This is a genomic window from Halovenus amylolytica, from assembly GCA_004015825.1.
Lineage (GTDB): Archaea > Halobacteriota > Halobacteria > Halobacteriales > Haloarculaceae > Halovenus > Halovenus amylolytica.
This window is the reverse complement of sequence record SAYS01000007.1, coordinates 112,314-168,406: the sequence shown is the minus strand read 5'-3', so window position 1 is coordinate 168,406 and position 56,093 is coordinate 112,314. Positions and strand designations below refer to the sequence as shown.

Below are 56,093 nucleotides of genomic sequence, written 5' to 3'. Positions count from 1 at the left end.
CACACGGTCGAGGACGTGGGAATCACGCTCGGCGAGGCCTTCGACGAGGCGCTCGGTGACAAGCGCGGTATCCGTCGGTTTGCCGACCAGACCGTGCCGATGGACGAGTCCCGGGGGCGGATCGTCGTCGATATCAGCGGCCGGCCCTATTTCGATTTCGACGGCGAGTTTTCCCAGGACGAGGTGGGCGAGATGACGAGTTTCATGGCTCGACACTTCCTGCGCTCGCTTTCGATGAATGCCGGCCTGACGCTGCAGGCAGAGATCGACGGCGAGAACGCCCACCACGAGATCGAGGCGCTGTTCAAGGCGCTTGCCCGGACGCTCGACGACGCGACCCGGATCGACGAACGACGTGCGGATACGCCGAGTACGAAAGGCGAACTCTGAGTACGTGTTTTTTGACGTCTGGGAGTTTCTGAGAATGTGGGATCCACTGACTCAAACAGCAAGAAAGCCCCCGGTCGCTTGACCGACCGGGACTCGCTGCGGTCCTCACTGTGTTGCGGTCCTTGCTTCGTCCGGGACGGACCAAGCGACCGGCCCCTTTCAGTCCCGCCCAGTGTGACTTTCCAGGCCGGGCGGGACTGAAAGGGGTGAGGCTGTCGGCGAACCCCGACGACGCTAGCACCGCAACCCGGAGGGTGAGGAGCGCAGCGAGTCGCGGGAGTCGACAGCCTCGGGGCTTTCTTTCTGTTCGGAGTGATGTTTTCGGTTCCGTTCCAACCAATTCCACAGACAACGCAGTGGACAGAATCGCACAGCAATGAGCAGGTGTGCCCAACAACTATAGCCGCGGGGCGTCACCACCCAAGATATGTTCGAGGAAATCATGGAGAAATTCTCGGATTCACCCAGTCAGCAGCGGGTGATCCGCCTTCTTCTGGAGCGGGGCTTTTCTGTCAACGACGACGGTCGAGTCGTCTCCGGGGGAATCGAGATTCCGAACACGGGGATCGCGCGCGAGATCGACGTCGACCGCCGGGTCGTCGACGCGACGACGGACGCCATTCTCGACGACGACGAACTCCGGCCGATCTTCCAGAACATCTCTGCGATTCCCAGCCTGATGGATCTCGCCCCGGTACTCGATCTGACGGTCTGTACGGTGACAGTCCGGGAGGCCGACGAGTCCGGCATCGTCGCGGCGGTGACCGGGCTGGTCGCCGACCACGAGATCCCCATCCGGCAGGTGATGACCGAGGATCCGGAGTTCACCGACGAACCCAGACTGTATCTCATCACTAGCGACCCACTCCCCGGCGACCTCATAACCGAGATTCAGGGGTTGCCCTTCGTCGAGCGACTCGAACTGGCCTGATCAGTCTTCGGTGACGGCCGAAGTCTCTGTCCCGGTATCGACGCCGTCGACCGTTTCGTCGGGGGCGAACCACCACGTCCAGACCACGAGCAGCGACGGCAAGACCAGCACGCTCGCGAGGAAGGCGTAGATGATCGTCAGCCCCGTGATGATGCCGAACTGCTGGAGTGGGGGCAAGATTGCGAAGACGAGAACGCCGAAGCCGCCGACGGTCGTCGCCGCGCTCCCGAGCAGTGCGCCGCCGGTTCCGGTGACGGCGGTGTACATCGCGTCCCACATCGAGTCCCGCCGGTCGAGTTCCTGGTTGTACCGCTCGCTCAGGTGGATGCTGTAGGCGACGCCGAGGCCGACGGTGAGACTCGTGATCATCCCGGTGAGGATGTTGAATGGGATGCCGAGCAACGCCATCGTCCCGAGAATCCAGGTAACACTCAGGACGACAGGGAGGAGCGTAAAGGCTCCGAGCGTCGCACTTCCCTCGGTGATCCGGTAGGTCACCATCAGGAATGCGAAGACGGAGACGAGCGTGATCAGTAGACTCTCGATGACGGTGTCGAGCAGATCGTCCTGGACGATCTTGAACAGGATCGTCTGCCCGGTCGCCGTCGACTCCAGCCCATCGCCGTCCAGCCCGGACGCGAGATCACGCATCTCCGAGGTCACCTGATCGCTCGAGGCGCCACCGGAGACGGAGATGACCAGCCGGAACGATTCGTACTCTCCGGCCTCTGTCCGGTCAATGACGCCCGCTGCCTGCTCTGGCGCAACCGAGAACAGCTCGTCGTAGACTGCCTCGAGGTTCTCGTCTGGGACACCGTTGCCGTCGGTGTCAGCCGCTGCAAACGTCGCGTTAAAGGAGTCGTTCGTCGCGGCGACACTCCGCATCACGCCGAGTGGGCTCTCGACACTCGCTCTCCCGCTGGAGAGTGTCTGGACCGACGACTTCTCGGCAGCCTCGCGTTCCGTCGTGGCTACCCGTTCGAGTGTTGTGGGATCGGTTATCGATCCCCCGACCAGTATCTGTGCCTGTGAGTCTTCCCGCAGGAAGTTCTCGTTGACGTAGCCGAGGTTCTCCTTGGCGGAGTACTCACCGGGCTGGAACGGTCCGGGCAGATTCTCCATCCAGCCTGGCGGATCGTCCGCGAGGAAATCCTCCTGGTTGAAGCTGGTATCGACCTGTGTCGCGCCGTAGACCCCGCCAGCGCTGACGAGGAGTGCCAGCAGGATGACGACGTAGGGTGCCTTCCGTGCGGCAGTCGAACCCGTCGAGAGCACCGAACTGAACGCGCCGCCGCCAGTCCCGAACGCGGTCTTCTGTCGGTCCCAGCCGCGGCCTTCGAGCAGTTCGTCGATCTCCAGCTTCAGTGCCGGGATGAGTGCGCCGAAGACGAGCATCGTCGCGCCAATCCCGACCGCGGAGACGACGCCGAAATCCTGGATCGGCGGCACGGGACTGGTCAGATTCGAGAGGAAGCCGATTGCTGTCGTCGCCGTTACCCAGATGAGCGCGATCCCGACACCGGCGATGGCCACCCGCATTGCGCCACGCGGGTCGCTTTTCGTTTTCTCGTTGCCGCGCTCCTCGCGGTGGCGCATGAATATATGGATCGCATAGTCGATAGAGAGACCGATCAACAGGACTGGGACGGCGATCATGATCTGGTTGAACTTGATCCCGGCCCACCCCATGAACCCGAAGGTCCAGACGAGAACCGCGACGATTCCGAGCACACCCAGCAGGATATCGAGCAGATCCCGGTAGGCGACTGTCAGCGCGACGACGACAAAGAGCAAGGCCAGCGGGGCGACGATGGTGAGACTGTCGCCCATCGACCGCGTAATCTCGTCGGAGATGATCCCCGATCCGAAGACGAGCACCTCGTTGTCGATCGAATCACTGGCGATTCGATCCATCTCGAGCTGGGAGTCGATGAGGCGTTGACTCGCCGACCCCTGTACGGGTTCGGTTACCGTCGTCTGGGTGACGAGCATCATCGTCGCGTTGGCCTCGGTCGATCCCGGCTCGTAGCTGGTCGGCATCAGACCGAACGCCCGTTCGTTCCCCCCGTCCTGGCTCAGGACCGACCGGACGACACTGTCGACGGCGGATTCGTTCATCGATTCGAGCTGTGTGCGCTGCTCGGCCAGCGTCGGCGCGGGACCGTCCTGGAGTGCCTCGCCCTCGGCTGCCACTGCTGCGAACTGGTCTTCCAGGACGCCGCGGCTCCCGAGACGGTACGCCGCCTGGCGCTCCTGTTCTGTCTCGGCTGCGCGGAGCTGCTGGGCGGCCTGTTCGAACGTCCCGGCATCCTCTTCAGTAAACTCGACGGACGAGTTCGCCCGAACGCGCTCGAATGCAGCCAGGGCACTGCTGTTCGGGTCCTGTTCGACGGTTCCCAGTGCACGACGCAACTGTTCGCTCGTCGCGTTGAGTGTCGCCTGTCGTCGTTCGAGTGCACCGGCCTGCTCCTGTGCAATCGCAGTCCGTGCGACGACGTTCGGAATCCCCACGAGTGCGTTCTCCGATGCGAGCGTCTCGTTTATCGTCTGGCTGTCCCGGAACGACTGCTGGACGGAGAGCAACTCCAGCAGTGACTCTTTCGACAGGATGTCGTCACCTCTGACGATCAGCTGGGCTGTCGTGGTGTTCTCGGAACCGGTCGTGAAGTTCGATTCGATCGTAGAGAGCGCCTCTGCCTCCGGCGAGTCGCCCTGGAACTGATCCAGTGACGAGGACTGCCCGACCATTCCCGCTCCAGCACCGACGACGACGGTCAACACGACCATGATCGCGATGACGACCCGGCTGTGCGTCGTGACGACGTCGAAAAACGGGTCAAGTCGAGACACGTGACCACCTCGCATTCAAATCTGTAAGTATATCCGTACTAACTTCGTTCATCGAGAGAGAATTACTGTTCTGTACATATAGTAACACTGATCTCAATCGTCTGTCGAAGCGGGTTCCGTCGTGGTGTCGACGGCCGCCTCGGTGAGGTCGGCGTCGCGCCACGTTCCGCGGTTGTACCACGCGTACGCGACCAGTGCACCGACGACGTTCGAGATCGCAAACGACAGCCAGATCCCGCGCTCGCCGAGCATATCCGCACCGACCCAGGCGATCGGGAAGCGGATCACGCCGAGCATAAAGACGGAGATTCCGGCGGCAGTGAGTGTCTTGCCGGCACCGCGGAAACTCCCGGTGTAGGCGCGCATGATCCCGATGAACCCGAACGTGAGCGCGACATACCGGAGGAACTGTGCAGTGATATCGACGACCGTCGGATCGGTGGTAAAGATGTCGGCGATGGGCACGGCAGCGAACCAGACGAGCACGCCTGCGGTCGTGAGGACGCCGAACAGCACCTTCGCCGCGAGGCCGGCGGCCGCCTCGGCACGGTCGGGCTTGTCGGCTCCGATGTTCTGGCCGGTCATCGTCTCGACACCGCGGGCGACCGCGATCGCTGGCAGGAAGACGACCGAGAACACGCGGGTCCCGATCCCGTAGGCGGCGACGACCGGATCCGAAAACAGTGCCACGATAAACAGGAGGAGATTCATCGAGAGCGCCCGGCCAGTCCCCTCGACGGAGGCTGGCAGCCCGATCCGGAGGAGACGGCGCAGATAGCTCGGATCGGGGGCCATATCCCGGAGGTTGATCTGTACGCCGCGGACCCCCCTGAACATGATGGCCAGCCCGACGACGAGTGCGAGACCACGGGAGAACACCGTCGCCAGCGCCGCCCCCTGGATACCGAGTTCCGGAAACGGCCCCCACCCGAAGATGACGAACGGATCGAGCACGATATTCAGCACGACCGAGCCGAACATCACGAGCATCGGCGTGATCGTGTCGCCGTAGCCACGCATCAGGGCGATAAACACGAAAAAGCCGAACATGAACACGAGCCCGAGCGAGATGACCTCCATGTAGCTCGCTGCCAGCGGCAACACATCCGCCGAGGCCCCCATAACCGAGAGAAACTCCTCGACGAGGAAGTAGCCGGTCGCACCCAGCACCACGGAGAGGATCACGGCGAAGGTGACCGTCTGGGAGGCGGCGTACTCGGCTTCGCGTTCCTTGTCCGCGCCGGTGTACTGGGCGACGAGGACGCTCCCGGCGACGGAGATGCCCATCCCAAGCGAGATGAGCAAAAAGACCATCGGGAACGCGAAACTGATCGCTGCCAGTGCGTCGGTGTTGTACTGGCCGAGCCAGAACGTATCGGCGAGGTTGTAGGCGGTCTGAAAGAGATTGGTGACGACGATCGGCATCGAGAGGAAAAACAGCGGTTTCCCGATCTCTCCCGACGTCAGATCGAACTCGTCGGGCCCTTTGAACAACGCCCCGATCCTGCTCCGGAGACTCATCTCCCCACCTCGTACACGACTATACTTACTGACCAGTTAGTCAAAAACATTTGGAAGTTTTTCTCCCTGGGTATTGGGCGATATTCCCGTGGTTTTCGCCCGAATCTGATCTGACTATCTGGTCAAAACAGTTATCAACAGACGGACGAATATGCAACCAATGGCCGATCCGCCGAACCGATCGTTCTCCGAGCAGGAGGCGGCAATCATGCGGGCAACCTACGCCGCACTCTGCAAGCACGGCTACGCCGATCTCACGATCAAACGGATCGCAGCGGAGTACGGGAAATCGACCGCCGCCATCCACTACCACTACGAGACGAAAGACGACCTGCTCGCAGCGTTTCTGGAGTATCTCATCGACCAGTTCGTGGAGACGATCCACGACGTCGAGACGACAGATCCCGAGCAGCGACTCGACATGCTGCTCGATACGTTACTGCTCGAACCCGACGAGTATCAGGATCTCCTGATCGCGATGCTCGAGATGCGGGCACAGGTGCCACACAAGGCGGCGTTTGCCGACCGATTCCGGCAAAACGACGAGTACATTCGCTACATTCTCGAAACGGTGATCGATCACGGGATCAAAGAGGGCGTCTTCGCCGAGGTCGACGCCGAACACGTCGCACGGGCGCTTTTGACGATCGTCGACGGTGCTCGCACACGGGCAGTCGTTCTGGACGAACCCGGGACACTCGCGACGGCACGACAGGCCGCAGACGAGTACGTCGGGGCAGTCCTGATCGAGTGATCGAACCGACGGTATCAAGCCCCGTTCGTCCTAATCCGGGATATGGGGAACGCAGACCTGCGCGATCTCGCCGCGATCGAGGAGATCCCATTCGAGAACCTCTCGGGCTCGGTCGTCGCCATCGACGCCCACAACTGGCTGTACCGCTATCTCACGACGACGGTCAAGTGGACCAACGACGCGGCCTACACGACTGCCGACGGCACCGAGGTAGCGAATCTCATCGGCGTCGTTCAGGGCCTGCCAAAATTCTTCGAACACGAGATGACGCCCGTCTTCGTCTTCGACGGCGCGGTGACCGAACTCAAAGACGACGAGGTCGCAAAACGCCGCGAGCAACGCGAACGGTACGAAGACGACCTCGAAGCAGCACGCGAACGCGGCGACTCGATCGCCGTTGCACGCCTGGAATCGCGCACCCAGCGGCTCACCGACACCATCGTCGAGACGACCCGGGAACTGCTCGACATCCTCGACGTACCGATCGTCGACGCACCCGCGGAGGGTGAAGCCCAGTGTGCACACATGGCTCGCACGGATGTCGTCGATTACGCTGGCACCGAGGATTACGACGCCCTGCTCTTTGGCTCGCCGCTGACGCTCCGACAGCTCACCAGCAAGGGCGATCCGGAGCTGATGGATTTCGACGCAACACTCGAAAAACACGATCTGAGCTGGGAACAGCTCGTCGACGTTGCGATTCTCTGTGGGACGGACTTCAACGAGGGGATCTCCGGCATCGGCCCGAAAACCGCCGTCAAACTGCTCCACGAACACGGGGATCTGTTCAGCGTTCTCGACGCCCGCGAGGAGACGATCGAACACGCCGACCGCCTCCGGACTCTCTTTCTCGATCCGGCAGTGGTCGACGTCGATCCCGAGACGTCGGTCGATCCGGATCTCCCGGCAGCGCGGGCCTACGTCACCGAGGAGTGGGGTGTCGATCCCGACGAGGTCGAGCGTGGCTTCGAACGGATCGAGGAATCGCTCGTCCAGACCGGACTCGACAACTGGACCTGACCACCACTGTTCAGCGGTCCGCGAGCGGATCAGCTGTCGGAATCGTCACGAGTAACAGGACGATTGTGACCGCAAACACCGCTGTTCCGAGGTCGTAGCTCCCGTTTACCGTCGACGCGACGGCGCCCGAACCGCCGAAGATCCCGGCGACAGCCCCGATGACTGGGAGCACACAGCCGACACAGCTGAACATCCCGACGACGCCGGCGAGCGCACCGCGGGAACTCGCCGCGACCGCGGCAGCAATACCGTATGCGAGTGCGCTGTAGGCGACGAGTTTGAAGGGGACTACTGTGCCCTGCAGAAGGGCACTGCTGTAGGTCACTGTCGGACCCCAGCCCGGCGAGCGCCAGAAGACGTTCAGATCGGCCCCGCTCGCGTGATGCCCAAGCAGCTGGTGGCCGGGCCAGACGAAGCCGGCCAGCACCGCAAGCAGGAGAAAGTAGCCGAGGCCGGCCAGAAGTGCGGCCGTCGACGGCCGGACTGCCGGGCCGTATCGCCAGACGACGGCGACGAAGTAGACGCTGAGAGTGATCCATGCGACGGGATACAGCGTCTCCCGCAGACTCAAGACCTGTGTTCCGGTCGCTCCGATGTAGGCGAGCACAGCCACAACCTGGGTGACGAGCACAGCGACTGTCAGCACGGCTTCCCTGCTCGTCGAGAGGGCAACAGCGTGTGCGATCCCCCGGTTGCGGGCTGTGTCGGTCATACGCTCTCTGGAGTCAGCTCCTCGGGAACTGCAAACAGTGCGGCGGCACCACCGACGAGCAGGATGGCCGCGCCCGCGAAGTACGGTCCGATCGCGATGTCGATCCCGACCATCCCGAGCACTGTCCGGAACTCGATGACGGCGACGACCGCGAACGCGAGCACGAGCGCGATTCCGACCGGGCCGGGCCGGTTCATGCGACCACTCCGACGAAGATGTCGATCGTCGAGCTGACTGCCGGCAGGACGTACTCTGCGACGATCACTCCGTAGCTATCGCCCAGCCAGCCGCCGCCGTCGGTGACGATCGAGGCCAGCGGCAGGATGTAGGTGATCAGGATCAACACGACCGCGATCGAGGTCCACAGCCGGATGTTGTCGAGCACCTTCGGTGCCTGTTCCGGTCCCGACAGCGGGGCGGGGATCGAATCGGGCGTCGCGGCGGCCCGTTCGCCGATGTCGAACGACGAGAGGACGAGATGCGCAAAGAACAAAACCAGGGACAGTGACAGCAAGACGCCGCCGAGTGCGATCTGGAACCGAAGCTCACCGATCGCACCGTAGGCACCGTCGTATATGACCTGATCGTAGGTCGGATCGGCCGTCCGGCGCGGGACGCCGGCCAGTCCCGCGCGGTGCATCGCGTTGCCCATCAACACCATACCAATGAACCACAGCAGAACCTGCGCGAGTCCGAGCCGCCTGCTGAATATCTCCCGGCCAGTTATTTTCGGGAGGAACCAGTAGGTTGCGGCCATGATCGACAGGGCCACCGCGGTACCGACGGTCATGTGGAAGTGGCCGACGACCCACAGCGTGTTGTGGACTAGGTAGTTGATGCTCATCCCGGCGTTGATCATCCCGGAGAAGCCGGCTGCGGCGAACATCAGCCCGGCGAGTGTCATTCCGGTAAAGGCCGGCTTCCCCCAGGGGAGTGCCGTCAGCCAGCCGAAATAGCCCTCGCCGCCACGCTGGCGAGCACCGTGTTCGATGCTCGCGACGACGGTGAAGGCAGTCAGCAGGCTCGGCAACAGCAGGAACATCGTGTTCGTCATCGCGAGGAATTTAAACCCTTCCGCGATGCCGGGATCGACGTACTGGTGGTGGATCCCCGTCGGGACCGACAACACGAGGAAGAGTACGAAGACGATCCGTGCGAGTGGATCGCTGAACAGCCGCCCGCCGGCCAGTTTCGGCATGATGACGTACCACATCATGTACACCGGCATCAGCCAGAAGTAGACGACCGGGTGGCCGAAGAACCAGAACAGCGTTCTGGTCAGCAGCGAATTCACGCTGTCGAAGATACCCAGCGACCACGGAATCAGGAAGAACACGACGGAGATCGCGACACCGAGCGAGGCGAGATACCACATCAGCATCGTCGTCAACACCATGAAGGTGCGAAGTGGCATCCGCTCGTCGGGGTTTTCCTTTTTCCAGGCCCACCAGGATCTAAACCAGTCGAAGCCGGCGATCCAGGTTCCGATGATGAACACCGCGAGTCCCATGTAGTACAGCGGGTGGGCTTCTAGCGGCGCATAGAACGTGTAGAGCACGTCCGCTTCGACTCCCGAGAGGCTCCCGGAATCGACGAATCCGCCGAGGATCGTAACCGCGCTCATCGCCGAGCCGAGCACCATCATCCCGTACCAGAGTTTCGTGATACGGATGTCCTCGGATTTCCGGCCGAGACTGTCGGTTATCGCCCACTGGAAGAAGCCGACGAGGAAGAAGATGGTAAACAGAAGCACCATCGCGACCCCATGCAGCGTGAGCACGGTGTAGTAGTCGGCGTTGCTGATCAGCGAGTCGTAAAACCCTGTCCGGTGGAGCGTCTGGATGAGCCCCATCAGCCCACCGATCGCCAGTGCGACGAACGCACTCCCAAGCGCTGCGCGGACCACCCACGCTTCGTCGGGGTACTCGTTTGCGAATACCTCCATTATGCATCACCCTCCCACTGGTCTTCGGGAACGACCTGGATCTGTCCAGCCATCTCCTCGTGGCCGGCCCCACAGAACTCGTGACAGACGACTCCGTACTCTTTCGGTTCGTCACTGTCCAGTTCGTCGAACTCGACTGTAATCTCCGCAATCTGTCCGGGGATCACCATCGTGTTGGCGTTGGTGCCGACGACGCTGAAGCCGTGGATCACGTCGGGCGAGGTCACGTAGAAGGTCACGCGGCTATCCTCTGGCACCTGGATCGGGCTGCCGGTGCCCGGCTGGAACGAAAAGCGCTGGGCGATCACTGCGACCTCGTACTCGTTGCCCTCGACGTGGACTGCCTGGTTGTCCTCTTGCTGGGCGAACTTTTCGTTTTCGTTGATGGTGCTAAAAGACGGTTCGACCGTCCCGCCGTCGTCGGAGACCATCTGGACGCCGGCACCGACCGCACCGTAGGTAATCGTCCCGATGAAGCCGACGATCAACAGCAGGGACAGCCCGAACCAGAGCTTCTCGTATCTGTGTATCTCCATTCCTCACACCACCGTTGGACCGTTCCCGAGAAACTCCACGAAGTACATAAATGCCCACAGTCCGCCGATGATCACGAAGTAGATGAGGATGAGCGCGAGCGTTCCCACTGGATCGAACTCGTCGTGGCCAATCTCACGCACAATCCCGTCTTCTGTCGTTTCAGTTTCCGAACTCATGACTAGTGTGTGGCTGTTAGACTCATCGCCTAAGAATGGGTAATGGTATTCCCATACCCTGAGAATAGCGGGGGTATATATTAGCCACCAGTCGAAAACCTACCCAATTATGGAACTCGCTCCACGCCTGGTTGCGATGCTCGCTTTTCTCGCATTGATCCCAGCAGGTATCTACGGCGCACTGAGCGGCCACCTGACTGTCGTCACGATGGTGTTTTCGGTGGTCGGGATCGTCCTCATCGCCGGCTCGCTCGTGCTGATGTTCGGGCCGGCCCCCGCCGATTCCGAGAATGGTCTCTCCCACTAGGCCATGACCTCCTGTACGCTGTGTGAGCTGCCGGCCGACTCGCCCGTTACCGACGATGCCGTCGAGGGCAACTTTTGCTGTCGGGGCTGTCTCGAAGTCTACCGCACGCTCGGCGACGTCGATCCCGACTCGGCGGCTGTCAAGCGCGGGCTGGACGGGGAGTCAGCCGACCCAGCAACGGAACCGGAGGACGCAGAAACGGCCTACCTCGCCGTCGACGGGATGCACTGCTCGACCTGTGAGGTGTTTCTGGAGTCGGTCGCCCGCGACGAATCCGGTGTCCACGACGCCGAGGCGAGCTACGCAGCGGAGACGATCAAAGTAAGCTACGATCCCGACGAACTCGTGGAGACAGAACTGCCAGATGTCGTCTCCGGCATGGGGTATCGTGCGAGTGCACGCGGGGAGGAGTCCGAGTCAGGGACCGACCTGGCGAGTCGCTTGCTCGTCGGCGGCATCTTCGGGATGATGGCGATGACGTGGTACGCGCTCTTTCTGTACCCGCAGTATTTCGGCTTCGATCCGATCGTCACGCTGGGTGCTTTCGACAGTGCGTATCTGTACGGGCAGATCGCAGTATTGACGGCGATCATCCTGCTGTACACGGGCCGGCCGATGCTGCGCGGTGCCTACGTCAGCCTTCGGACCGGCCGGCCGAACGTCGATCTGCTGGTGACCGTCGCGGCGATTGCGGCCTCTCTGTACAGCACTGCCCAGCTGTTTACTGGCGGGAGCGAACTGTACTACGACGTGACCATCGTCGTCGTGATGGCGGTCACCGTCGGGAACTACTACGAGACACGGATCAAGCGGTCGACGGCAGGGCTGCTCGCGGATCTGACCGAACTACAGGTCGAGGAGGCGACCCGCCGCGACGGCGAGCAGGTGCCTGTCTCGGCTATCGAACCCGGCGACGAACTGCTCGTCCGGCCGGGTGAGCGAGTCCCGGTCGACGGCGACGTCGTCGACGGAACCGCGGCCGTCGACGAGGCACTCGTCACCGGCGAGTCACTGCCCGAGACGAAACGACCGGGCGACGAGGTCCGGGGCGGGACGGTCGTCACCGACGAACCGATCGTCGTCGAGGCGGGTGCCGAGGCCGAGAGCACGCTCGACCGGATCGTCGGGCTGCTCTGGGAGATCCAGGCGACAAGACCTGGGGCACAGCGGATCGCCGACCGGCTCGCGACCGTCTTCGTCCCGCTCGTGTTGGCCGTCGCTGCGGTCGCGGCCGGCGCACTCCTCGTCACCGGCAGCGGAGTGGAGACAGCCGTGCTGACCGGGCTCACGGTGTTGATCGTCTCCTGCCCGTGTGCCCTCGGGCTCGCGACACCGCTCGCGGTGGCGAGTGGCCTCCAGTCTGCGGCGGACCGGGGCGTCGTCGTCACCACGTCCGCGCTGTTCGAGGAGGCCGACGACGTGGAGACGGTCGTCTTCGACAAGACCGGCACGCTCACTGCCGGCGAGATGGCCGTCACCGAGATCCAGTCCGACGGCACCGCCGAGGACGAACTGCTGGCCCGTGCCGCGGCAGTCGAGCAGTACTCCGATCACCCGATCGCAGATGCGATCGGCTCGGCGGTCGAGGGACCCGGCGAAACCGCTACCGTCGACTCGTTCGAACAGCACACTCGCGGGGTCGCCGGCAGTGTCGGGGGTGACCGCGTCCTCGTGGGCCACCCCGATCTGTTCCGCTCGCAGGAGTGGCGCCGCTCGGGGACGGTCGAACGGGCTATCGAGGAGATACGGAGCCGTGGCGACGTCCCGGTGCTCGTCGGCTGGGATCAGCAGGCGCGGGGTGTGATCGCTGTCGGTGACTCCCAGCGCACAGCCTGGGAGTCCGTCGTCGAGACGGTCGGTGCCGAGCGGCGCGTCGTCGTTCTGACCGGTGACGACGGGCCGAGCGCGGATCGGTTCCGCAACCATCCCGCAGTCGATACGGTGTTCGCCGGCGTCCCGCCGGATGGAAAGGCAGAGACGATCCGGCGACTGTCGGCGACCGAGTCGGTCGCGATGGTCGGTGACGGGAGCAACGACGCCCCGGCGCTCGCGGCTGCCGATCTGGGGATCGCTCTGGAGAGCGGGACACAGCTCGCGACCGACGCCGCCGACGCAATCGTTCTCGACGGTGAACTCCGGAACGTGCCGGCGGTGTTCGACGTGGCGACGCGGACGAACCGCCAGATCAAACAGAACATCGCGTGGGCCTTCTGTTACAACGCCGTCGCGATTCCACTCGCAGTCACTGGATTGTTGAACCCGCTGTTCGCGGCGATCGCGATGGCGACGAGCAGTCTGCTGGTTGTCGCAAACTCCGCGCGTGGGCGAGCGGAGACAGATGACTCCACCACAGCGCCGTCGAAACAGGGCCAGCTGCCACGGACACCGGCGACCTCGTAGTTGCAGGATTCTCACGGGATTAATATAGGTTCGCACACAACCCGGGAGTAGAGACCAGTCGTGACCGACGAACTATCAGCAGATTCGGAACACGGTCCCGCGAGCGTGTTGATCATCGAAGACGAGACGGAGCTCGCAGATATGTACGCGGCGTACCTCCCCGACGACTACGACGTCGAAATCGCCGACGGCGGTGAAGCGGGGCTGGAGACACTCGACGACGAGTACGATCTCGTCTTGCTCGACCGCCGGATGCCAGTCGTCTCCGGCAACGAGGTCCTCGCAGCGATCGAGAAGCGAAACCTCGACTGCCGGGTCGCGATGGTGACGGCCGTCAACCCGGATTTCGACATCATCGATCTCCGGATCGACGACTATCTCGTCAAACCGGTCACGCGGGCGGAACTGACCGAGACAGTCCGACGCCTCCTGAAACTCGACGAGTACAACGACCGGGTGAACGATCTCACCTCGAAAAAGCTCAAACGGAACGTTCTCGAAGTGGAGAAAACCCAGGCAGAACTCGCTGACAACCCGGAGTTCGAGCGACTCAACAGGGAGATTGCCGACCTGGAGCAGGAAGTCGACGAACTCGCCACGGAACTCGATATCGAGGACGACGGGCCGACCGCCTGATCGCGGTCTTCAGGAGTCTTTTCGCTCGACGACGTCACCGAGCGTGTACTCGCCGGCATCCGAGTCACTTTCCCACTCCGTCTCGTCGGTGCTGCCACCGGCCGTCAGATCGATGTCGAGGCTGCGTTCGAGTTTCTCCTGCATCTCGTCGGTGGGGAGCATCTTCCCCTGTTCGAGTTTCTGGATCAGGCTCGCCTTCTCGTTGAGGTCTTTCGCGAGGTCTTCCTGGCTAAGTCCCGCGCTTTCGCGGGCCTGTCGGATCTGCTCGTCGAAATCCTGCGCCAGTTCGTCGATATCGTCGAACATATCCTGCCGTCGGCCACCGCCGCCACCAGAACTGCTCGTCGAGGTTCCCGTGTTGCCGCTCGACGAACTGGAACTGGACGACCCCGAGGAACTGCTCGTGGAGTACTTCGTCGAGGTACTTCCCGAGCTATCCGAGGTTTCGAGTTTCGTGCCGAACTCGGTGCAGCTGTCGCAGACATCTAGCTCTGCACCTTCGACCTTGATGCGGTTGGGACTCGACGTCTCCGTCCCGCACATCTCACACTGGACCATACAGTACGTTGGCAACCCCCCCGGATAAATGGTGCGCTGCTGATCTTCTGAGTGTGTGGGTGGTGCTGAGTTTGGTGTGTGAGTTTCAGCACGGAGGTGATACGAGAGAACTGAGCCAGGAGTATCGTTCCAAACAGCAAGAAAGCCCCGAGACGCTGAACTCGGGGGCACCGGTAGACTCGCTTCGCTCGTCTATCGAGGTCACGCTCACTATCGTTCGCGTGACACTCGCTGCGCGCTTCGCTCACTGCGTTCACTCCAGTGCTTGCGTCGTCCGCCTTCGTCCAGCGCCTCGCCCCTTTCAGTCCCACCCGTTTCGGTTGCACAACCAAGCGGACGGGGGCTTTCTTGCTGTGTATAGCGGGATTCGTGGTGACTTTCCTCCAGTCGTAATCGTAACTTCCCAGTACAATCCAAACACCTCCTGACCCGAACGCACAACGCTTATTCTCCAATCGCCCAACCTGGAAACATGCAGATTGCACTGCTCGGCGGAACTGGCGATATCGGTGAAGGACTTGCGCTCCGTATTGCGCGCGATACTGACAACGACGTACTCGTCGGCTCTCGTGAGGCCGAGAAGGCCGCAGCGAAAGCCGAAGAGTACACGGATAAACTCCCGGACACGACGGTCGAGGGGCTCGAAAACCCGGCCGCTGCCGCCCGTGCGGATATCGCCGTCGCTGCCGTCCCGGCGTACCATCTCTCGGATACGATCGGCGCTGTTGCCGACGAACTCGACGACACGATTCTCATCTCACCTGCTGTCGGGATGCAGCGCGACGAGGATGGACTCCACTACAACCCGCCGGGTGTCGGCAGCGTCACCCAACTTGCGGCCAAGGCAGCGCCCGACCACGTCCCCGTCGTCGGTGCCTTCCACAACCTCGCGGCGGCCAAACTCGCGAATCTCGACGCCGATCTGGACTGGGACGTCCCCATCATCGGTGACGACGAGGATGCGACCGCGACGGTCACCAGCCTCGTCGAGGATATCGACGGCCTGCGAGCGCTCTCTGCGGGCGGCCTCGCCAACGCTGCCGAGGTCGAGTCAGTCACGCCACTGCTGATCAATCTCGCCGCCAACAACGACGGGATGCACGACCTGGGCGTCAAATTCTGGTAACGCTGGCGACTGTTCGCGCTCCCATACAGTTATCTGTCAGTCAGTAAAACGAACGGATATGGACGTTTCTGAGACAGATCTGCCCGGTGTCGGGAAGCGGTTCGAACTCGATATCGGGGGTGGCGAGACGGCCGTCATCGTCGTTCACAACACCGGTCGTCGTGAGGTGTTCGTTCGGCCCGAATCCGGTGCGGACGCAGAGGAGGTACTCGATCTGACCGATCGGCAGGCACGGATCGTCGGCTCGATTCTCGAAGGCGCGTATTTCCAGCCTGTTGCGACCGATACGTCCTCGGTGACTCTCGGCGACAACGTGATGCTCGAATGGTACACGCTTGGCGAGGATGCCCCAATCGTCGGCAAATCGATCGAAGAGGCAGACGTCCGTCGCGAGACTGGGGCGACTATCGCAGCGATCGAACGCGGTGGCGACGTGATCCAGAGTCCCGATCCTGACTGGGTGTTCGAAGCCGACGACCAGCTCATCGTGGTCGGGACACGACAACACCACGAGCAGTTCGCGGCGGAGGCGACGTAACGATCGCGATGCCTGGGTACGTCGTCGTGGTGAGAGCAGCCAGTGTGACTCTCGGTGGTGATCGCCGTGGCCGGTGAACTGATCGAGGTCGGCGTCATGTTCGCTGCAGTCGCTCTCGCCGGTGCGATTGCGCGTGGACTCCGCCAGTCCGTGATCCCATTCTACATCGTCAGTGGTATTCTGCTGAACCCCTTCGTCGCGGGCGAACTCACCGAGGCGGTTCTCGGACAGGAGTTCGCCGTCGGACTCTCGGCGGAAGCCACTCACTTCATCGAACTGGGTGCGGAACTGGGGATCGTCTTCCTGCTCTTTTTTCTCGGGCTGGAGTTCAACCTCGATCGACTGCTCGCGAGCAGGGATCGGATCGGGACCGTCGGACTCATCGATCTCGTCATCAACTTCGGGGTCGGATTCGTCCTCGGCTTCCTGCTGTTCGGTGACGTGTTGGCGGCGTTTATCATCGCCGGGATGGTGTACATCTCCTCGTCGGCAATCATCACCAAATCGCTGATCGACCTCGGCTGGATCGCGAACGAGGAGAGCTCGCCGCTGCTCGGGACGCTCGTCTTCGAGGATCTCTTTATTGCGGTGTACCTGGCTGTGCTCTCGGCGCTGGTTGCTGGTGCCGGTGACGTGACCGAGGCTGCCTTCTCTGTCGGTCTCGGGCTGGGATTCATTCTCGTCTTGCTTATCCTCGTCTACGCCGGCACAGCTCTGTTCACCGCTCTCATCGAGACAGAGTCGAACGAATTCATCGCGCTCCGGGTGACAGGGGTGACGGTGCTCGTCGCCGGCGCAGCACTGACACTCGGTGTGAGCGAGGCCGTCGCTGCCTTCTTTATCGGGATGGCATTCAGCGGCACGGGGCGGGCCGAGAAACTCGAAAACCTGCTCGAACCGGTCCGTGATATCTTCGCTGCGGTGTTCTTTTTCTGGATCGGGCTGGTCACCGATCCGATGCTGTTCGCCGGCGTGCTCGGAATCATCGCGACCGCCGTCGTCGTGACGACACCGACGAAACTGCTAAGCGGGTTCTGGAGCGGGAAGGTGTACGACCTGGACGACCGGCGGTCGACACGGGTCGCGCTCGGGATGGTCACTCGCGGTGAGTTCACGCTGATTATCGCTTCGACTGTCCTCGTCGTCAGGGATAGGGGCGGGGCCATCACCGCGGCGACGGCGAACGAAATCAACGCCTTTGCAGTCGGTTACGTGCTCGTGATGAGTATTCTTGGGACGGTGTTGATGCAGTACTCCGCAGTGTTCGAAACCCGTCTCACTGCCTGGCGCAACGGCGAGTAGTCACTCGCTGGGCGGCTGAATCGTCTCTGTCTCGTCGGATTCGGGCTGCTGGAGGTCGACTGTATGCGTCGTATGCCGGGCGTGGGTTTTGGCAAAGCGGCGAGCTGGTCGTTCTGCGAGGAATGACTCCCCGGCCGGACACTGGCGACACGCCGCAGTCCAGGGCGTGACGCCGTCGGGGTAGTGGCCGGTGTGGTGGTTGTGATCCATCGCGAACTGTTCGAGCGCACGGTTGCCGACCTGCAGTTCGTCGAGTTCGTAGCTCAGCTCCCACTCGCGGTCACACCGCGAGCAGGTGATCGTCGGCACGCCGGAGTCCGGCGGATACGTCCCTTCGGCGGCCTCGAACGCCTCCGGGAGCTGCTTGTCGTCTTCACCTGCCGGGCTGTTCTCCGGCGGGTCGTCGTCCCTCTCCATACGACTGTTTTGGCGTGGTCGAATTTGATCCTGTCGGGAGCGGCGTCAAAAAGAGGTTTGTATCGTCCCCTCCGAGCGTCGGTATGGTCGAAAACGTCATCTGGCCCGCCTATCTCGACGCCGAACTCACGCGTGACGAGGGGCGACGGGTCTCGACTGATCTCGCCGTCGAGAATCCGACGGTCGACGAAATCGCACAGGCAGTCCAGCAGGTCGGCTACGACGCCGTCATCGAACGTGAGAAAACCTACCCCCGGGAGTACGAGGCTCGTGGTCGCGTCCTCGTGAAAGGGGCCGACGACGCGACGAAGAGTGATCTCCTCCAGGCGACGGCCGCCTATCTCGACGTCATCCGCGCATGAAACGCGTCGGCGAGGTCACACGAACGGCACAGGGATTGCTCGTCGTCCGCAGTGTCGACGACAGCTATCCCCGGCTCGGAACGACGGTCATCGACGAGAATCTCGACGAAATCGGGACTGTCGTCACTATTTTCGGGCCGGTCGAACGGCCGTATCTGGCCGTCTCGCCGGCTGGAGAGCCGAAAGCGAGTTTCGTCGGCGCTGCGCTGTACGCACGGGACTGAGGAGTTGTTCTTCAATTTAGCTGATTGCAGACGGTAAGCCCCCTTCCTCAAGGAGTAACGCAGCGAAGCGAGTAACGCAGTAGGAAGGGGATACACCGTCGTCATCGGTTTCAAGAGATGCTCTTGGTACTGGCCCACAGGCCCATGGACTACTTTCACTCCGGGCGGCCAACGTTGATATGCCAGTCACCCCTCCCATGACCCACGGGGCATGAACTACAACTACAGGTATCGTCTCACGCCGACTGAAGACCAGCGTGAGACGTTGGACTACCACCGCGATACCTGTCGCCAACTTTACAACCACGCCCTCTACCGATTCAACCAGATTCCTGAATCCGAAGGCACGCCTGTGGAGACTGCGGTTGTGTCTGCAAAGCGCGTCGTGGAACCAGGAAGCCCCTGCCTCAAGGAGTCGCCAACGGCGGCGAGTAGGCAGGGGTAGTTCACAGATCTCAAACAGCAAGAAAGCTCCCGCTCGTTCGCTGGCTGCGACTCGCTGCGCTCCAGTAGGTGCTTGCGTCGTCTCGCTCTGCGAACGAGCGGCCCCTTTCAGTCCCACCTGTATCGGCTGGCCAGTCAAGCTACGTGGGTGGGACTGAAAGGGGCGAGACTCTCGACGAAGGCAGACGACGTAAGCACTGCAGGGCCGTATGGCCCGAAGCGCGCAGCGAGTCTCCCGAGTCGAGAGTCTCGGGGCTTTCTTGCTGTTCGTAGTATTCTTGCCAGTCCTCTCGCTGAACTCAGAACAGCCAACTCAGCCGTCCGAATCCTTTTATCGGATTCCGACCAACCGATTTGTATGGCGAGTTCGACCGCAGACGGGGAGGACGACGAGCCAGTCCAGGAAATCCGGCTCGTCGACGACGGCGAGTGGTGGGTTGCCACTGATGTCGAGACGGGCGCCGCCAGCCAGGGAGAGACCCGCGCGGAAGCGCTGGAGAATCTCGATGAGGCTGTGGCGCTCCACCGTGGCGAAATCGGCAGACCTCCCGCGGATGATGAACTCCGTGGGATGGGAATCGATCCCGAGAAAAACACCACTGGGAGCCAGGAACCGCCGGACGTACTCGATTGAGTACGATGACACGGCGGACGTTTTCGGGATTCGAAGTCTGCCAGGTACTGTCAACGCTGGGGGCTTCGAGTGGCGACGCACCACCGGTGACCACGCTCAGTTGTACTACGAACACCCGACCAACGATACTGATCGACGACATGTTACAGTCCCACTACACGATGAACTACGGACGGGGACACTCCGAACGATTGCCGACGATGCAGGAGCACGGGACTTCGATGCCGTCTGCGACTGGATCGACCGGCACAGCTGACCGTCCACCCGCGACCGACACCCTTTCGACGCCGAGACACCCACCGACAGCTATGAACGAAGAGTTCGCGGTCATTCCAGCAGTCGATATGCAAGACGGGCAGGTCGTCCAGCTCGTCGGCGGCGAGCGCGGGACAGAGACCACCTATGGCGATCCCGTCGAGGCGGCGACCGGCTGGGTCGACGAAGGGGCAGAGACACTCCATCTGGTCGATCTCGATGGTGCCTTCGAGGGTGAGCGAAAGAACGCGTCGGCGATCGACGCCATCACCGAGGCCTGCGACGTGGACATCCAACTCGGTGGCGGCATCCGGACCGTCGAAGACGCCACCGCACTGCTCTCCCAAGGGATCGACAGAGTGATCCTCGGGACTGCGGCCGTCGAGAATCCCGACATCGTCGCAGAGATTAGCGACTACCAGCCCGGCAGCGTGACCGTCAGCCTCGATGCGAAAGACGGCGAGGTGGTCGTCTCCGGCTGGACGGAAGGCACCGGGCTCGACCCCGCGGAGGCCGCGCGCCGGTACGAGGAACTGGGTGCCGGCGCAATTTTGTTCACCGACGTGGATGTCGAGGGGCAGCTGGAGGGTGTGCGGACCGAGCCAGTCGAGCGACTCGTCGAGGCGGTGGAGATCCCGGTCGTCGCGAGCGGCGGCGTCGCATCTCTCGAGGATATTCGCTCGCTCAAGGCAGCGGGTGCGGCTGCCGTCGTCGTCGGGAGCGCACTCTACGAGGGCAAATTCACGCTCGGGGAGGCACAGCGAGCCGTCGAAAACTAAGGTTCACGCCGGCAGCGAGACCGTACTCACCGACTGGTTGTGCTTTGCGTCCCAGAACTGCAGTTTCGAGACGGTCCACTCGATCGGGTCGACCGCTCCGGCGACCCGCTTCGCAGCGTCGAGTGAGCCACCGCGGGCGATCGTCACGTGGGGCGTGTAGCTCTCCCCCTCGATACCCTCACTGACAGAGCCGAAGATGTCGACGAGTCGCTGATGGAGCTGTCGCAATCCGGGTGAGTCGACCGCGAGATAGACGACGGGCGCGGTGCCGACTGGGGGATCTTCGAAAATATCGATCTCGTCGATGCGGGCCTCGAAAGCGGGCTGGCCCGCGAGTGCCTCCCGAGCCTGTGCCTCGATTCGGCTGTACTGCCCGGCATCGCTGCCGAGACGTTTCACGCCGAGTGTGTGCTCCCCGCGGGTCCGTGCGCGAGCCGACGGCAACTGTCGAGCGATCTCCACTGCCAGCGCGCCGACCTGACCGGGAACTGGCACGTTGAGACTGTACACGCCCGTAGAGAGGTCGACAGCTCCAAAAAGCCCGTCGATCAGATGTAATCGAGCAGCCAGAGGACGATCACCGCGACGATCACCAGGCCGAAAAGCGAGGAGAGTGGCCCGAGGAGCGTCCCGACGATCGAGAAAACCTCGTTTACGATCTGGAGGACCAACCAGACGACGACCAGTACCAGGACGATATACAGGAGGGACTCTGCGTCGAGTTTCGCTCGCATATCCGGAGATGGTGGTGCCACGGGGAAATCCCTTCTGGCCCGGGTGGGGCAACAACGCCTATTGGGCTCGACTCCGAACCTGGGAGCGATGAGTAACCCGCGCTGGCGGTTGTCGCTGCTGGTGGCTATCGCTGCTGTGTTGCTGGTCTTCGCTGGCGGTTTTGCTGGTGTGGCCGCTGGCGAGAGTCAGTTGGACCAGCCCGCCGGATTCGCCGCACAGGATATCGACGCCGATACGGTGGTGCTGTCGGCGGATCTCGACGCCGAGGGTGATGCCGACTGGCAGGTCGAGTACCGCCTCCGCCTCGACGACGAGACAGATGAGCAGGCTTTCGACGACCTCCAGGCAGATATCGAGGCGAACCAGTCGTCGTATCTCGGTCCCTTCGAAGAGCGGATCAGAGCGACTGCCGGGACTGCCGAGAACGCGACCGGCAGGGAGATGACCGTCGACCAGTTCGGGGTCTCGACCGAGCGCCGCGAGCAGCCACAGGACGCGTTCGGGATCGTCACCTTCGAGTTCGAGTGGGCTGGGTTCGCTGACGTCGACGGTGAGACGATCCGGGCTGGCGACGCGGTCGAACAGCTGTTCTTGCAGGAAGAGGAGCGACTGGAGTTTAGCTGGCCGGAGACACACCAACTCCAGTCGAGTGATCCCGATCCAGAGACGACAGAACAGCAACGTGTCGTCTGGCGTGGCCCGATCGATTTCGATGCCGGACAGCCACAGATCGAACTCCGTCCGGCAACAGCGGCGGAGGGCTCGGGAACCCCGATCTGGCTGTTCGGGGTCGCGCTGCTTACAGTGCTCGTGGCTGGTGTGGCCGGGCTGTACTGGTGGCAGCGAGACGGCCCGACCGCAGATGACGGGGCTCACGACCAGCCGTCGGCGGCTACTGCGAGCAGCGGCGGGACTGACGCCGGCGATGCTGGCGAGTCCGTCGCGGGTGCCGACGACAGCGCTGACCCACCGCCGGGGCTTCTGAGCAACGAGGAACAGGTCCTGCAGTTGCTTGCCGACAACGGCGGCCGGATGAAACAGAAGGCGCTGGCCGAGCAACTCGACTGGTCGGCGGCGAAAACCAGCCAGGTCGTCGGTGATCTCCGTGAGGACGACGAGCTCGAATCGTTCCGGCTGGGTCGGGAGAACGTCCTGACGCTGCCGGATGTGGATATCGACGGCGAGCCGGCCGACTCGGAGGATGGCTCCGAGAACTGAGCTGCCGGAACCGACTCACATCGACTTTTTTGTGACAGCCACGTAGCTCTCGTATGGCTGGAGATACGATTAGCAGACTTCTGGAAACACTCACTCGTGGGGAGAAACTCGGACTCGTACGGGGGGCAGCCGATCCCGCGGGGACGGCTACCGGATACGTGGCAGGAATCGAGCGACTGGGGATTCCGCCGCTGCGCCTGGTCGACGGCCCACTCGGCGTTCGGATCCCGGACGAGTCGGCGACGGCATTCCCGGCACCGATCGCCGTCGCGTCGACGTTCGACCCCACCGCAGCCTACAGGAAGGGTGCGGCGATGGCACGCGAGGCGGCCGCCCACGGCCAGGATGTCCTGCTCGCACCGGGGTTGAATCTGATCCGCATCCCCCACTGCGGGCGGAACTTCGAGTACTACAGTGAAGATCCGATTCTGACGGGTTCGATCGCCGCGAGTGCAGTCGAAGGTATCCAGTCCGAGGAGGTGCTCGCGACGCCGAAACACTACGTCGCAAACAATCAGGAGACCGATCGGGTGACTGTCAGCGCGGACAGCAGCGAGCGCACACTCCGGGAGCGATACCTCCCGGGATTTCACGACGCCATCGACGCCGGTGCCGGCGCGATCATGACTGCCTACAACCGCGTCAACGGCACCCACATGTCCGAACACCGCGAACTCGTCACCGGTGTTCTGAAAGAAGAGTGGGGGTTCGATGGGGTGGTGATGTCCGACTGGTACGGCACCGAGAGCACCGTCGCGGCCGCAAACGCCGGCCTCGATCTCGAAATGCCGGGGATCGAACCAGACGAGCAGATCGGCGGCGCGGCTGACGAGGAGACAGCCGACCAGACGACCGATTTCGGGGCGCTCGCCGGCGGCATGCCCGACCCCGAGAACGTCGGCCAGTTCGACCAGGCGCTGTCCGAGGCGATCGATTCGGGTGCAGTCCTCGAATCGAGACTCGACGAGATGGTCCGACGGGTGCTCGGCGCGATAGAGCGTCTCGACCGACTGGACGGTGACCGTCCTGTGGGGGAACTCGACACGCCCGACCACCGTACGCTGGCCGAGGAACTCGCTGCCCGTGGCACGGTCGTCCTCGAAAACGACGGCGTACTGCCCCTCGCCGCGGAGACCGAGATCGCAGTGATCGGGCCGAACGTCCACGAGGCGACACTCGGTGGCGGTGGCTCCTCCGAGACGACACCCTTCGTGACGACGTCGACGGCGGCAGGACTCCGAGACCGGGCCGATGGCGCGGTCACAGTCTGCCGAGGCCATCCCGAAATCGAAGATCTCTCGTTTTTCGACGTGATCGCCGGCGAATCGACGGGGAGAACTGACGAGAATAAAATCGAGACCGAGTTCGACAGCGCAGCGGACGCGGCAGCCGGGGCCGAGGTTGCAATCGTCGTCGTTCGCGACCGGGCAACCGAAGCGAAAGACCGCGAGAGTCTCGCGCTACCGGGCGAACAGGACGGACTCGTCGAGGCCGTCGCTGCCGCAAACGACCGGACTGTCGTCGTGATCCAGTCGAGCGGTCCGGTCGAGACGCCGTGGCGCGATTCTGTCGCAGCGGTCGTCGAGGCCTGGTATCCGGGGCAGGCCGACGGGGCGGCGCTCGCTTCTGTCCTCTACGGCGATATCGACGCCTCGGGGCGACTGCCGGTCACGTTCGCACCGGCAGCGGCGTATCCGGCAAGTTCACCCGAACAGTATCCCGGCGTCGCTGGACGCGCATCCTACTCTGAGGGTGTTTTCGTGGGATACCACCACTTCGACGCATCGGGGACGGATCCTACCTATCCCTTCGGACACGGCTGTTCGTACGCCACCTTCGCGTACCGCGATCTGACGGTTACTGACGAGGGGGCGGTCGAACTGACTGTCGAAAACACTGGCGACCGGGATGGCCGCGAGGTTGTACAGGCCTACGTCTGTCCACCCGAGTCGGATATCGAGCGCCCGGAGCGCGAACTCGGCGGGTTCGCGGCCGTCGACGTGGCTGGCGGGGCGTCGGAACGGGTCCGGATCGACCTCGACGACCGGGCGTTCTCGTACTACGACGACGGGTGGGTTCTCGAAAGCGGCGAGTACACGGTCGAAGTCGGACGGTCCGCCCGCGATTGCTTGCGGTCTGTCTCACTCACGCGGTGAGCGGCGAAAAAAGAAAACGGCGTCCGTTTAGAACTTTTCGAGGTAGCGGTCGATCTCCCACTCGGAGACGTCGATGAGGTACTCCTCGAACTCCTGATTTTTCGCTTCGATGAACTTCTCGGAGACGTGTGGGCCGAGCGCGTCCATGATGACCTCGTCATCCTGGAGTTCGTCGACGGCCTCGCCGAGGTTCGTCGGCAGCGTGTCGATGCCGTACTCCTCGCGTTTCTCTTCGTCGAACTCGTAGATGTTCTCACGAACCGGGTCCGGGCAGTCGACCTCGCTTTCGATGCCGTCCAGCCCCGCGTGGATCAGCACGGCGAGTGCGAGGTACGGGTTACAGGACGGGTCGGGGAAGCGGGCCTCGATCCGGGATGCGGCCGGCACGCGGGCGGCCGGTTTGCGGATGAGCGCCGAGCGGTTGACGTCGGACCAGGCGACGTAGACGGGAGCCTCGTAGCCCGGCACGAGTCGTTTGTAGCTGTTAACAGTCGGGTTGGTGACAGCGGCGAGTGCCGGTGCGTGTTCGAGGATGCCGGCGAGGAACTGTTTGGCGGTTTCGCTGAGGTTGAACTCGTCGTCGTCATCGTGGAAGGCGTTCTCGCCGTCGTCAGTGAAAAGCGAGAGGTGCGTGTGCATGCCCGAGCCGTTGATGCGCGGGATCGGCTTCGGCATGAAGGTCGCGTGGAGATCGTGTTCGGCCGAGATCGCACGGACGACCGAGCGGAAGGTGACGACGTTGTCGGCCGTCGTGAGTGCGTCGTCGTAGGTGAAGTTGATCTCGTGCTGGCCTTCGGCGACCTCGTGGTGGCTGGCCTCGACCTCGAAGCCCATCTCCTGGAGGCCGTAGATGATGTCGCCACGGACATCCTGGGCCAGATCCTTCGGTGCGAGATCGAAGTACCCCCCCGAGTCGTGGGTGGTCGTCGTCGCGTTGCCGTTCTCGTCTTCCTCGAAGAGGAAAAACTCCGGCTCCGGTGCGGCGTTGACGGTGTAGCCCATCTCGTTCGCACGGTCGACTGCGTTTTTGAGGACACGCCGTGGGTCGCCCTGGAACGGGTCGCCAGTTGTGGTGTCGATGACGTCACAGATGAGGCGGGCACTCGTGACCTTCTCGCTGTTTCGCCACGGGAGCACGGCAAACGTCGTCGGATCCGGTTCGAGTCGCATGTCGGATTCCTGAATCCGGACGAAGCCGTTGATCGACGAGCCATCGAAGTAGATCCCCTCGGTGAACGCCTTCTCGGCCTGGTCGGCCGGGATCGAGACGTTTTTCGGTGTCCCCAGAATGTCGCTGAACTGGAGACGCAGGAAATCTACACCCTCTTCCTCGATTTCGCCGAGGACGTCCTCTGCCTCTGCAGACAGGTTTTCGGTTGTCATCGTACGACCCATCTCGTCGGAGCTATAAATCCGGTTGGATTCACGGCTACAACATATTCTTTAGCTGACACGGATGGGTGGGATTTCAGCCTCGATAACTGTGGAAAGTAAAAAAATACCGGGTGTCAAAGCCGCGGAAAGCGATGAGCCGACTGGCGTCGTCGCTTAGAACTTTTCGAGGTAGCGGTCGAGTTCCCACTCGGAGACCTCGACGAGGTACTCGCTGAACTCCTGACTTTTCGCTTCGACGAATTTCTCGGAGACGTGTGGGCCGAGTGCATCCATGATGACCTCGTCGTCTTCGAGTTCTTCGACGGCCTCGCCGAGGTTCGTCGGCAGCGTGTCGATGCCGTACTCCTCGCGTTTCTCTTCGTCGAACTCGTAGATGTTCTCTCGAACTGGGTCCGGGCAGTCGAGTCCGTTCTCGATGCCGTCGAGCCCTGCCTGAATCAGTGCAGCCAGTGCGAGGTATGAGTTACAGGATGGGTCGGGGAAGCGGGCCTCGATCCGGGATGCGGCCGGCACGCGGGCGGCCGGTTTGCGGATGAGCGCCGAGCGATTGACGTCGGACCAGGCGACGTAGACGGGGGCCTCGTAGCCCGGAACGAGTCGCTTGTAGCTGTTAACAGTCGGGTTGGTGACAGCGGCGAGTGCCGGTGCGTGTTCGAGGATGCCGGCGAGGAACTGTTTGGCGGTTTCGCTGAGGTTGAACTCGTCGTCGTCGTCGTGGAAGGCGTTCTCGCCGCCCTCGGTAAACAGCGAGAGGTGCGTGTGCATGCCCGAACCGTTGATGCGCGGGATCGGCTTCGGCATGAAGGTCGCGTGGAGATCGTGCTGTGCGGCGATGGCGCGGACGACCGAGCGGAAGGTGACGATGTTGTCCGCGGTCGTGAGTGCGTCGTCGTATTTGAAGTCGATCTCGTGCTGGCCTTCGGCGACCTCGTGGTGGCTGGCCTCGACTTCGAAGCCCATCTCCTGGAGGCCGTAGATGATGTCACCACGGACGTCCTGGGCCAGATCCTTCGGTGCGAGATCGAAGTAGCCACCCGAGTCCTGGGTGATCGTGGTGGCTTTCCCGTCTTCGTCCTCCTCGAAGAGGAAGAACTCGGGTTCGGGGCCGGCGTTGACGGTATACCCCATCTCGTTCGCACGGTCGACTGCGTTTTTGAGGACACGTCGTGGATCGCCCGGGAACGGTTTGCCTGTGGACGTATCGATGACGTCACAGATGAGGCGGGCACTCGTGACCTTCTCGCTGTTTCGCCACGGGAGCACCGCGAACGTCGTCGGATCCGGTTCGAGTCGCATGTCGGATTCCTGGATCCGAACGAAGCCGTTGATCGACGAGCCATCGAAGTAAATCCCCTCGGTGAACGCCTTCTCGGCCTGATCGGCCGGGATCGAGACGTTTTTTGGTGTCCCCAGAATGTCGGTAAACTGGAGACGCAGGAAATCTACATCTTCTTCCTCGATCGAATCGAGAACGTCCTCTGCCTCTGCAGATAGGTTTTCGGTTGTCATCTTTCGACACCAGATAGAGAGAGCGGCATACACTAAAGTACCCACATATTGTGCAATCCTTGCCGTCTGAGAAGAGAACTGCATATTCGTAAAATTCTAATGGGTGGCTTCCGTTGTCCCAGTTGATGACGTATGAAAATCTGGACCGAAAGTTGGTGAATGCACTACTGGGCGACGGACGAGCGAGTCTCCGGAGTCTGGCAGAAGATCTAGATGTCTCCGTCACGACGGTGTCCAATCACCTGTCTGATCTCGAAGAGGATGGGATCATCCGCGGATACACACCGAAGGTAGATTACGATGCGCTGGGCTACGACGTGACAGCGATTCTCCAGCTCAAAGTCGAGGGGAACTCACTCGTCGACGTGACGGAACGACTCGCAGAGCACCACCAGATGGTCAGTGTCTACGAGACGACCGGTGACCACGACATTATCGCCATCGGGAAGTTCCACGATACTGACGACATGAACAACACGATAAAAGAGTTACTGACAGAACCGGATATCAAGGAATCCAACACGAGCGTCGTGTTGAACCCCGAGAAGGAGCACGAACAGTTCGATCTGGAAGTCAGGTGACAAATCTTCTTTAGCCGCGGACGCCGAACGACAGGTATGGCCTCTGACGGCGGGGAGCCACCCGAGCGTGACCCACAGGCGAGCGACAGGCTCCCCGACGCCAGCGAAGACACCGCCAAGCTGCGCGACCGGATGAATCCAGTCATCAGTTCGCTGGCTGCCGGACTCGACAGCAGTGACGGTGAGACTGTCGAGAACTGTGGTATCGCACTCTGTCTGGTCGCACAGACACAGCCGGGCAAGGCGTCGACGATCATCAGCCAGCTCGTCGAACTGATCGTCGAGAGTCCGAGATCGAGGCCGCTGTACCGGACACTCGCCGGCCTGGTCGGCGACCACGGCCGCGAGATCCGCGGTGCACTGTTGACCGAGACCGGTTACAGCGACGCCCGCAAGATCTACGGCACTATCGAACACGCTGATCCCTGGGAACTGTCAGCCGTCGAGGTCGAGCCGTCGGCGGACGATGCGGAGCCGACTTTCTTCAGTACCGTCATGCAGCTCGTCGAAGCCGAGGAGCAGGGTCGGGACCCACTCGATAGCGACGCCTGGACGCGGTTTATTCAGCGCCTGCCGGGAGAGGGCGGCGAGGCTTCCGAGAAGGGTGTCGAACGCGCGGCCGCACGGCAGGAAGGTCGTCCACGCACAGTCCGAAAACGCCACGAACGGATCCAGACGGTTGCCACCTCTCGGACCTTCCTCGCGATCGAGGCCCGGAGCCGGTTCGACGACCTCGAAGTGCTTTCGCCGATCAGCGAGCAGCGCTTTGCCCACGTGATCCGGACACGCGGCCGGATCGGTGCCGAGGAGTACGCCATCGCGATCCGACTGTGCAAACAGCGCGACGAACCGGCGTTTCGGAAGCGACTCACTGACAGCCTTCAGGAGTGGGGTCGTCTCGACGGTGAGGGACTCGTCCGAGTGCTCGACTGGGGTGACACGCCCCGTCCGTGGATCGCGACGGAGTTCGTCGACCGCCGGCTACCGAGCCAGGGCCGGCTCACGCCCCGGGAGGGACTCGACCACGCACGCACGCTCACGCGCGTGCTCCTAGAGATCCACCGCCACGGGATCGTCCACGGCGGGATCGACCCCCAGACGGTCGGCTACCCACCGAACACGCTGGATGGTGTCGCCGAGCCGATGCTCGACAATATCGGCCAGTTGCCCGTCTACCGCCGGTACACAGAGCCCGGACAGTTTCTCGATATCCGGTACAGCGCACCGGAGTTCCTCGACGACCGGTACGGTAGCGTGGATCACGCGACGGATATCTACCAGCTCGGGATGGTACTGTACCGCGCGCTGACCGGCAGCCCACCGTTCGAGACGGTCGACGAGATCGAACGCCGGGTCTGCGAAGAGCAGCCCCCACCACCGACCGAGCGGAATCCAGAGCTTCCCGCTGGGATCGATGGAATCATCGAGAAAGCGACGGCGAAGCAGAAACTCGTCCGCTACGAGACGGCGCTGCAGTTTCACAACGAACTGCGGGCGCTGTGTGACGAAACGTAATAAAAGATAGATTCGGATTCAGCCGCACGAAGCGGCGGGCGAAACAGCGGTCGTTTGGGGGATCGGCGTCGTACCGATTTCTTCGGTGAAGTTAGCTGCCTAACTTCACATCGCGCCGCCCATGCCACCCATGCCGCCCATACCGCCGCCCATGCCGCCCATGCCGCCGCCTGGGCCGCCGGGTGCGTCGTCTTCGTCGTCGTCGCCCTGGCCACCTTTGAGGTCGCCAGCAGCGATCACGTCGTCGATGCGCAGGAGCATGACGGCTGCTTCGGTCGCGCTCTCGACGGCCTGGGTTTTGACGCGGAGTGGCTCGACGGCCCGGTCCTGGGCGTCGGTAACCTCGCCTGTCTCGGCGTCCAGTCCGACGGTGCTGTTGCCAGCGTCGTGCTGACTGCGGAGTTCGACCAGCGAGTCGATCGGGTCCATCCCGGCGTTCTCGGCGAGTGTGCGTGGGATGACCTCGATGGCGTCGGCGAAGGCCTCGATGGCGAGTTGCTCGCGGCCACCGACGCTGTCTGCGAAGTCACGGAGTTCCAGGGAGAGTGCCGTCTCGGGTGCACCGGCACCGACGAGCACCTTGCCGTCTTCGAGCGTGGCGGCGACGACACCGAGGGCGTCGTCGACTGCGCGCTCGACCTCGTCGACGACGTGCTCGGTGCCACCGCGGAGAATCAGCGAGACTGCTTTCGCGTCCTCGACGTCCTCGACGAAGATCTTCTCGTCACCGGCGAGTTCTTTCTCGGCGACGGAGCCGGCGAAGCCGAGGTCGTCGGCGGTGATGTCCTGAACGTTCGAGACGACAGATGCGCCCGTCGAGCGGGCGAGCGCCTGAATGTCGGACTTCTTGCCGCGGCGGACTGCGAGGATGCCCTCTTCTGCGAGGTAGTGCTGGGCCATGTCGTCGATGCCCTTCTGGCAGAAGACGACGTCAGCACCGGATGCCGCGATGGCGTCGACCATCTCGCGGAGCTGTTTCTCTTCCTGGTCGAGGAACTCCTGGAGCTGGTCGGGGTCGGAGACGTTGACCTCTGCGTCGAGTTCGGTCTCCGGGACCTCGATAGCCGTATCGAGCAGAGCGATGTTGGCGTCCTCGGCGAACTGTGGCATGTTGTCGTGGACGCGCGATTTGTCCACGATGACGCCCTCGACGAGTTCGGACTCGTCGGTGGAGCCGCCGACGACGGTCTCGACACTGATGTTGTCCGTGTCGATACCCTCGTCGTCTGCGACAGCCTGCACTGCGCGGACGATGAGTTCGGCGAGGTGGTCTTTGGCGCTCTCTGCACCCTTCCCGGTCATCGCCGTCCGGGCGACGCTTTCGAGGGACTCGGTGTCGTCTTCCTCGACGTCGGTCGCGGCCTCGGAGAGGAACTCCTTCGCGTGTTCGGCAGCCTGGCGGTATCCCTGTGCCAGGATCGTCGCGTGAATATCCTGATCGAGAAGATCTTCTGCCTTCGAGAGCAGTTCACCCGCGATGACGACTGCCGTCGTCGTTCCGTCGCCGACCTCGTCCTCCTGGGTCTGGGCGACTTCGACGACCATGTTGGCCGCCGGGTGTTCGATATCCATCTCGTCGAGAATCGTGACGCCGTCGTTCGTGACGACGACGCTGCCCGCCGAATCGACGAGCATCTTGTCCATCCCCTTCGGACCCAGTGTTGTCCGAACGGACTCGGCGACGGCCTTCCCGGCCGTGACGTTCATCGACTGTGCGTCTTTACCGGATGTCCGCTGACTCTCCTCTGAAAGTACGATAAGGGGCTGGTTACCCATCTGCTGAGACATAATCACCTGAAGATTGATTGTGATTCTATATAAATGTACCGGATAGTTGTGAGTGAATAGGTGACATACACCGTATTACTCGCCGACCGAACTCCCGGCTGTAACAGTCTAAAACGAAACACGGCGCTCGGATGTATCTGTTAATTTGGTGACCGAATCGCGTCACGGGCAGGGGATCCAGTTAGCTGTCCTGAATTACATATTTATACGTCCCCTCCAAACCCATCGCAGATGGGTTGGACACCCACGGCGCTTTCCGGGCTCGTCTTTGGCAACGGCGTGATCTTGATTGCCATCGGCGTGTACGCCCTCCGAAAGCGACCGGACCCGATGGCGTGGCCACTCGCGGTGTTGACCCTCGCAGGTGCCGCGTGGGCAATCCCGCACGCGATCAGTTTCGGCTACGCTGATCGGGGGATAATCACGTTTTTTTACAAGTTCATCGTCGTGGGCCAGAATCTGGTGCCACTCGCCTATCTCGTCTTCGCGTTGCGGTATGCCGGATACGATCGATTGCTTTCGAGACGACTGATGGCGGCGCTGTCTGTCTTTCCTACCATCACGATCGTCTCGGCCTGGACGACGCCAGTCAACGACTTGCTCTGGCGGACGATCACGATCGAGACAGTCGGCAGTGCGTCGATTTTCGTCCCGGAGTACGGGCCGTGGTACTGGCTCAATCTCACCTACGTCTACCTCCTGATCGTCACGGCGCTGGTCGTCTTCGTCACTGTGATACTCAGATCCGAGCCGATCCACCGGAAACAGTCGCTTTTGATGTTCATCGGTGGTGTCGCCCCGACGGCAATGAACATCCCGTTCACCCTCGGCTTCGGCTCTTTTTCCGAGATCGATCTCACAACGACGGCACTCGCCGTCTCGGGGCTGACGTTCGCGGCCGCACTGTTTCGGTACAACTTCCTCGATCTATCGCCGGCCGCCTACCAGAACGTCTCCGATATCTTCGGGGATGGGGTGCTCGTGTTCGACGACAGCTACCAGCTCGTCGAGTCCAACGGTGACGCCGAACAGATCCTCGGCATGGAGCTTCGGGCCGGTCTGTCGGCAGCCACTATCTTCGATACCAACCTCGAAGCACTCGATGGAACGGTACTCTCCGAGGCCGAAGAGAACAGATTCTACATGGCCCGATACGCGACGCTTCGCGGACACAAAGACGACATCGCCGGGCACGTCGTCGTCATGCGTAACATTACTGATCTCAAAGAACACGAACAGCGACTCTCGGTCACGAACCGGATTCTGCGTCACAACCTCCGCAACGAACTCAATCTGATAAGCGGCCACGCCGCGGTTCTCGAGACGACCCTGCCGGACGACCACAAAGAACTCACGCAGATCCAGGCGGCGGCCGGTCGTCTGGAGGCCGTCGGCGAGAAGGCCCGACATATCCAGTCCTGGATGGATCGGACCGACGAGTCGTTACAGTCCCACGACGCCGTCCCTGTCGTCGAGTCCATCGTCAGCCGCTACCGGGCGCAGTTTCCCGAGGCACGGATTCGCCTCGACGGACCCGACGCTGTATCTGTGCTCGCATACGATACGGAGCAACTCGAGATCGTCATCACGAACGTCGTCGAGAACGCGCTCGAACACAGCGACCGCACAGAACCCCTGGTCGAGATATCGATGGCGGTCGACGAGGACACTGCCACGCTCCGTGTCGCGGACGACGGGCCCGGTATCCCGCCAACCGAGCGCCGGATCATCACCCAGGGGCGGGAGACGAAACTCCAGCACGGGAGCAGTCTCGGCCTGTGGCTTATCTACTGGCTCACCTCTGCGATGGGTGGGACAGTCGAGTTTCAGGAAAACGAGCCACGCGGTGCCGTCGTCGTCGTTCGACTGCACCGAGCCAGCTAGTACAGCACCGTTTCGCTGTCGTAGGAGCCGAGCCGGCGGACCCAGCCATCCTCGGCGATCGCTTCGATCACGTCGAGTGCGGCCTGCGTTCGGTCTTCGTACAGGCCGGCGGCGATGTCGATGTGGAAGACGTAATCTCCGAGGCGTTCGCCGCTGGGTCGGGATTCGACCCGCGTGAGGTTGATATCCCGGTCGGCGAATGGTTCGAGCAGTTCGAGCAGCAGGCCGGGGTAGTCGGCGTTCGGATAGACGATGAAGGAAGTTTTGCTGCCGGCCTCGCTCCGTGCCTCCGGTGGTGCGACGACGAGAAAGCGGGTCGCATTGGAGCTACGGTCCTGGATATCCTCGGCCAGCACCTGCAGCGACTCGCCGTCGTCGGCGTTGGCCGGGTGACCGATCGCGGCGACCGATGGATCGTCGCGTGCGCGCTGGACGCCGCGGGCAGTGCTCGCGACGGCTTCGAGTTCGGCGTTCGGGTAGTTCTCCTCCAGATAGTCACGACACTGCGCGAGCGCCTGTGCGTGACTCGCCACCACGTCGAAACTGTCTCCCTGTGCGATGAGTGCGTGACGGATCGGCGTGATTATCTCCTTGACGACGGCGACGTCGTGCTCCGCGAGCGCGTCGAGCGATTCGGTGACGGAGCCTTCGATGCTGTTCTCGACCGGGACGACACCGCGGTCGTAGGAGCCCTCTGCGACGGATTCGATGATCGACGTCACCGATTCGGTGAAGTGGATCGCCTCGTCCTCGGCGACGGCGCTCGCAGCCCGGTGGGAGTAGGTCCCTGCCGGCCCAAGCGTGAGTGCCTGCATACTCATACGGGCGGCTACTACAGCGGCGAGTAAAAACGACCCGGTCAGCGATGGGACTGTCCTACTCGATGTGGATCGCCGGGCGGAACGGTACCGCCTGGTCGGCCTTGCCCGCTGGGTCCTCGATATCACCGCCGGCATCGTAGACATCGACGGCGGCGTCGAACTCGCGCTCGAAGAATCCGGTTGCCGACTCGTAGACTGCCTGCTCGTCGACATCACCGAGCGCGGCGAGCGTCTCGTCGTCGCGCTCGCGGACGTATTCGACGAGATCCTGCACGAGGTCGTTGACCGCGTCACCTTTCTCCCGGAGCTGTTCGTCCTGCATCACCTTCCCCATCACCGCACCGACGTCGGGTCCGGTCTCGCGGACCGTCTCGAAGACGTCGTGTTTCCACGCCGGTGCGACGTAGATCCGCACCGTCTCGGGGTCGGTGCCGGTCACGTCGATAATGTCGTGGATATCCTCGGTCGTGCTGTCGACGAGCGATTCTCGGACTTCGACCAGTGGTGACTCGAAGGCTGGATCGGGTTCGGGCCAGGCTGCTTCTTCTGCCGGCTCGCCGGTCAGCTGCTCGTAGAGTTCGTTCGCCATGAATGGGACGAAGGGCGCGAGCAGGCGGAGTCGGGTCCGCAGGACCTCACGGAGTGTCCACTTCGCGCCCGGCCGGTCGAGATCGGCCCGGCGCCGGTACCACTTGAGCTGTTCCTCGAACTGGTAGAAGGCGGTCTGACTGGCCGTCCGGCTCTCGTAGCGATCGAGAGCGTCTGTGGTCTCCGCGATGGTGGTCTGGAGGTTCGACAGCAGCCACTCGTCGATGTGTTCGAGTTCCTCGCTGGCGTCCTCGGGAATGTCGGCTTCGATGGTCTCCTGGGCGCGGTTCCAGAAGCGCTGGAGCTGGTCGCGGGTGTTGCCGACGAGATCGCCCCGCCAGTCGAAATCCTGCCACGGCTCCGCCGAGTTCAGCAGGAAAAACCGGACGGTGTCGGCGCCGTACTCCTCGATCGCCTCGCCGGGCAAAACGACGTGACCCTTCGAGGAGGACATCTTCTCGCCTTCCAGCAGGCCCATCCCCATGATGGTGATCCCCTCGGGCCAGTTCGACTCGTCGAACAGTTCGGCGTGGTGGAAGAGGAAAAAGGTGAGATGGTTCTGGATGAGGTCGTTGGCCGAGATGCGGACGTCGACGGGATACCAGTACTCCCACTCCTCGCGGAGTTCGAGCGCCCGCTCGACTGGCTCGCGGCTCTCCTCGACACCCGGCACGTCGCCGTTCTCGACGGCGTCGGCTCCGTAGAAGAGCGTATCGAAAAACCGCCGGTCGAGCTCTTCGACGGGGATGTCGTCGATGAGGTGGGCGACCGTGTAGTAGGACATGTAGATCGTCGAATCCGACAGGGGCTCGATGACGAAGTCGTCGTCCCAGGGTAGCTTCGTCCCCAGCCCGTAGTTTCGGATGCAGGGCCACTCTTCGAGCCAGTCGATCGTGTGGGTGTACTGCTCGCGGGTGTTGTCCGGGATACACTCCAGGTTCTCGACGGCACGGCTGGCTTTTGCCTTCCACTCCTCGTCGTTGTACCGCAGGAACCAGGTGTCCTGGAAGGCGACGACGACCTTCCCGCCCGCACGCGAAATGACGGGCTCCGGGAAGTCGTACATCAGGCCGAAGGCCCCTTCGGACTGGAAGTGCTCGCGCAACTCGTCGCGGATGTCGGCGATAACCTCGCCGCCGAACTCGCCGTAGCTCTCCGAAAGTTTCCCTTTGTGGAACTCGTCGTTGTACAGTTCCTTGGTGACCTCGGCGAGTTCGGGGTCGTCGCTGGATTCGATCCCCGCATCTTCGACTGCAGACTGGGCTGGAATCTCGCCGTAGCCTTCGATCGAGAGAATCGGCACCGGCTCGATACTCCGGACTGCCTCGGGATCGATTCCGTAGGGTTCGAGTTCGTCGGCGCGGTCTTTCGCCTCCTGGAGGGCGACGTAGTCGTCCGGCGAGTGCGCCGGCACGGACATCACGACACCGGTCGCCGAATCCGGATCGACGAACTCCGCGGGAAGAATGATGATCTCTTCGCCGGTGACCGGATTTTCGACGGTGGTTCCGACGATCTCTTCGCCGGTGAACGTCCGCTCGACAGTTACCTCGTGGTCCTGCAGTCCGAGTTTCTCCGCGGCTTCCTCGCTGACAATCCAGCTCTCGTCGTCGACGGTCGCCTCGACGTAGGTCGCCTCCGTGTTGACGAATGCGTTCGTCACGCCCCGGACGGTCTCCGGTCGGAGCGTCGCCATCGGGAAGATCACATCCTCGTTCGAAAACCGGATCAGCGAGTACTCCTGGTACTCGACGTCCTCGCCTTCGAGCAGGTCGTGCGTGGTGACGGGGTTTTCCTGTTCGGTGCAGTATTTGACCGGGTGGAGGCCCTTTTCGAGCAGTCCGCGGTCTTTCAGGGATTCGTACTGCCAGGTGATAAACTGCGAGTAGCGGTCGTCGTTGGTAGTGAACTCCCGGCGCCAGTCGATCGAGAGACCCAGGGAGTTCATCCCTCGTTTGTAGCTCGCGTCGGCCTCTTCGATGAAGTATCGGGCGAAACCCATCGGTGTCTCCAGGTCTTTGAGATCGGATTCGGGGACGCCGAAGGCGTTCTGGAGGCTGTCGAGCTGTGCCTGTTCGCCTTTTTTGAGTCGCTCGACGGCACCGACGATCGGCGTGCCGGTGACGTGCCAGCCGATCGGGAAGAGGACGTTGTCGCCCTGCAGTCGTCGGTAGCGGGCGTAGACGTCGGGGACCGTGTACGTGCGCGCGTGTCCAAGATGCATTCCACCGCTCGGATAGGGATAGGGGACGGTGATGAACGTCGCCTCCTCGTCGCCGGGATCGGCCTCGTAGCGGCCTTCCTCGGCCCAGCGCTGTCGCCAGCGCGGCTCGATTTCCTGTGGCTCGTAATCCATACCCAACCGTCTGCGTTCCGAGCCTAAAATACCTGCCACCTTCAGTTGTGGAGTGGATTGTATTGAGTGTGGCAATCGCGAGGGAGCAATGACAGCTCGAAATCCCTACGAAACAATGAATCGAAGACTATCGCCTGAAACAGCAAGAAAGCCCCCGACTGCTCGACCATCTGGGACTCGTTGCGCTCCTCGCTACGCTGCGGTGCTTACTTCGTCCGGGAAGGATCGAGCAGTCGGCCCCTTTCAGTCCCACCCACATAGCTCGGTCGGCCAGCCGATACGGGTGGGACTGAAAGGGGCGGCTGGCTCCGGGAAGGCGGACGACGCTAGCACGCGACCGAAGGGAGCGCGCAGCGAGTCCCCCAACTGGAGCCAGCCGGGGCTTTCTTGCTGTTTCAGATTCTTCCCATCGAATTTGAGTATGCAAAAATGGCCATCATCTCGCCACCGCCTCGTCAACCTCAATCTCACAGTCCGAATCCAGACATCGCAGCCCACTTGCAGTCTCGAACACCGGGAGTCCACAGTCACACTCTCCCTCGTGGCTCCCGCTGGGGAAGGAGTAAGCTGTCTCGCAGTCGGGGTACTCGTCACAGCCGAGCAGCAAGCCACCACGATACAGGACCCGCAGCTTACCGTCACAATCGGGACAGTCCCACTCCCGGTCGAAGGCTGCCCGGACCCGCTCGGTCAGCGAGTCACAGGATGGACAGAGAACGAACGAACAGCCCCGCTGGACACGAACCTGGGGCAGTCCACAGTCCGGACAGTACTCGTCGAGCACTGTCGCGCTGGAGGGAATCGGATGCTCGGTGTCGCAGTCCGGACAGGAGAGTGTCCCGCGCGAGCGGACGATCGAACGCTCACAGTCCGGGCACTCCCCGACCGGAACGCCCGCCTCGCCGAGTGGGTACTGTTCGCGAGCGTGCGCGTCGTGGACGGTCACCCGCAAGGACTGGTCGCCATCGCGTGCGGCGACGGTGTCCCCCGTTACGGTGACGGACTCCGGGCGGGTCAGCCACGCTACGGGCTGGTAGCCGTCGGCGTCGTGGACGAGTACTGTGCTGTCGGGCTTGACCAGAACGAGCATGTCGCCGTGCTGTTCCTGCTCGCGCGTTCCCTTGAAGACGGTCGTACAGCGGCCAGCGATGACGTGGGCTGGTTCGGGCATAGCCCGGACTGGTCGCGTGATCCGATATAAAGATCAGGACCAGGCTCAGGCAGAGATAGTATCATCAGCTGGCTGTGGCGTCGAAATTTCGAGACTGACCTCGATACTGTCGTACGGAACGAACGGGCGTTTTGCACGCCCGTCCTGTTCGTAGTGGATAATATCGTACTCTGCGAGGACTCCGAGGTCGTCGTGAACGGTCTTGACATCACGGTCGAGACGGCTGGCCAGTTGGCGGATACTGTCCGGCTTCGCAGCCATAATACTCCGAAGGAGTTCGACGCGACGGTCGGTCAGTAGCGCTCGGAGGTCACTCGGATTCTGGAAGTTTATGACGTGTGGAACGTCTTCGCCTGCCTCCCAGCGATCCAGTCGATCGAGAGCATCTTTACGGTGTTTCTCTCCGGACTCGGAAGTAATTTGTAGCACCGACGGGTACTCGTCCGCGGCACGGTCTTCGAGAAAGCCTGCCTCTGTTTCATCTATTACGACTCCTTCCTCATCGGGGTCGGCACTGTTGCTGCCGTGGTTGGTTTGCGTTGGTTTGTCGGTCATAATTGATCACCGCTGCGAAGCGCATCCATCTGTTCGTAGAACTTCTGGACGTGTTCTTTCGGGCCAGTGTACTCGATGTCATCGTAGACACCGTCAGATGTGTGGTAGTGGTGGCGATCCACACCCGGATGATCCGGGAAGTTATCGAACCGCAACAGTGTTTGACCATCGTCAGCCATGTACTGGAAGCGGTATTTGATTCCTTTCGGGTACTCGTCGCTTTCTGGAATCTTGGTCATAATCATCTCGTACCGAGACCCATCTTCGTAGACGTCTGTGTCTCTGTAGATGACCGTCGATCCCATCGTTACGTCCCATGTTGGTCTAATGGACCAACATAACATAGCTCTTGTTGTTGGTGTGCTACACCAACATCTATATTCAGTGGTACTGTCATGAACGATCTACTAGTAGTCAGCTAGTCTTGTCGGGCTTGACGAGCACGAGCATGTCGCCGTGTTGTTCCTGTTCGCGGGTGCCTTCGAAGACTGTCGTGCAGCGGCCAGCGATGACGTGGGCTGAGTCGGGCATACGCCGAGTGGTCCCGTGATCTGATATAAACGATCGGCTCTACTGCCAGATTGTTTTCTCAGCAGCGAACCCGTCGTCACTCGTGACAATTGCTTCAGTTCCCCGCACACGGTGGTTTGCAATAATCAGTGCGTCATGGAGCGTATGGTGATCGATGAGGCTCCCGTAGACTGCCAAATCCTGCTCGTCTGTCTGTGCAATCTGTACCGGCCCATCGTTGACGAGCCCTCGCAGAACTGCGTTCGGTGTCGTGTCGACTTCGACATCCGCAATCACTCTTTTGTTGACCGCTGTCCAGATTGCCTCACTCACCGTGACTGTGGGTGCTTCGAGTACATCGATCCCCTCCTCGGCCCGTTCAAACACGTCATCTGCGGCTGGCGGCAGACGGTCGACGAGATAGCGGGCCATCGCCACGCCATCGACAGTATACCGCGTCATTCAGGCGTCCACTCTGTTTCCCTGTTCGTACGGATTTCTGCCTCCAGCTCCTCGGCCATCTCCTCTCGTTTCTCCGCTGGGACATCATCGTCGACGAGCATCCCACGCCCAGCCGAACGAGTCGTCTTCCTGACTGTGATACCCTTCTCGGTCTTTTGCCAGAGCAGTTCGTCTCCCTCTTCGAGACCGAATTCCTCGCGCAGTTCCTTCGGGATGGTTACCTGTCCCTTCCGTGTGAGACGGGTCGTCTTGCCCTCGGGTTCGTTCTCTGTGCTCATGTGTAGTACTACACGCAGTAGTACCTAAATATTTGGTCAGGGTGTCTGGATGGGATCTACTAGGCTTTATCAATACAATTACATCGCCGTACTGTTGGCGAGTGCCTTCGAAGACGGTCGTACAGCGGCCAGCGATGACGTGGGCTGTGTCTGGCATGTGCTGGTCTTGTAATCATATTTAAACACATCTGTGGGGTCGACCAATTGATTGGATAAAGGTGATACATTTACAATAGTAAAGCTAACAAAAATAGATCTACTTTAAAATACTATTGCTTATACTTTAGGAGTTCCTGGTAATGATATAGATGAGCGGAGACATACTCGTTGCCGACGACGACGAGCCAATCCGAAATCTCCTCACTCACCGACTAGAGAGTGCCGGCTATTCGCTCCGGGTCTGCGAGGACGGCCGTGAAGCAGCCGACCTCCTGAACGAGGGGTACACACCTCAGCTAGCGGTCCTCGACGTGATGATGCCCAGGCTTGACGGTACACGACTGCTCCGTATGATCCGGAACGGCGAACTGGCTGTTGATCCTGATCTACCCGTTATTTTCCTCACCTCGCGCGGGCGGGAAGAACACCTGACGGAAGGGTTCGAAAGCGGCGCAGACGACTACATTACGAAGCCATTTCGTGCCTCTGAACTGCTGGCACGCGTCCAGAGGTCTCTGAATGCGTAACCAGAGCAGGGGACACTGATGGCAAGTAGTATCTCCGCGTTCGGCTACACTGTCCCGCTCGTCGTCGTTCTCGTCCTCCTCGCGCTGGTCGTCGGTCTAGCCCTCGTCGTGATGTTCTGGCTCACCACTATCTGGTCGATCTATCGCTCGGTGCAGGATACCCGCCGCGATCAGGTCCGGGACGACCTCCAGGACGAACTCCTCGAACGGATGTTCGACCCGGATGCCGAGTGGCGGCCGTGGGTGTCGTCGCTGTCGAGTGTCGAGCGCGATGTCGTCGAATCGTTACTCGACGAGTACATCCGCGAACTCGACGGACAAGACGTCGATCAACTGCAGGAACTTGGCCGGGAACTGGGTATTCCCGAGCATTCGAAACGACAGCTTGGCAAACGTGAGGAGTACACACGCCTGGCTGCACTGACCTGGCTCACGCTGCTGGCGGACCCAGAGTCGCTACACGCGACAGATTTCGAACCACGAACACCGCGGGAACGCGCCGCTGTGGCACGCCTGCGATGGGAGAGTGACGACCTCGATACAGCTGTCGAGGGTATTTCGATCCTCCTCGACGATGCGACTACCCAGTTCACTGTGTTCGGGCAGGACACGCTCTACCGAATCGCGACCGAAGATCCACAGGCGCTGTTCCAGATGGCAGCAACACACTACGACGCATGGTCACAGTCGCTGCTCGTGCAGGTGTTGACCGTCTGTGAACACGTCGGGACGAACGTCACAGAAGAGGACATCTCATGGCTGACGGCGATGCTCGAACACGACGACGAGGTGGTTCGGGAGTCCGCCGCGGGGGCGTTGAAAAATATCGGCTGGCGGGACGACCTTCGAGCGGGACGCTATACCGACCGACTGCTCACTGATCCCTCACCGCGGGTCCGCAGCGCCGTCTACGAGATGCTTGCCCGGTGGGGAGACGACCAGGCGCTGTCGAAACTCACCGCAGCACTCGAATTCGAGGAGAACGACCGTGCACGTCTCACCGGGACGAACGCACTGGTCGAACACGAAGACGAGTTGCTGGATCGCACGCACAGGACGCTCGGCGGCGCCTGGGCCTGGAGCCAGGAACATGTGGCCTACGACCGAGCGGCACGCAACGAGACAATGAACACGTAATATGAACACGCTCACACACCTGTTCACACAGACGTTTTTTGCGTTTGGACTCTTCGTCGTCAGCTACTACATTCTCGTCAACATCTACTATCTCTTCATCCACGTCCTGGCGTTACTCGAACTCCGGGACGATGTCCGGGAGTCACGCTGGGACCCCCCGTTCCGGCAGTTTGCGAGTCCGTTCTACCCCGGCATCGGGGTCGTCGTGCCGGCGTACAACGAGGCTGCGACGATCGTCGAGAGTGTGCAGTCGATGCTATCGCTGAACTATCCGGAGGTCGAGATCGTCGTCGTCAACGATGGGTCGACGGACGACACACTCGAACGACTCGTCGAGAACTTCGACCTCGAACGTATCGATGCCGACATCCCCATCGACGTGCCAGCAGAACAGATTCACGGTGTGTATCGCTCGACGAGATACGAGGAACTGCTCGTCGTGGACAAAGAAAACGGTGGCAAGAGTGACGCACTCAACGCGGGCATCTGGTTGACCGAGATGGAACTATTCTGTGCCGTCGATTCGGATACGATCATCGACCGCAACGCCTTGCTCCAGCTCGTGCGACCGTTTCTCGAACACCCGAAGACAGCTGTCGCCTCGGGTGGGGTCATCCGGATCGCAAACGAGTGTACGATCGAGGGTGGCAACGTGAAGTCGGTTGCACTCCCCAAAACCGGCCTCCCGGGACTGCAGGTGATGGAGTACCTCCGTGCATTTTACTCCGGACGGCTGGGGCTCAACCGGATCAACGGGCTCATCCTCATTTCGGGGGCGTTCGGACTGTTCCGGACCGACGTCGTTCAGGAAATCGGCGGCTACCGCCACGACACGATCACGGAGGATTTCGATATCGTCGTCCGCCTCCACCGGTATCTGACCGACGTAGGTCGTGAGTACAGCGTCGACTTCGTGCCCGAACCGGTCGCGTGGACCGAAGTGCCGTCGACTCGTCGCATGCTCGGACGCCAGCGGCGACGCTGGTACCGCGGGATGGTCGAGACCGTGGTTACGAACCGCCGGATGCTGTTCAACCGAAAGTACGGACGCGTCGGGAGCATTGTCTTTCCTCTCTTCGTCGCAGCCGAAACCCTGGGTCCACTCATCGAAGGACTCGGCTACATCATTCTCCCCCTGGCGTGGTATTTCGGTCTCCTGAGTGTGGAGTTTTTCTTCATTTTCTTCGTGTTGACGACCGGCTTCGGTGTCTTCCTCTCCTGGTTCGGTGTGTTCAGCGAGGTCTGGAGTTTCAACCGGTACGACAGTCCGTGGCAGATTCTTCGACTGCTGTGGTACGGGGTTCTCGAGAACTTCGGCTACCGTCAGTGGAAAACGGTTGTCGCGTGGCAGGGACTCGTAGAGTATCTGAAAGGCGTCGAGACGTGGGGTGCGATGGAACGAACTGGCTTCAAAACAGAGGAGGACTAATTTCTTTTACCTTCGCCCCACTACAGTTATTTCATTCCTACCTCCGAGGCGACAAACTATTTTCAGGACCTCTACGAACTTGGTGCGGATCCATCGGTACCTCTGGAGGAAAAAGTTGCGCGTGCGATTGCGGTTGGACGTGACAGGCTGGGCGTTCAGTATGGTGTCCTCTCGTACACTGCCGGTGGCGACTACGAAGTGATCGACTCCACGATTGAACACGGCGCGTACGAGTCTCGTACCGTACACGATCTGGAGACGACCTGGTGTCGACACGTCGTCGATGATCAGGACATCCTCGCAGTCTCAGATGCAGGTGCGTCAGCGTACAGCGACGACATTGCGCGTGACACAACCAATCTGCAGTGTTATTTGGTGCGCCTTTGCTGGTCGATGGTGAGGTATATGCCACACTCTGCTACTCCGGAGAACAGCCCCGTGAGAGGGAGTTCGACGAAGACGAGAAGCGGTCCGTCCGCCTTCTGACCCGGTGGGTGAGTACGAACTCGAACGCGAAAAACACGACACGGCGCTCGATGCGCAAAACGAGCGACTGGACGAGTTCGCTGGGTCCTCGCACACGACTTGCGAAATCCACTGACAGCTGCTCGTGGGTACACTGAACTCGTCTCCGAGACTGTGTCTGATCCCGAAGCGTCGCATCTCCAGACAGCTCTCGAATCGCTCGACCGGATGGAAGAACTCATCACGAAAACACTCGCACTAGCCAGAGAAGGGGGTGATGTCGGCCAGCGAGAATCGGTCGACCTCGGTCCGCTCGCCCGGACTGCCTGGGAGACAGTCGACCCGTCAAACGCCACCCTTGTCGTGGAGGATAATCGTGAACTCTCCGCCGACAGGTCCCGGCTTCAGCAGTTGTTCGAGAACCTGTTCCGGAATGTCCAGGAGCACTGTGGTGCTGATGTCACCGTCATAGTCCGTGGCACCGAGGACGGATTCAGCGTCGCCAACGACGGCCCGGAGCGTCCAGCCGACATTGCTGATTCGTTGTTCGGCGGGGAACTCGAAACTGGCCAGATCGGTCTCGGACTACTGATGGTCGAGCGGGTGGTTTCGGGCCATGGATGGGAGGGGCGTGTGGAAGTCGATGATGGGACCCGCTTCGTATTCTCCGGTATCGGTGATGTAGCCAGCAGCATCCAGTAGCAAACCGGTTGACGCCTGCTGTGCATGGTACTGACGCTCCGTCCTTGCACCGGCTCATTCTCGACTCCGACTGCATCTCCAGAGACGGTCGGAGATCCACCAGTAGTCATCAGTCTCGTCGGGGTTGATACTGCCGGCTGTAAGAAACTGAAGAATTGCGCCACCCCGGGGTGGCACATATCTTTACGAATTTACAGCCGGCAGTATGACCAGCACGAGCATCTCCCCGTGTTGTTCCTGTTCGCGGGTGCCGTCGAAGACGGTCGTACAGCGGCCAGCGATGCCGTGAACAGTGTCGGGCATGGGACATGCAGTCTCATTGTAACGGATCCTGTTGGCGTCGTTCGTTCGTGTTCTCCGATCCCATCACGTCCGACAACAACTGTGTGACCGTCTCGGGATCCGGGACGTCGTCGAAGAGGAGGTCCTCGGTTCCACTGCCCGCCGTGTAGATCCGGACGTCACCGTATCCCAGCAACCGCTGGAGGATCGACTGCTCGAAGGTGGTGTTCTGGATCCGGCTGAGCCTGATCTGTGTCACATCCCGGGAGAGGAGTCCGTACTTGACGTAGATCTCCGAACTGGTGATCACGTACAGGAGGCGCACCCAGTTGAGGTAGGCGATCGCGGCCCAGACGATGCCCGCAACTGTGAGAACGAGTGGCAGGTAGCCAAGCAGCGCGGGGAGGTTCCGACTCTCGATCGCCCGGCTCAGCAAGACGGTCGCTGCGATCCCCACGATCGCGACGAGTACCCCGCCGACCATGGCAACCAGAATCGTATGCAACGACGGGCGACCCGTCCACAGCACCTCCTCGTCCTCGGAGAGGTGCATCCAGTCCGCGTTCTCGACGGACTCCCAGATGGCTAGAAATGACATTGTATCTAACTGTTTGCCCGACCAGCCTATCCATTTTTCGATCTGTTAGACTTCCAATATGTGGGCGACAGCGTGGGTTTCACAGTCGGCGGCTGTCTCCCCAGACGGTCGTGGGTCGGGCAGCCACATGGTGTCTCTCACATGCTGTCGCAATGATTATTTATGGCCTGGGCTCCTGTCTATTTTAACGAAACTCGTGAACGGACTCGAACGACAGTTGCGTGCTCGTCCGTTTCGCTGGAGTCGATCCGTGTTTGTGGCTAGTGGGGACGTCCGTACCAGTCGAGTGTTATCATGACAACTAGATCAGTACAGCCCGCCGATTCGGGCACCGATGTACACGTTCTCTTCGTCGATGGCGGTTTCACCGATTCGATCGTGAGCGATCTACAACGAACCGGCGAGCAACTCACCGTCGAGACGGTCTCGACTGCCAGTGCCGGCCTCGAACACGTCGACCGTGGGGAGTTCGACTGTGTTCTTTCGGCCTACGAACTGCCGGACACAAACGGTGTCGAGTTCCTCGAGGCTGTCCGCCAGATCGATCCCGACCTGCCGTTTATGCTGGTAACCGACAGCGGCTCAGAGGCAGTCGCAAGCGCCGCGATCACTGCCGGCGTGACAGATTACGTCTCGACAGACGCTGCCGCCGACCCGTCCGAGCTGCTCGTCGATCGGATCCAGACAGCTGTCCGGCAGTACCGGAGCAATCGCGCCGAACAGCGGATGCTGGAACTCGCGGAAGAAACGAACCGCCTGTTTTACGTCTTCACCGGCGACTGGAGTGAAGCCCTGTTTGCCAGTTCCGCCTACGAGGCGGTCCTTGGACGGCCGACCAGGAATCTCGCTGACGATCCGACCGACTTCCTGCAGGCGATCCATCCCGACGACCGTGAACTCGTTCGGGAGACGATGGCGAGGCTCTCTGCAGGCGAGCCGACCGATGTCGAGGTCTGTGTCAACGAAGCCGAGGGGTATCAACGGCGGATGCGTGTCCGCGGTGAGCCGATCGTCGACGACTCCGGAACGGTCGTGCGGATCGCCGGTTTCGCGACCGATATCACAGAAGAGTACAACCGCCGTCAGCGCAGACGGCGTCAGCAACAGACGCTGGTCGATCTCGCGACCGACGAGGCGGTAACGAACGGTGATCTCGACCGGGCGTTACAGCGGATAACCGAGACTGCGGCAGCTGTTCTCGACGTCGACCGTGTCAACGTCTGGTTGGCCGAGGAGAATGACGAACAGCTCACCTGTGTCGACAACTACGACCGGGAGAGCGGTGACCACACGGATGGCATAGAGCTAGCGACTTCGGAGTACCCCGCCTACTTCGAAGCGCTCGAAACACACCGGGCGATCGACGCGGTCGACGCACGATCTGACCCCCGCACGGCCGAGCTAACCGACTTCCTCGAAACCCACGATGTCGGTGCCTTGCTCGACGGGACACTCCGCTCCGAGGGAGCGGTCGTCGGCGTGATCTGTCACGAACACCTCGGCGGGCCCCGGGAGTGGACCGACGACGAGATCGAGTTCGCGAGCGACGTTGCCGACATCGTCCATCGGGCACTCCGGAACCACGAACGGACCGAGCGCGAACGTGAACTCCGGAGAGAACGCCAGCAGTTCGAAAAAGTTCTCGACACCAGTCCCGTCGGGATCACGATCCTCGATTCGGATGGGACCATCCAGCGGGCCAACGACCGTGCCGAAGAGATCTTTGAACTCGAAGCGTCCGAAATTGCCGGCCGGACCTACGACCAACCGGCGTGGGAAATCGTCGACGAGAACGGCGAACCGATTCCGGACGAACAGCTTCCGTTCGCACAGGTGATCGAAACTGGCGAGCCAGTGTACAACGTCGAACACGGGATCGAGAATGGCTTCGGCCAGCAGCGCTGGCTCTCGATCAACGCGGCACCGCTGTCGGTCGCCGACAGTGAGGAGTGGGGCGTGCTGGCTATTATCAAGGACATCACCGAACGGTATCAGGAAGCACAGACACTGAAGATGCTTCACGAACGGACGCAGGCGATGGCTCGAACGGAAAACCGGGAGGCGATCGCGGGGATCGCTGCCGAGACGATGGACGAGTTGCTCGGCTTCGACGGGACTGTGATGTACCGGTTCGACGGCACCGACAGTCTCGTTCCGCTTGAGTGGTCCGCGGCCATCGATGCTGCACTCGACGAACCAGCCGCTGTGACCAGAGACAGCGGCTACCTCTGGTCCGCGTTCGTCGAGGGTGAGCCGGTGTTTTTCCCGGAGCGCACCGATTACGACGGCCAGCCGGCCGATCTCCCGCTTCAGTCGGCCTTCGTCCTCCCGATCGGTAACCACGGGGTGCTCCTGACCGGTACGGCGACCCCCTCGACGCTTTCGGCGACGAAGCGGGAAGCCGCCCACCTGATCCAGGAAACGCTGGATGCTGCCCTGGACCGGGCCGACCGTGAACAGCGACTCCGCGAGCGCGACCGGGCGCTACAGCGACAGAACGAACAGTTCGAACAGCTAAACCGGCTGAATACGATCATCCGCGAGACGACGGCGGCGGTCATCCAGTCGACGTCCCGGAGTGAGATCGAGCAGCGTGTCTGTGAGCAAATCGCGACCGGGACCGAGTACTCGTTTGCCTGGATCGGCGACCGGGACGAGTCGACCGGACAGCCCGAACTCCGTCAGTGGGCCGAGCTGGATCCGGAGTACGCGGAGTATCTGGGCTCCGGCGACGGGATAGCACCACTCACCGAGATGGTCGAAACTGCCATGCGCGACGGCACTGTCCAGGTTGCCCAGCGTATTCTCGAACAGCCGATGTGGAAACCTCACCGTCGTGACGTGCTCAACCAGGCCTATCGCTCCGTCGCTGTCGTTCCGATCGTCGTGCGAGACCACGTCGAGAGCGTGCTGGTGATCCACGGAACGGCCCCGGATCTCTTCGACGAGCGCGAACAGGCCGTCCTCGGCGAACTCGGTGACGCGATCGGCTACGCCGTGGCGAATCTGAACGACGGCGAAACACTCGACGACGGCAGACGCACCGAAATCGAGCTGCTGATCTCCGACGAGCGGCTGTTCTCGAACCAGCTCGCGACAGCGCTGGGGGTCGATATCGAACTTGCCGGTGCGATCGCCGGCGAGTCCGGGACGATTCGAACCTTCGTGCGCTTTCCACAGCGACCGGAGGACGCAGTCGACACGGCGCTTGCCGAACTCACGTTCGTCGTCGACAGCCAGCGGCTGACTGGCACCGAGGAGACGGCGCTGTACCAGATCACCCTCGAAACGCCACGGCTCGTTCGGAGCCTGCGGGCCAACGGGGTCCGGCTCCGGTCGCTGTCGGTCGAAAACGAGGTGACGACTGTCTCGACGGTGCTCTCCGGGGCGGTCCGGCCGGTCGTCGAAGCAGTCCAGGCCGACTACCCCCAGACAGAGCTCCAGGCGCGGCGTGACGGGACCGACCCGGTCGATACGCAGAGTACGTTCCGTGACCGACTCCTCGAGGATCTCACCGAGAAACAGTTCGATGCACTCCAGACGGCACTGTACGGTGGGTTCTACGAGTGGCCACGGACGAGCACGCGCGAAGAACTGGCAGCCACGCGCGATATCGCCTCGTCGACGTTCTCACACCACCTCCGGGCCGCCGAACGGAAAGTCCTCTCCGCCGTCCTCGATTCGGTCTGAGTGATATCTAGATGTCTAGAAGGGCAGCCGTGCCAGCACCTGATGCGTACCAGTCACGGTAAAGATGTGGTGTCTATTCACTCTACTTATGACAACAACTGTGCCGGAGCCACAGGTGGCCTGCCGGCTTCACCACGACTGGGACGGGGATACCGACGTGAATATGACCGTTCTCGAAGCGGTTGCCGAGGTAACGGATGCTGATCTGGTCGAGCTTCCGCCGCTGTACGATCACATCGACCCCGATGCACTCGAAGCGGTATTCACGCACACTGCCGGAAACAGGCAGGTAGCGGGCTCGGTCTCGTTCCAATTCGCCGGCTATCCGATCACAGTGCACGCTTCGGGTGAAGTCGTCGTCTACGCGGACTAGAGCCAGTCCTGCCGGCGGAAATGGAGTAGCATGATCCCCCCGACGAGCGCCATTCCGACCAGCGTCGCCGGGTAGCCGTACGTCCAGGACAGCTCGGGCATGGCAAACGGTGTGTCGGCGAAGTTCATCCCGTAGACGCCGGCGATGAACGTCAGTGGAATGAATATCGTCGCGACCACGGTCAGCGTTTTCATCACCTCGTTCGTCGACTGGGAGACCGCGTTCAGGTAGATATCCCGCGAGCCACCCGTCAGATCGCGGTAGGTCTCGATCAGGTCGACGACCTGGACGAGGTGGTCGTAGACGTCCCGGAAGTATTTCTCGTTCTCGTCGGCGACCTGTGGGATATCGCCCCGGGAGAGATAGGAGATCGATTCGCGGGCGGGCCAGGCAACCTTCCGGAAGGCGAGTAGATCACGCCGGACGTCGTTCAGATCTTCCAGCATGTGCGGATCGGGGTCGGCGAGGACGCGCTCCTCGACGGTTTCGATATTGTCTTCGATCTCGTCGAGGACGGCGAAGTAGTCGTCGACGATGGCGTCGATGAGCCGATAGGCGAGAAAGTCGGTGCCGCGTTCCAGTATCCGCTCCTCGTGGGCTGCCCACGTCGTCGGCGTGGAATCGACGACCTCGACGTCTGTCGGCGAGAGTGTCACGAGCCAGTCCTCGCCGATGAAGAAGCCGACAGGGTGTGTCCGAACTTCCTTTTTGAACTCGATCTCCTCGCGCTGGCTCAGCTCCGTGGTCTTCATCAGGACGAAGGTGTGTGTCTCGTACTCCTCTGTTTTCGGGCGTGTCTGCTCGCCGACGATGTCCTCGATTGCGAGCTGGTGGATCTCGAAGCGATCTCTGAGAGTTTGCAGTTCGGTCGACTCGTCGTCCCGGCTCTGCCCCCAGCTCTCCCCCGATGTCGTCGCGACAGCGAGATCCTGGTGGCGCTCGATCCCGTCGGTCGTGTAGACCGTGGCTGTGAGGCTCATACGACCGCCTCTGATGCCCGCTCTCGACTGATCGCGGCGAGTGTGATCCCGACCATGACAGCCGTGATCGAAAACGATCGGCCGGGATAGGCGGTGTAAATCCCGGCGACGTAGCCGACCAGCCCGGCGACAGCCAGTGTGAGTCCGGCGAGTCGTTGCAGCTCCATACCTCCTCTAAACTGCTCTTCGGGAAAGAACTGGGGGGTCGGTCAGTGTCGCTCTTTGCATCCCACGGAAACCGCTGCCGATGCGACAGCCGGTTGCAGGTCTTGTGGCGTCCCAACTACTCGGCAGCCAGGATTTCGTCCAGCAGTTCCAGCTCCTGGTCCAGTGTCTCGTCACCGATGGCGTCGGCTTCGCGTTCGAAGTGGCTACGGAACTGCGCGAGTCGGTCTGCCATCTCCGGGGAGAGGCGGAGCGGCTTGGACTGGAGTTCCCACTGTGTGAGTTCGGCGGCTGGCGGCTCGACACCCATCTCCTCGCCCGACTCCGACCGCTCTGGGTAGACCTCTGCTTCGGGGAGCGGTCGCTCGGTGACGGTCCACTCTTTCAGCACGTCAGCATAGCGTGCAAGCAGAACCGCCTTCCGGATGGCGGTGTTGCCCCACTGCTTCTCTTCCGGGAACGTGATCTGCTCCGTCGTGGACTCGGAGAGCCCACTCCGGCGCTCCCAGGAGGCGACCAGCTCCATCTCCCCATCCGAGCTTCCGGTCTGTTCGACTTCGACGAGTACGACGCCGCCTTTGGCCTTGTCGCCCTCGGATGGCGAGGGAAACAGTGTGTTGACGTACATTAGCTCGCCCGTGGCCTCCTCCGCTGCTGTCGAGCCGTACACCTGTTTGATCTCGTAGCCCTCCGCGTTCAACTCCAGGGAGAGATCGTAGACCAGCGGCGTCACCATGTATTCGAACTCCTCGACGAGGCGCTGTTCGAACTGGTCGGCAGAGTAGACACTGTAGTAGTTCGCGCCGCGGACGGCCGTGAGCTGGTCGATCAACTCCGCGTTGAAATCCACGCCGACGCCGATCACCGAGGTATGCATCCCCTTTTCCGCCCGATCCTTCAGAGTGGACTGCAACTTCTCTCCCTCGGTCTCGCCGTGGTTGATCTGGGCGTCGGTTAGCAGGATCGAGCGGTTCTCGTACTCGGTTCGCTCTTCGACGACCTCGTCGAGCAGCTTTTCTGCCTCGTCCATCCCCGCGGAGATGTTCGTCCCGCCGCCGGCCTCGATATCCTCGCGGATGTGCTCTCTGATCGCGTTCATGTCTGTTCGCTCGACGTCCCGGAGCGGTTTCGCCACCTCGGCGTCACTGTTGAAGAGGACGACACCGAGCCGATCTTCCGGTCGGAGCTGTTCGGTCAGATCCGCGAGTACGTCCGTCGCGACCTCGATCTTGGGTCGATCCGTCTCCCCCTCGATGCGCTGTTTGTTGCCGAACTTGTCGTAGTAGTACTCGTCGAAGCTGGCGCCCATCGAGCCGGAGATATCGAGGACGATGACGAGATTCAGCGGCGGCCGGTCGAACTCCGAGGTGGCGAGCCCGGAGTCGAGGCCGACGCTCAGGTATCGCTCAGTCTCGTCCGAGAGCGGATCCTCTGTGACTGCAGGGGTGTAGGTCGGACAGAAAAGCGAGGTACAGCTCCCGTCACCGCCCGTATCGAAGTAGTAGTCGTGAAAGAGTCCTTCGGTGGCCATCGTCTCCGGGATGGGGAGATACCCCTCGTGGACGTTCCGCCGGAAGGTGCCGACGTCTGCCGCACCGCCGGCAGCGAGCCCGATGGAGTCACCGCTTTCCATCGCATCGTCTGCCGAGGCAGTGGTACTTCTGGACCCACTCGACATGTTCGGTGAGTGGCTGGTGTTGGGAACCAGGCTGCTTTCATCGGGGTCGTACTGCCAGTCGTCGATCTTTTCGGGGTCGTCTTCCTCTGTCCCCCCACTGTCACCGAGGTCGACGTTCGACAGACAGCCAGCCAGTGCGAGGCTGCTGCCAGCCGCACAGAGTTCGAGGTATCGTCTCCGATCTACCATACCCGACAGTTCAGTATCGTATATAAAAATCGTGCCGTAGACTCAAATCGGTGTTTTACCCTCTTTCTCCGAGGGAGACAGTAGTATTGCCGAAGCTGTTGCTGACACAGCGGTACAGGTCAGCCCGTATGCGGACGAAAGCAAGGCAATTGGGGTGCTTGGTGGGCGCTTGCGGGCGAGGCGGAACGGACTCGTCGGCAAGCTCCCATCTCGGGGTTCCCGGCGTCGAACTCGGGAGCTACGCTGTGGTACCCGAGACACGAAACTCCGAGAGAAGCGTCTGGAGCTGTTCGGCCTGGTCGCGGAGTGACTGGACACCGCCGCTGATCTGTGAGACAGACGCAGTCTGTTCTTCTGCGGCTGCGGAGACATTGGCAGACTGTTCGGCGATATCCGTACTAATATCGGAGACGTCCGTGATCGTCGACGCCACTTCTTCGGCACTGTCGGCCTGGTCGCCAGCCGCATCGCTGATCTCCTGGATGCCCGCATCCGAGTCCGCCGCGTTCTGCCGGACCGTGTCGAATGTCTCGACAACGTCTTCCACAGCCCTGACTCCCTCGGTCATGTCCTCTTTCGCTTCCCGAGCCTCGGTGACGGTCGTCGTCGTCTGTGCCTGGGTCTCTTCGATGAGCTGTTCGATCTCACTTGCTGCGACCTGCGTTTCCTCGGCGAGTTGCTTGACTTCGTTCGCAACGACAGCGAATCCGTCGCCGTTGTTCGAACCGCCGCCGGCCCGGGCGGCTTCGATATTCGCATTCAGTGCGAGCATGTTCGTCTGTTCGGCGATGTTGCTTATCAGTTCGATAATGTCTCCGATCTCGTCCATCTGGCTATCCAGTTGCTGGATGTTCCGAACGGTCGAATCCAGCGCTGTCTGGACCTCCTGCACGTCGTCGATCGCCTGTTGTGCCCTCTGTTCGCTCTCTTCGGCGATCCTGGCAGTTTCGCTGGATTTTTTCGCGACAGTGTCGGCAGAGGCAGCCGCCTCTTCGATCGTCGCCGACAGCGCTGTCATCTCCTCCGAGGCATTCTCAAACAGTTCATTCTGGTCGTCGGTCCCGGCGGCAATCTGTTGCACCGAGTCGCTTACTTCTTCACTCACCTCCTGGATCTCTAACACGCCGGCTTCGGCCTCCTCACTCGCCGTTGCAACGGTTTCTGCAAACGATTGGATCCGCTCCAGTGTTGCCTCGGTTTCGTCGATCATCGTGTTGAGCGAGTTGCCGATCTGGACCATGGCCTCGCTCTCGCTTTCTGTATCCACCCGGACAGTAAGATCACCGGCAGCTGCCTGTTTCATCACCTCGCTGTATGCATCGGCCTTCGATTCCAACTGGTCGTTCAGCTGTTCGACCTCTTGCTGTTTCGCCCGGGCAGCCTCCTGTGCTTTTTCGGCCTCGGCTTTCGCTCGCTTCAGCTCGGTCTTTCTTTCCTCGAGGTTGTCGATCTCCGCACGCTTGGCTTCGACCTCCGCGAGTTGCTGTTCGACCTGTTCCCGGGACCGTTCGGTCGAGTACCACTGTGCAGTCAGCGCGACAGCGCCGGCACCCACGAACAGAGCGTGAATAAGGCCCCAGACGAACGGGTTCTCCATCGCAGCTGCGTGGTTGTACACCCGGCTGGGTTCGATCAGTCCGAAGACTGTGTGTGAGACGCCGACGACGGCGATCCCAAGCGCGAAAGGCAGCCAGTCCTCGTAGAGGGCCAGCACGACGATGGCGACGAAGAAATGAAAGTGGGCCTCGATGAATCCCCCGGAGAAGAAGACGAGCGTCGTAGATGCGACAACGATCCCGACAGAGGCGAGTGCCGTCCGCAGCCGCCGTCCGAACCCCGGCCACGCAGCCAACATCCCGATCCCTGTGAGAACCGCCAGCTGGACGACGACACGTGCCACAGAAATCTCCGGAATGGTCGCACCCGTCACTGTCGACTCTGTTCCTTCGTACAGCCCCAGTGCCAGCAGGAAGGGAATGTGCGCAAACAGCACTATGAGGATATTCCGGTGGCGCGCGCTCCACGACTCCTCCGGAATCGTGTCTCCGCTCGGGATGTACCTGACAAGCTCGCGTATCGAGGCACCCAAACGTCCACCACGACGCTTGCTAACGGCCTTTGATGACATCTACTGAGCGAAGATCTACCGAAGGGTTAAATCTTGAGTTCTGTTTTTAGTGTGTGATAATCTGGGCCGTCGACACGACCGAAGCGGGCGGTCGTTAGCCAGATGTGATAGACTCTGTCTGATTGACCCAAGCCCAGCAACCTCCGGAAGTAGTGTTTCTTGGCGCCAGCGCACTGCTTTTTCTGGGCCACGAAAGTGGTCTCAGTGGGGCGCTCCTGACCGTCGAGGTAGTTGTTCGTTCGAGAAGGATATCACCGGTGAGGCCACTTCTCGGTATCAGTTTCTGATATTTGGCTGACGGCATACACTGACCGAACAGTCCAGACTAACCCTGGAAAAGCGGCTGGTACGTGGTTCCCCAGACGATGCAACAGTTGACACAGAATTATCTCGTTGTCTGTGCAGTTTGCTTGCGATTCTTGTCGGGATCGTGTCCCTGCTGGCTCTGGCACGTCTGTCCGGGTACACAGTGGATTCTTATCAAATGAATTGATAGTACTACACGATGAATAAAGCGTTCGTAGTGCTGGCCCAGGCTATGGGTGAGGGACCGGGATTCAATATCGACATCCAACTCGGGTTAGGCGGCGGTGCGTTCGGTGTCTTCCTGACGACGCTTCTGGTTGGTGCCCTGCTGGTCGCACTCGCCCCGGCGTACACCGATCGGATGAAACGGTCGCTGACCGAGGAGCCGATCGACTCGTTCATTTACGGGGTGCTCGCCCTGGTCGGGTTGATACTGGTAACGTTCCTGCTAGTGTTGACGATCATCGGTATTTTCGTCGTCGTCCCGCTCGCCATCACAGCCTACGTGTTATGGGCGGTGGGCTCGGCGATCGCCTTCTTGTTGATCGGTGAGCGAATCGTCGACGCCGAGGACTGGAAACTCCCCTTGCTCGTCGGCGCTGCGATCAACGGCGCGCTGGCACTCACGGGGATCGGTGGACTGGTCTCGTTCTGTATCGGTGCGGCGGGGTTCGGCGCGGTGTTGCGAGATCTGCTGGCATGAGTCACTCTCGCTAACGATCAGTTTCGCATCCCTTTTACAGATCGACGCGCTACAGTGCTGTGAATGCTATCCAAGGGCTGTGAACAGTGTGCCGAGGGCGGAAAGATGGTTCTGTTCGTCTACGGCTACTGCGACCAGCGCGACTGTTTTTACTGTCCACTCGGCGAAAACCGGAAAAACGTCACCGACGTCTACGCCAACGAGCGGAAAGTCGAGTGTGACCAGGACATCGTCGACGAGGC

General features: G+C 61.5%; 53 protein-coding genes and 2 pseudogenes (2 of these 55 cut by a window edge). 29 read left to right on the top strand and 26 right to left on the bottom strand.

The genetic code is table 11. The features are described from left to right. Together hisB and trpY are read left to right on the top strand one after the other, a co-directional pair. Nucleotides 1–390, top strand: the 3' portion of a protein-coding gene (hisB, locus tag EOW68_RS07880; RefSeq protein WP_128224605.1) for an imidazoleglycerol-phosphate dehydratase HisB. It extends 198 nt beyond the left edge of the window; 390 of the gene's 588 nt are visible here — the last part of the coding sequence; its start codon lies off the left edge, out of view; its stop codon occupies nt 388–390. 427 nt (nt 391–817) lie between these two features. Beyond that, a complete protein-coding gene (gene trpY / locus EOW68_RS07875; RefSeq protein WP_128224604.1) occupies nt 818–1,321 on the top strand; it encodes a TrpY family transcription regulator in 504 nt (167 codons plus the stop codon). Here the strand turns inward: trpY and EOW68_RS07870 are convergent, their stop codons facing one another. Together EOW68_RS07870 and EOW68_RS07865 are read right to left on the bottom strand one after the other, a co-directional pair. Next, on the bottom strand, nt 1,322–4,171 hold the full coding sequence (locus EOW68_RS07870) for an MMPL family transporter (protein ID WP_128224603.1): 2,850 nt from the start codon (nt 4,169–4,171) through the stop codon (nt 1,322–1,324). It lies immediately after the preceding gene. A 93-nt stretch (nt 4,172–4,264) separates the two neighbouring features. After that, on the bottom strand, nt 4,265–5,692 hold the full coding sequence (locus tag EOW68_RS07865; RefSeq protein WP_128224602.1) for an MATE family efflux transporter: 1,428 nt from the start codon (nt 5,690–5,692) through the stop codon (nt 4,265–4,267). A gap of 160 nt (nt 5,693–5,852) precedes the next feature. On the opposite strand from EOW68_RS07865, the gene EOW68_RS07860 reads away from it, so the two are divergent. Together EOW68_RS07860 and fen are read left to right on the top strand one after the other, a co-directional pair. After that, the gene (locus EOW68_RS07860) at nt 5,853–6,446 is read left to right on the top strand and encodes a TetR/AcrR family transcriptional regulator (RefSeq protein ID WP_128224601.1); all 594 of its coding nucleotides are present in this window, start codon (nt 5,853–5,855) and stop codon (nt 6,444–6,446) included. A gap of 42 nt (nt 6,447–6,488) precedes the next feature. After that, nucleotides 6,489–7,466: a flap endonuclease-1 gene (gene fen / locus EOW68_RS07855; protein WP_128224600.1), complete on the top strand. Its 978-nt coding sequence runs from the start codon at nt 6,489–6,491 to the stop codon at nt 7,464–7,466. Nucleotides 7,467–7,476: 10 nt separating this feature from the next. On the opposite strand, the gene EOW68_RS07850 is transcribed toward fen, so the two are convergent. Genes EOW68_RS07850 through EOW68_RS18595 form a run of 5 tightly spaced genes read right to left on the bottom strand, consistent with a single transcriptional unit; the run spans nt 7,477 to nt 10,836 of the window. Then, nucleotides 7,477–8,178, bottom strand: a complete 702-nt coding sequence (locus EOW68_RS07850; protein WP_128224599.1) for a DUF7546 family protein — start codon at nt 8,176–8,178, stop codon at nt 7,477–7,479. Next, nucleotides 8,175–8,375: a hypothetical protein gene (locus EOW68_RS07845; protein ID WP_128224598.1), complete on the bottom strand. Its 201-nt coding sequence runs from the start codon at nt 8,373–8,375 to the stop codon at nt 8,175–8,177. Before EOW68_RS07845 ends, EOW68_RS07850 begins: the two co-directional genes overlap by 4 nt. Next, complete coding sequence (locus EOW68_RS07840) at nt 8,372–10,123, bottom strand: b(o/a)3-type cytochrome-c oxidase subunit 1 (RefSeq protein ID WP_128224597.1); 1,752 nt, start codon at nt 10,121–10,123, stop codon at nt 8,372–8,374. The genes EOW68_RS07845 and EOW68_RS07840 overlap by 4 nt, the downstream gene beginning before the upstream one ends. Then, a complete protein-coding gene (locus tag EOW68_RS07835) occupies nt 10,123–10,659 on the bottom strand; it encodes a cytochrome c oxidase subunit II (protein ID WP_128224596.1) in 537 nt (178 codons plus the stop codon). Before EOW68_RS07835 ends, EOW68_RS07840 begins: the two co-directional genes overlap by 1 nt. A 3-nt stretch (nt 10,660–10,662) precedes the next feature. After that, the gene (locus EOW68_RS18595; protein ID WP_431358810.1) at nt 10,663–10,836 is read right to left on the bottom strand and encodes a hypothetical protein; all 174 of its coding nucleotides are present in this window, start codon (nt 10,834–10,836) and stop codon (nt 10,663–10,665) included. A 109-nt stretch (nt 10,837–10,945) separates the two neighbouring features. Between EOW68_RS18595 and EOW68_RS07830 the strand changes: the two genes are divergently transcribed. Genes EOW68_RS07830 through EOW68_RS07820 form a run of 3 tightly spaced genes read left to right on the top strand, consistent with a single transcriptional unit; the run spans nt 10,946 to nt 14,179 of the window. Beyond that, nucleotides 10,946–11,143, top strand: a complete 198-nt coding sequence (locus EOW68_RS07830) for a DUF8131 family protein (RefSeq protein WP_128224595.1) — start codon at nt 10,946–10,948, stop codon at nt 11,141–11,143. Nucleotides 11,144–11,146: 3 nt separating this feature from the next. Continuing rightward, nucleotides 11,147–13,543, top strand: a complete 2,397-nt coding sequence (locus tag EOW68_RS07825; protein ID WP_128224594.1) for a heavy metal translocating P-type ATPase — start codon at nt 11,147–11,149, stop codon at nt 13,541–13,543. A 60-nt stretch (nt 13,544–13,603) separates the two neighbouring features. Continuing rightward, a complete protein-coding gene (locus EOW68_RS07820; protein WP_431358809.1) occupies nt 13,604–14,179 on the top strand; it encodes a response regulator in 576 nt (191 codons plus the stop codon). Nucleotides 14,180–14,188: 9 nt separating this feature from the next. Here EOW68_RS07820 and EOW68_RS07815 read toward each other — a convergent pair whose 3' ends face one another. Beyond that, nucleotides 14,189–14,737, bottom strand: coding sequence for a multiprotein bridging factor aMBF1 (locus tag EOW68_RS07815; RefSeq protein WP_128224593.1), 549 nt, complete (start codon nt 14,735–14,737; stop codon nt 14,189–14,191). Between the two features lie 472 nt (nt 14,738–15,209). Here EOW68_RS07815 and npdG point away from each other — a divergent pair, with 472 nt between their 5' ends. The 3 genes from npdG (at nt 15,210) to EOW68_RS07800 (ending at nt 17,703) form a co-directional block, all read left to right on the top strand. Then, entirely contained in the window at nt 15,210–15,863 is a 654-nt protein-coding gene (gene npdG, locus EOW68_RS07810; RefSeq protein WP_128224592.1) for an NADPH-dependent F420 reductase, read from the top strand. A gap of 58 nt (nt 15,864–15,921) precedes the next feature. Then, nucleotides 15,922–16,401, top strand: a complete 480-nt coding sequence (locus tag EOW68_RS07805; RefSeq protein WP_128224591.1) for a cation:proton antiporter regulatory subunit — start codon at nt 15,922–15,924, stop codon at nt 16,399–16,401. A gap of 96 nt (nt 16,402–16,497) precedes the next feature. Continuing rightward, the gene (locus tag EOW68_RS07800) at nt 16,498–17,703 is read left to right on the top strand and encodes a cation:proton antiporter (protein ID WP_128224649.1); all 1,206 of its coding nucleotides are present in this window, start codon (nt 16,498–16,500) and stop codon (nt 17,701–17,703) included. Here the strand turns inward: EOW68_RS07800 and EOW68_RS07795 are convergent, their stop codons facing one another. Continuing rightward, nucleotides 17,704–18,120, bottom strand: coding sequence for a DUF8062 family protein (locus tag EOW68_RS07795; protein WP_431358808.1), 417 nt, complete (start codon nt 18,118–18,120; stop codon nt 17,704–17,706). Between the two features lie 83 nt (nt 18,121–18,203). On the opposite strand from EOW68_RS07795, the gene srp19 reads away from it, so the two are divergent. From srp19 to hisA, 6 genes and pseudogenes are all read left to right on the top strand, one after another. Further along, nucleotides 18,204–18,482, top strand: a complete 279-nt coding sequence (gene srp19, locus EOW68_RS07790) for a signal recognition particle subunit SRP19 (RefSeq protein WP_128224590.1) — start codon at nt 18,204–18,206, stop codon at nt 18,480–18,482. Then, nucleotides 18,479–18,706 carry an H/ACA ribonucleoprotein complex subunit GAR1 gene (locus EOW68_RS07785; protein ID WP_128224589.1) on the top strand — a complete coding sequence of 76 codons (228 nt, stop codon included), beginning with the start codon at nt 18,479–18,481 and terminating at the stop codon, nt 18,704–18,706. The genes srp19 and EOW68_RS07785 overlap by 4 nt, the downstream gene beginning before the upstream one ends. A 211-nt stretch (nt 18,707–18,917) precedes the next feature. Then, a pseudogene (locus EOW68_RS07780) lies at nt 18,918–19,055 on the top strand (helix-turn-helix domain-containing protein); the annotation flags it as partial. A gap of 453 nt (nt 19,056–19,508) precedes the next feature. Continuing rightward, nucleotides 19,509–19,784 (top strand): type II toxin-antitoxin system HicB family antitoxin, encoded by a 276-nt coding sequence (locus EOW68_RS07775; RefSeq protein WP_128224588.1) that lies wholly within the window; start codon nt 19,509–19,511, stop codon nt 19,782–19,784. A gap of 5 nt (nt 19,785–19,789) precedes the next feature. After that, nucleotides 19,790–20,040, top strand: a pseudogene (locus tag EOW68_RS07770) (type II toxin-antitoxin system HicA family toxin). A 52-nt stretch (nt 20,041–20,092) separates the two neighbouring features. Further along, complete coding sequence (gene hisA, locus EOW68_RS07765) at nt 20,093–20,818, top strand: 1-(5-phosphoribosyl)-5-[(5-phosphoribosylamino)methylideneamino]imidazole-4-carboxamide isomerase (protein WP_128224587.1); 726 nt, start codon at nt 20,093–20,095, stop codon at nt 20,816–20,818. A gap of 3 nt (nt 20,819–20,821) precedes the next feature. Here hisA and EOW68_RS07760 read toward each other — a convergent pair whose 3' ends face one another. Next, entirely contained in the window at nt 20,822–21,328 is a 507-nt protein-coding gene (locus EOW68_RS07760) for a 2'-5' RNA ligase family protein (protein ID WP_128224586.1), read from the bottom strand. 38 nt (nt 21,329–21,366) lie between these two features. After that, nucleotides 21,367–21,552 (bottom strand): DUF7554 family protein, encoded by a 186-nt coding sequence (locus EOW68_RS07755; RefSeq protein WP_128224585.1) that lies wholly within the window; start codon nt 21,550–21,552, stop codon nt 21,367–21,369. Nucleotides 21,553–21,640: 88 nt separating this feature from the next. On the opposite strand from EOW68_RS07755, the gene EOW68_RS07750 reads away from it, so the two are divergent. Beyond that, entirely contained in the window at nt 21,641–22,771 is a 1,131-nt protein-coding gene (locus EOW68_RS07750) for a helix-turn-helix transcriptional regulator (protein ID WP_128224584.1), read from the top strand. Nucleotides 22,772–22,824: 53 nt separating this feature from the next. Continuing rightward, entirely contained in the window at nt 22,825–24,927 is a 2,103-nt protein-coding gene (locus EOW68_RS07745; RefSeq protein ID WP_128224583.1) for a beta-glucosidase family protein, read from the top strand. A gap of 27 nt (nt 24,928–24,954) precedes the next feature. Here the strand turns inward: EOW68_RS07745 and glnA (EOW68_RS07740) are convergent, their stop codons facing one another. Further along, on the bottom strand, nt 24,955–26,310 hold the full coding sequence (gene glnA, locus EOW68_RS07740) for a type I glutamate--ammonia ligase (protein ID WP_128224582.1): 1,356 nt from the start codon (nt 26,308–26,310) through the stop codon (nt 24,955–24,957). 165 nt (nt 26,311–26,475) lie between these two features. After that, a complete protein-coding gene (gene glnA, locus EOW68_RS07735; RefSeq protein WP_128224581.1) occupies nt 26,476–27,831 on the bottom strand; it encodes a type I glutamate--ammonia ligase in 1,356 nt (451 codons plus the stop codon). Nucleotides 27,832–27,956: 125 nt separating this feature from the next. On the opposite strand from glnA (EOW68_RS07735), the gene lrp reads away from it, so the two are divergent. Then, nucleotides 27,957–28,412: an HTH-type transcriptional regulator Lrp gene (gene lrp, locus EOW68_RS07730; RefSeq protein WP_128224580.1), complete on the top strand. Its 456-nt coding sequence runs from the start codon at nt 27,957–27,959 to the stop codon at nt 28,410–28,412. A gap of 36 nt (nt 28,413–28,448) precedes the next feature. Continuing rightward, complete coding sequence (locus tag EOW68_RS07725; protein ID WP_128224579.1) at nt 28,449–29,927, top strand: serine/threonine protein kinase; 1,479 nt, start codon at nt 28,449–28,451, stop codon at nt 29,925–29,927. A 105-nt stretch (nt 29,928–30,032) separates the two neighbouring features. Here EOW68_RS07725 and thsA read toward each other — a convergent pair whose 3' ends face one another. Then, nucleotides 30,033–31,703: a thermosome subunit alpha gene (gene thsA / locus EOW68_RS07720; protein ID WP_128224647.1), complete on the bottom strand. Its 1,671-nt coding sequence runs from the start codon at nt 31,701–31,703 to the stop codon at nt 30,033–30,035. Between the two features lie 243 nt (nt 31,704–31,946). Here thsA and EOW68_RS07715 point away from each other — a divergent pair, with 243 nt between their 5' ends. Further along, nucleotides 31,947–33,599, top strand: coding sequence for a histidine kinase N-terminal 7TM domain-containing protein (locus tag EOW68_RS07715; RefSeq protein ID WP_128224578.1), 1,653 nt, complete (start codon nt 31,947–31,949; stop codon nt 33,597–33,599). Here EOW68_RS07715 and pheA read toward each other — a convergent pair. The 7 genes from pheA to EOW68_RS07675 all read right to left on the bottom strand — a co-directional run bounded on the left by pheA (nt 33,596) and on the right by EOW68_RS07675 (nt 40,340). Beyond that, complete coding sequence (gene pheA, locus EOW68_RS07710; RefSeq protein ID WP_128224646.1) at nt 33,596–34,414, bottom strand: prephenate dehydratase; 819 nt, start codon at nt 34,412–34,414, stop codon at nt 33,596–33,598. The genes EOW68_RS07715 and pheA overlap by 4 nt on opposite strands. A gap of 61 nt (nt 34,415–34,475) precedes the next feature. After that, the gene (leuS, locus tag EOW68_RS07705) at nt 34,476–37,364 is read right to left on the bottom strand and encodes a leucine--tRNA ligase (protein WP_128224577.1); all 2,889 of its coding nucleotides are present in this window, start codon (nt 37,362–37,364) and stop codon (nt 34,476–34,478) included. A 436-nt stretch (nt 37,365–37,800) separates the two neighbouring features. Then, nucleotides 37,801–38,535, bottom strand: a complete 735-nt coding sequence (locus EOW68_RS07700; RefSeq protein ID WP_128224576.1) for a YfgJ family double zinc ribbon protein — start codon at nt 38,533–38,535, stop codon at nt 37,801–37,803. Nucleotides 38,536–38,580: 45 nt separating this feature from the next. Further along, a complete protein-coding gene (locus tag EOW68_RS07695) occupies nt 38,581–39,090 on the bottom strand; it encodes an HVO_A0114 family putative DNA-binding protein (protein WP_128224575.1) in 510 nt (169 codons plus the stop codon). Beyond that, on the bottom strand, nt 39,087–39,395 hold the full coding sequence (locus EOW68_RS07690; protein WP_128224574.1) for a toxin-antitoxin system TumE family protein: 309 nt from the start codon (nt 39,393–39,395) through the stop codon (nt 39,087–39,089). The genes EOW68_RS07695 and EOW68_RS07690 overlap by 4 nt, the downstream gene beginning before the upstream one ends. 265 nt (nt 39,396–39,660) lie before the next feature. Next, nucleotides 39,661–40,062: a hypothetical protein gene (locus EOW68_RS07680; protein WP_128224573.1), complete on the bottom strand. Its 402-nt coding sequence runs from the start codon at nt 40,060–40,062 to the stop codon at nt 39,661–39,663. After that, on the bottom strand, nt 40,059–40,340 hold the full coding sequence (locus EOW68_RS07675) for an AbrB/MazE/SpoVT family DNA-binding domain-containing protein (protein ID WP_128224572.1): 282 nt from the start codon (nt 40,338–40,340) through the stop codon (nt 40,059–40,061). Before EOW68_RS07675 ends, EOW68_RS07680 begins: the two co-directional genes overlap by 4 nt. Before the next feature lie 308 nt (nt 40,341–40,648). On the opposite strand from EOW68_RS07675, the gene EOW68_RS07665 reads away from it, so the two are divergent. From EOW68_RS07665 to EOW68_RS18590, 4 genes are all read left to right on the top strand, one after another. Beyond that, nucleotides 40,649–41,026, top strand: coding sequence for a response regulator transcription factor (locus tag EOW68_RS07665; protein WP_128224571.1), 378 nt, complete (start codon nt 40,649–40,651; stop codon nt 41,024–41,026). A gap of 18 nt (nt 41,027–41,044) precedes the next feature. Then, a complete protein-coding gene (locus EOW68_RS07660) occupies nt 41,045–42,163 on the top strand; it encodes a HEAT repeat domain-containing protein (RefSeq protein ID WP_128224570.1) in 1,119 nt (372 codons plus the stop codon). 1 nt (nt 42,164) lies between these two features. Next, complete coding sequence (locus tag EOW68_RS07655; RefSeq protein WP_128224569.1) at nt 42,165–43,592, top strand: glycosyltransferase family 2 protein; 1,428 nt, start codon at nt 42,165–42,167, stop codon at nt 43,590–43,592. Nucleotides 43,593–44,177: 585 nt separating this feature from the next. Further along, complete coding sequence (locus EOW68_RS18590; RefSeq protein ID WP_431358807.1) at nt 44,178–44,759, top strand: sensor histidine kinase; 582 nt, start codon at nt 44,178–44,180, stop codon at nt 44,757–44,759. 316 nt (nt 44,760–45,075) lie between these two features. Here the strand turns inward: EOW68_RS18590 and EOW68_RS07645 are convergent, their stop codons facing one another. Continuing rightward, nucleotides 45,076–45,639 (bottom strand): PH domain-containing protein, encoded by a 564-nt coding sequence (locus tag EOW68_RS07645; RefSeq protein WP_128224568.1) that lies wholly within the window; start codon nt 45,637–45,639, stop codon nt 45,076–45,078. A gap of 294 nt (nt 45,640–45,933) precedes the next feature. Here EOW68_RS07645 and EOW68_RS07640 point away from each other — a divergent pair, with 294 nt between their 5' ends. Then, a complete protein-coding gene (locus tag EOW68_RS07640; protein ID WP_128224567.1) occupies nt 45,934–49,329 on the top strand; it encodes a GAF domain-containing protein in 3,396 nt (1,131 codons plus the stop codon). Between the two features lie 88 nt (nt 49,330–49,417). Beyond that, nucleotides 49,418–49,702 (top strand): DdfA family disk-determining factor, encoded by a 285-nt coding sequence (gene ddfA / locus EOW68_RS07635; RefSeq protein WP_431358806.1) that lies wholly within the window; start codon nt 49,418–49,420, stop codon nt 49,700–49,702. Here the strand turns inward: ddfA and corA are convergent. The 4 genes from corA to EOW68_RS07620 form a co-directional block, all read right to left on the bottom strand. Next, nucleotides 49,699–50,682, bottom strand: a complete 984-nt coding sequence (gene corA, locus EOW68_RS07630; RefSeq protein WP_128224566.1) for a magnesium/cobalt transporter CorA — start codon at nt 50,680–50,682, stop codon at nt 49,699–49,701. The two genes, ddfA and corA, sit on opposite strands and share 4 nt — an antisense overlap. Next, nucleotides 50,679–50,849 (bottom strand): hypothetical protein, encoded by a 171-nt coding sequence (locus EOW68_RS18585; protein WP_431358805.1) that lies wholly within the window; start codon nt 50,847–50,849, stop codon nt 50,679–50,681. Before EOW68_RS18585 ends, corA begins: the two co-directional genes overlap by 4 nt. A 116-nt stretch (nt 50,850–50,965) precedes the next feature. Continuing rightward, nucleotides 50,966–52,714 carry a vWA domain-containing protein gene (locus tag EOW68_RS07625; RefSeq protein ID WP_128224565.1) on the bottom strand — a complete coding sequence of 583 codons (1,749 nt, stop codon included), beginning with the start codon at nt 52,712–52,714 and terminating at the stop codon, nt 50,966–50,968. Nucleotides 52,715–52,952: 238 nt separating this feature from the next. Further along, entirely contained in the window at nt 52,953–54,842 is a 1,890-nt protein-coding gene (locus EOW68_RS07620; RefSeq protein ID WP_128224564.1) for a methyl-accepting chemotaxis protein, read from the bottom strand. A 505-nt stretch (nt 54,843–55,347) separates the two neighbouring features. On the opposite strand from EOW68_RS07620, the gene EOW68_RS07615 reads away from it, so the two are divergent. Both EOW68_RS07615 and EOW68_RS07610 read left to right on the top strand, forming a co-directional pair. Beyond that, nucleotides 55,348–55,851 carry a DUF8173 domain-containing protein gene (locus EOW68_RS07615; protein ID WP_128224563.1) on the top strand — a complete coding sequence of 168 codons (504 nt, stop codon included), beginning with the start codon at nt 55,348–55,350 and terminating at the stop codon, nt 55,849–55,851. Nucleotides 55,852–55,914: 63 nt separating this feature from the next. Then, nucleotides 55,915–56,093, top strand: partial view of a radical SAM protein gene (locus tag EOW68_RS07610; RefSeq protein ID WP_128224562.1) — the start only. The gene runs 814 nt beyond the window's last position; the window shows 179 of its 993 coding nt (coding positions 1–179); it begins with the start codon at nt 55,915–55,917; its stop codon lies beyond the right edge, outside the window.

What these genes read in the sequence shown, in the direction of transcription:
- lrp (WP_128224580.1), top strand. Translation starts at nt 27,957, where the DNA reads ATGACGTATGAAAATCTGGACCGAAAGTTGGTGAATGCACTACTGGGC.
- EOW68_RS07835 (WP_128224596.1), bottom strand. Translation starts at nt 10,659, where the DNA reads ATGGAGATACACAGATACGAGAAGCTCTGGTTCGGGCTGTCCCTGCTG.
- EOW68_RS07655 (WP_128224569.1), top strand. Translation starts at nt 42,165, where the DNA reads ATGAACACGCTCACACACCTGTTCACACAGACGTTTTTTGCGTTTGGA.
- srp19 (WP_128224590.1), top strand. Translation starts at nt 18,204, where the DNA reads ATGGTCGAAAACGTCATCTGGCCCGCCTATCTCGACGCCGAACTCACG.
- EOW68_RS07840 (WP_128224597.1), bottom strand. Translation starts at nt 10,123, where the DNA reads ATGGAGGTATTCGCAAACGAGTACCCCGACGAAGCGTGGGTGGTCCGC.
- pheA (WP_128224646.1), bottom strand. Translation starts at nt 34,414, where the DNA reads ATGCAGGCACTCACGCTTGGGCCGGCAGGGACCTACTCCCACCGGGCT.
- trpY (WP_128224604.1), top strand. Translation starts at nt 818, where the DNA reads ATGTTCGAGGAAATCATGGAGAAATTCTCGGATTCACCCAGTCAGCAG.
- EOW68_RS07850 (WP_128224599.1), bottom strand. Translation starts at nt 8,178, where the DNA reads ATGACCGACACAGCCCGCAACCGGGGGATCGCACACGCTGTTGCCCTC.
- EOW68_RS07695 (WP_128224575.1), bottom strand. Translation starts at nt 39,090, where the DNA reads ATGACCGACAAACCAACGCAAACCAACCACGGCAGCAACAGTGCCGAC.
- EOW68_RS07830 (WP_128224595.1), top strand. Translation starts at nt 10,946, where the DNA reads ATGGAACTCGCTCCACGCCTGGTTGCGATGCTCGCTTTTCTCGCATTG.
- leuS (WP_128224577.1), bottom strand. Translation starts at nt 37,364, where the DNA reads ATGGATTACGAGCCACAGGAAATCGAGCCGCGCTGGCGACAGCGCTGG.
- npdG (WP_128224592.1), top strand. Translation starts at nt 15,210, where the DNA reads ATGCAGATTGCACTGCTCGGCGGAACTGGCGATATCGGTGAAGGACTT.
- EOW68_RS07800 (WP_128224649.1), top strand. Translation starts at nt 16,498, where the DNA reads ATGTTCGCTGCAGTCGCTCTCGCCGGTGCGATTGCGCGTGGACTCCGC.
- EOW68_RS07690 (WP_128224574.1), bottom strand. Translation starts at nt 39,395, where the DNA reads ATGGGATCGACGGTCATCTACAGAGACACAGACGTCTACGAAGATGGG.
- fen (WP_128224600.1), top strand. Translation starts at nt 6,489, where the DNA reads ATGGGGAACGCAGACCTGCGCGATCTCGCCGCGATCGAGGAGATCCCA.
- glnA (WP_128224582.1), bottom strand. Translation starts at nt 26,310, where the DNA reads ATGACAACCGAAAACCTGTCTGCAGAGGCAGAGGACGTCCTCGGCGAA.
- EOW68_RS07620 (WP_128224564.1), bottom strand. Translation starts at nt 54,842, where the DNA reads ATGTCATCAAAGGCCGTTAGCAAGCGTCGTGGTGGACGTTTGGGTGCC.
- EOW68_RS07640 (WP_128224567.1), top strand. Translation starts at nt 45,934, where the DNA reads ATGACAACTAGATCAGTACAGCCCGCCGATTCGGGCACCGATGTACAC.
- EOW68_RS07680 (WP_128224573.1), bottom strand. Translation starts at nt 40,062, where the DNA reads ATGACGCGGTATACTGTCGATGGCGTGGCGATGGCCCGCTATCTCGTC.
- EOW68_RS07660 (WP_128224570.1), top strand. Translation starts at nt 41,045, where the DNA reads ATGGCAAGTAGTATCTCCGCGTTCGGCTACACTGTCCCGCTCGTCGTC.
- EOW68_RS18595 (WP_431358810.1), bottom strand. Translation starts at nt 10,836, where the DNA reads ATGAGTTCGGAAACTGAAACGACAGAAGACGGGATTGTGCGTGAGATT.
- EOW68_RS07860 (WP_128224601.1), top strand. Translation starts at nt 5,853, where the DNA reads ATGGCCGATCCGCCGAACCGATCGTTCTCCGAGCAGGAGGCGGCAATC.
- EOW68_RS07675 (WP_128224572.1), bottom strand. Translation starts at nt 40,340, where the DNA reads ATGAGCACAGAGAACGAACCCGAGGGCAAGACGACCCGTCTCACACGG.
- EOW68_RS07645 (WP_128224568.1), bottom strand. Translation starts at nt 45,639, where the DNA reads ATGTCATTTCTAGCCATCTGGGAGTCCGTCGAGAACGCGGACTGGATG.
- EOW68_RS07845 (WP_128224598.1), bottom strand. Translation starts at nt 8,375, where the DNA reads ATGAACCGGCCCGGCCCGGTCGGAATCGCGCTCGTGCTCGCGTTCGCG.
- corA (WP_128224566.1), bottom strand. Translation starts at nt 50,682, where the DNA reads ATGAGCCTCACAGCCACGGTCTACACGACCGACGGGATCGAGCGCCAC.
- EOW68_RS07755 (WP_128224585.1), bottom strand. Translation starts at nt 21,552, where the DNA reads ATGCGAGCGAAACTCGACGCAGAGTCCCTCCTGTATATCGTCCTGGTA.
- EOW68_RS07795 (WP_431358808.1), bottom strand. Translation starts at nt 18,120, where the DNA reads ATGGAGAGGGACGACGACCCGCCGGAGAACAGCCCGGCAGGTGAAGAC.
- EOW68_RS07775 (WP_128224588.1), top strand. Translation starts at nt 19,509, where the DNA reads ATGGCGAGTTCGACCGCAGACGGGGAGGACGACGAGCCAGTCCAGGAA.
- EOW68_RS07625 (WP_128224565.1), bottom strand. Translation starts at nt 52,714, where the DNA reads ATGGTAGATCGGAGACGATACCTCGAACTCTGTGCGGCTGGCAGCAGC.
- EOW68_RS07750 (WP_128224584.1), top strand. Translation starts at nt 21,641, where the DNA reads ATGAGTAACCCGCGCTGGCGGTTGTCGCTGCTGGTGGCTATCGCTGCT.
- EOW68_RS07615 (WP_128224563.1), top strand. Translation starts at nt 55,348, where the DNA reads ATGAATAAAGCGTTCGTAGTGCTGGCCCAGGCTATGGGTGAGGGACCG.
- thsA (WP_128224647.1), bottom strand. Translation starts at nt 31,703, where the DNA reads ATGGGTAACCAGCCCCTTATCGTACTTTCAGAGGAGAGTCAGCGGACA.
- EOW68_RS07865 (WP_128224602.1), bottom strand. Translation starts at nt 5,692, where the DNA reads ATGAGTCTCCGGAGCAGGATCGGGGCGTTGTTCAAAGGGCCCGACGAG.
- glnA (WP_128224581.1), bottom strand. Translation starts at nt 27,831, where the DNA reads ATGACAACCGAAAACCTATCTGCAGAGGCAGAGGACGTTCTCGATTCG.
- EOW68_RS07715 (WP_128224578.1), top strand. Translation starts at nt 31,947, where the DNA reads ATGGGTTGGACACCCACGGCGCTTTCCGGGCTCGTCTTTGGCAACGGC.
- ddfA (WP_431358806.1), top strand. Translation starts at nt 49,418, where the DNA reads ATGACAACAACTGTGCCGGAGCCACAGGTGGCCTGCCGGCTTCACCAC.
- EOW68_RS07825 (WP_128224594.1), top strand. Translation starts at nt 11,147, where the DNA reads ATGACCTCCTGTACGCTGTGTGAGCTGCCGGCCGACTCGCCCGTTACC.
- EOW68_RS07805 (WP_128224591.1), top strand. Translation starts at nt 15,922, where the DNA reads ATGGACGTTTCTGAGACAGATCTGCCCGGTGTCGGGAAGCGGTTCGAA.
- EOW68_RS07745 (WP_128224583.1), top strand. Translation starts at nt 22,825, where the DNA reads ATGGCTGGAGATACGATTAGCAGACTTCTGGAAACACTCACTCGTGGG.
- EOW68_RS07785 (WP_128224589.1), top strand. Translation starts at nt 18,479, where the DNA reads ATGAAACGCGTCGGCGAGGTCACACGAACGGCACAGGGATTGCTCGTC.
- EOW68_RS07815 (WP_128224593.1), bottom strand. Translation starts at nt 14,737, where the DNA reads ATGGTCCAGTGTGAGATGTGCGGGACGGAGACGTCGAGTCCCAACCGC.
- EOW68_RS18585 (WP_431358805.1), bottom strand. Translation starts at nt 50,849, where the DNA reads ATGGAGCTGCAACGACTCGCCGGACTCACACTGGCTGTCGCCGGGCTG.
- hisA (WP_128224587.1), top strand. Translation starts at nt 20,093, where the DNA reads ATGAACGAAGAGTTCGCGGTCATTCCAGCAGTCGATATGCAAGACGGG.
- EOW68_RS07665 (WP_128224571.1), top strand. Translation starts at nt 40,649, where the DNA reads ATGAGCGGAGACATACTCGTTGCCGACGACGACGAGCCAATCCGAAAT.
- EOW68_RS07725 (WP_128224579.1), top strand. Translation starts at nt 28,449, where the DNA reads ATGGCCTCTGACGGCGGGGAGCCACCCGAGCGTGACCCACAGGCGAGC.
- EOW68_RS07700 (WP_128224576.1), bottom strand. Translation starts at nt 38,535, where the DNA reads ATGCCCGAACCAGCCCACGTCATCGCTGGCCGCTGTACGACCGTCTTC.